53 protein-coding genes, 1 tRNA gene and 3 pseudogenes (1 of these 57 running past the window's edge) are annotated in these 56,468 nt (G+C 56.1%); 27 read left to right on the plus strand and 30 right to left on the minus strand.

Translation table 11 applies throughout. From position 1 onward, the window contains the following. Positions 1-515 precede the first annotated feature (515 nt). Genes AC2FJZ_RS16255 through AC2FJZ_RS16265 form a run of 3 tightly spaced genes read left to right on the plus strand, consistent with a single transcriptional unit; the run spans position 516 to position 3,034 of the window. Positions 516-1,265, plus strand: coding sequence for a 5-oxoprolinase subunit B family protein (locus AC2FJZ_RS16255; protein WP_496778921.1), 750 nt, complete (start codon positions 516-518; stop codon positions 1,263-1,265). After that, positions 1,262-2,260, plus strand: a complete 999-nt coding sequence (locus AC2FJZ_RS16260; RefSeq protein ID WP_496668861.1) for a 5-oxoprolinase subunit C family protein — start codon at positions 1,262-1,264, stop codon at positions 2,258-2,260. Before AC2FJZ_RS16255 ends, AC2FJZ_RS16260 begins: the two co-directional genes overlap by 4 nt. Positions 2,261-2,272: 12 nt before the next feature. Next, positions 2,273-3,034, plus strand: coding sequence for a LamB/YcsF family protein (locus AC2FJZ_RS16265; RefSeq protein ID WP_496778923.1), 762 nt, complete (start codon positions 2,273-2,275; stop codon positions 3,032-3,034). 87 nt (positions 3,035-3,121) lie between these two features. Here AC2FJZ_RS16265 and AC2FJZ_RS16270 read toward each other — a convergent pair whose 3' ends face one another. Together AC2FJZ_RS16270 and AC2FJZ_RS16275 are read right to left on the minus strand one after the other, a co-directional pair. After that, positions 3,122-4,489: a D-alanyl-D-alanine carboxypeptidase family protein gene (locus tag AC2FJZ_RS16270; RefSeq protein WP_496779038.1), complete on the minus strand. Its 1,368-nt coding sequence runs from the start codon at positions 4,487-4,489 to the stop codon at positions 3,122-3,124. A gap of 301 nt (positions 4,490-4,790) precedes the next feature. Next, a complete protein-coding gene (locus tag AC2FJZ_RS16275; RefSeq protein ID WP_496778925.1) occupies positions 4,791-5,492 on the minus strand; it encodes an HAD family hydrolase in 702 nt (233 codons plus the stop codon). A 93-nt stretch (positions 5,493-5,585) separates the two neighbouring features. On the opposite strand from AC2FJZ_RS16275, the gene clpS reads away from it, so the two are divergent. The 4 genes from clpS to hemF are packed head-to-tail and all read left to right on the plus strand — an operon-like array spanning position 5,586 to position 8,666. After that, positions 5,586-5,927, plus strand: a complete 342-nt coding sequence (gene clpS, locus AC2FJZ_RS16280; RefSeq protein WP_050604216.1) for an ATP-dependent Clp protease adapter ClpS — start codon at positions 5,586-5,588, stop codon at positions 5,925-5,927. A gap of 46 nt (positions 5,928-5,973) precedes the next feature. Beyond that, positions 5,974-6,939 (plus strand): class I SAM-dependent methyltransferase, encoded by a 966-nt coding sequence (locus tag AC2FJZ_RS16285; RefSeq protein WP_496778927.1) that lies wholly within the window; start codon positions 5,974-5,976, stop codon positions 6,937-6,939. 36 nt (positions 6,940-6,975) lie between these two features. Then, the gene (locus AC2FJZ_RS16290; RefSeq protein ID WP_050604214.1) at positions 6,976-7,776 is read left to right on the plus strand and encodes an SDR family NAD(P)-dependent oxidoreductase; all 801 of its coding nucleotides are present in this window, start codon (positions 6,976-6,978) and stop codon (positions 7,774-7,776) included. A 5-nt stretch (positions 7,777-7,781) separates the two neighbouring features. Beyond that, positions 7,782-8,666, plus strand: a complete 885-nt coding sequence (gene hemF / locus AC2FJZ_RS16295) for an oxygen-dependent coproporphyrinogen oxidase (RefSeq protein ID WP_496778929.1) — start codon at positions 7,782-7,784, stop codon at positions 8,664-8,666. A 3-nt stretch (positions 8,667-8,669) separates the two neighbouring features. On the opposite strand, the gene AC2FJZ_RS16300 is transcribed toward hemF, so the two are convergent. Beyond that, on the minus strand, positions 8,670-9,077 hold the full coding sequence (locus tag AC2FJZ_RS16300) for a hypothetical protein (RefSeq protein ID WP_496668853.1): 408 nt from the start codon (positions 9,075-9,077) through the stop codon (positions 8,670-8,672). A gap of 131 nt (positions 9,078-9,208) precedes the next feature. Between AC2FJZ_RS16300 and AC2FJZ_RS16305 the strand changes: the two genes are divergently transcribed. Both AC2FJZ_RS16305 and AC2FJZ_RS16310 read left to right on the plus strand, forming a co-directional pair. After that, positions 9,209-9,772 (plus strand): toxin-activating lysine-acyltransferase, encoded by a 564-nt coding sequence (locus AC2FJZ_RS16305; RefSeq protein ID WP_496778930.1) that lies wholly within the window; start codon positions 9,209-9,211, stop codon positions 9,770-9,772. Then, complete coding sequence (locus AC2FJZ_RS16310) at positions 9,773-10,699, plus strand: Hint domain-containing protein (protein ID WP_496778932.1); 927 nt, start codon at positions 9,773-9,775, stop codon at positions 10,697-10,699. A gap of 2 nt (positions 10,700-10,701) precedes the next feature. Here AC2FJZ_RS16310 and modC read toward each other — a convergent pair whose 3' ends face one another. Genes modC through modA form a run of 3 tightly spaced genes read right to left on the minus strand, consistent with a single transcriptional unit; the run spans position 10,702 to position 13,276 of the window. Further along, positions 10,702-11,802: a molybdenum ABC transporter ATP-binding protein gene (gene modC, locus AC2FJZ_RS16315; protein WP_496778934.1), complete on the minus strand. Its 1,101-nt coding sequence runs from the start codon at positions 11,800-11,802 to the stop codon at positions 10,702-10,704. Next, entirely contained in the window at positions 11,799-12,491 is a 693-nt protein-coding gene (modB, locus tag AC2FJZ_RS16320; RefSeq protein ID WP_050604252.1) for a molybdate ABC transporter permease subunit, read from the minus strand. Before modB ends, modC begins: the two co-directional genes overlap by 4 nt. 5 nt (positions 12,492-12,496) lie before the next feature. Beyond that, positions 12,497-13,276, minus strand: coding sequence for a molybdate ABC transporter substrate-binding protein (gene modA, locus AC2FJZ_RS16325; protein WP_496778936.1), 780 nt, complete (start codon positions 13,274-13,276; stop codon positions 12,497-12,499). A 309-nt stretch (positions 13,277-13,585) separates the two neighbouring features. Between modA and AC2FJZ_RS16330 the strand changes: the two genes are divergently transcribed. The 6 genes from AC2FJZ_RS16330 (at position 13,586) to AC2FJZ_RS16355 (ending at position 17,298) form a co-directional block, all read left to right on the plus strand. Then, positions 13,586-13,661 (plus strand) — tRNA-Val (locus tag AC2FJZ_RS16330). A gap of 253 nt (positions 13,662-13,914) precedes the next feature. Beyond that, positions 13,915-14,361 carry a YonV C-terminus-related protein gene (locus tag AC2FJZ_RS16335; protein WP_496778938.1) on the plus strand — a complete coding sequence of 149 codons (447 nt, stop codon included), beginning with the start codon at positions 13,915-13,917 and terminating at the stop codon, positions 14,359-14,361. Next, positions 14,358-14,690 carry a hypothetical protein gene (locus AC2FJZ_RS16340; protein ID WP_496778940.1) on the plus strand — a complete coding sequence of 111 codons (333 nt, stop codon included), beginning with the start codon at positions 14,358-14,360 and terminating at the stop codon, positions 14,688-14,690. The genes AC2FJZ_RS16335 and AC2FJZ_RS16340 overlap by 4 nt, the downstream gene beginning before the upstream one ends. A 13-nt stretch (positions 14,691-14,703) precedes the next feature. Beyond that, the gene (locus AC2FJZ_RS16345) at positions 14,704-15,426 is read left to right on the plus strand and encodes an NAD(P)-binding domain-containing protein (RefSeq protein ID WP_496778942.1); all 723 of its coding nucleotides are present in this window, start codon (positions 14,704-14,706) and stop codon (positions 15,424-15,426) included. Between the two features lie 106 nt (positions 15,427-15,532). Then, complete coding sequence (locus AC2FJZ_RS16350) at positions 15,533-16,216, plus strand: GntR family transcriptional regulator (RefSeq protein WP_496778944.1); 684 nt, start codon at positions 15,533-15,535, stop codon at positions 16,214-16,216. Between the two features lie 77 nt (positions 16,217-16,293). After that, entirely contained in the window at positions 16,294-17,298 is a 1,005-nt protein-coding gene (locus AC2FJZ_RS16355) for a GlxA family transcriptional regulator (protein WP_496778946.1), read from the plus strand. Between the two features lie 3 nt (positions 17,299-17,301). On the opposite strand, the gene AC2FJZ_RS16360 is transcribed toward AC2FJZ_RS16355, so the two are convergent. Genes AC2FJZ_RS16360 through AC2FJZ_RS16375 form a run of 4 tightly spaced genes read right to left on the minus strand, consistent with a single transcriptional unit; the run spans position 17,302 to position 22,371 of the window. After that, positions 17,302-17,865, minus strand: a complete 564-nt coding sequence (locus AC2FJZ_RS16360; protein WP_496778948.1) for a sarcosine oxidase subunit gamma — start codon at positions 17,863-17,865, stop codon at positions 17,302-17,304. Beyond that, the gene (locus AC2FJZ_RS16365) at positions 17,858-20,815 is read right to left on the minus strand and encodes a sarcosine oxidase subunit alpha family protein (protein ID WP_496778949.1); all 2,958 of its coding nucleotides are present in this window, start codon (positions 20,813-20,815) and stop codon (positions 17,858-17,860) included. The genes AC2FJZ_RS16360 and AC2FJZ_RS16365 overlap by 8 nt, the downstream gene beginning before the upstream one ends. Further along, entirely contained in the window at positions 20,812-21,108 is a 297-nt protein-coding gene (locus AC2FJZ_RS16370; protein WP_050604202.1) for a sarcosine oxidase subunit delta, read from the minus strand. Before AC2FJZ_RS16370 ends, AC2FJZ_RS16365 begins: the two co-directional genes overlap by 4 nt. A gap of 12 nt (positions 21,109-21,120) precedes the next feature. Continuing rightward, positions 21,121-22,371 carry a sarcosine oxidase subunit beta family protein gene (locus AC2FJZ_RS16375; protein ID WP_496778951.1) on the minus strand — a complete coding sequence of 417 codons (1,251 nt, stop codon included), beginning with the start codon at positions 22,369-22,371 and terminating at the stop codon, positions 21,121-21,123. 234 nt (positions 22,372-22,605) lie between these two features. Between AC2FJZ_RS16375 and AC2FJZ_RS16380 the strand changes: the two are divergent. Beyond that, positions 22,606-22,713, plus strand: a pseudogene (locus AC2FJZ_RS16380) (integrase core domain-containing protein); the annotation flags it as partial. Positions 22,714-23,181: 468 nt separating this feature from the next. Here the strand turns inward: AC2FJZ_RS16380 and AC2FJZ_RS16385 are convergent. The 6 genes and pseudogenes from AC2FJZ_RS16385 to AC2FJZ_RS16410 form a co-directional block, all read right to left on the minus strand. Then, complete coding sequence (locus tag AC2FJZ_RS16385) at positions 23,182-23,370, minus strand: hypothetical protein (RefSeq protein WP_496778953.1); 189 nt, start codon at positions 23,368-23,370, stop codon at positions 23,182-23,184. A 71-nt stretch (positions 23,371-23,441) separates the two neighbouring features. Beyond that, positions 23,442-23,741 carry a P-loop NTPase family protein gene (locus AC2FJZ_RS16390; protein WP_496668886.1) on the minus strand — a complete coding sequence of 100 codons (300 nt, stop codon included), beginning with the start codon at positions 23,739-23,741 and terminating at the stop codon, positions 23,442-23,444. A 26-nt stretch (positions 23,742-23,767) separates the two neighbouring features. Further along, a pseudogene (locus AC2FJZ_RS16395) lies at positions 23,768-23,923 on the minus strand (alpha-hydroxy-acid oxidizing protein); the annotation flags it as partial. Beyond that, positions 23,923-24,102: pseudogene (locus AC2FJZ_RS16400) on the minus strand (sulfopyruvate decarboxylase subunit beta); the annotation flags it as partial. The pseudogenes AC2FJZ_RS16400 and AC2FJZ_RS16395, both read right to left, overlap by 1 nt. A gap of 751 nt (positions 24,103-24,853) precedes the next feature. Continuing rightward, positions 24,854-25,072: a GDCCVxC domain-containing (seleno)protein gene (locus tag AC2FJZ_RS16405; RefSeq protein WP_496668830.1), complete on the minus strand. Its 219-nt coding sequence runs from the start codon at positions 25,070-25,072 to the stop codon at positions 24,854-24,856. A gap of 4 nt (positions 25,073-25,076) precedes the next feature. Then, the gene (locus AC2FJZ_RS16410; protein ID WP_496778955.1) at positions 25,077-25,400 is read right to left on the minus strand and encodes a hypothetical protein; all 324 of its coding nucleotides are present in this window, start codon (positions 25,398-25,400) and stop codon (positions 25,077-25,079) included. 89 nt (positions 25,401-25,489) lie between these two features. On the opposite strand from AC2FJZ_RS16410, the gene AC2FJZ_RS16415 reads away from it, so the two are divergent. From AC2FJZ_RS16415 to AC2FJZ_RS16425, 3 genes are all read left to right on the plus strand, one after another. After that, a complete protein-coding gene (locus AC2FJZ_RS16415; RefSeq protein ID WP_496778957.1) occupies positions 25,490-25,897 on the plus strand; it encodes a MerR family transcriptional regulator in 408 nt (135 codons plus the stop codon). Positions 25,898-26,000: 103 nt separating this feature from the next. Further along, positions 26,001-27,404 (plus strand): sensor histidine kinase, encoded by a 1,404-nt coding sequence (locus AC2FJZ_RS16420; protein ID WP_496778959.1) that lies wholly within the window; start codon positions 26,001-26,003, stop codon positions 27,402-27,404. Continuing rightward, positions 27,401-28,048: a response regulator gene (locus AC2FJZ_RS16425; RefSeq protein WP_496778961.1), complete on the plus strand. Its 648-nt coding sequence runs from the start codon at positions 27,401-27,403 to the stop codon at positions 28,046-28,048. The genes AC2FJZ_RS16420 and AC2FJZ_RS16425 overlap by 4 nt, the downstream gene beginning before the upstream one ends. Positions 28,049-28,123: 75 nt before the next feature. Here AC2FJZ_RS16425 and AC2FJZ_RS16430 read toward each other — a convergent pair whose 3' ends face one another. Continuing rightward, entirely contained in the window at positions 28,124-28,939 is an 816-nt protein-coding gene (locus tag AC2FJZ_RS16430) for a hypothetical protein (protein WP_496778963.1), read from the minus strand. Between the two features lie 163 nt (positions 28,940-29,102). Then, a complete protein-coding gene (locus AC2FJZ_RS16435; RefSeq protein WP_496779039.1) occupies positions 29,103-30,002 on the minus strand; it encodes a cation diffusion facilitator family transporter in 900 nt (299 codons plus the stop codon). Positions 30,003-31,113: 1,111 nt separating this feature from the next. Between AC2FJZ_RS16435 and AC2FJZ_RS16440 the strand changes: the two genes are divergently transcribed. After that, positions 31,114-31,299 carry a hypothetical protein gene (locus tag AC2FJZ_RS16440; protein WP_496778965.1) on the plus strand — a complete coding sequence of 62 codons (186 nt, stop codon included), beginning with the start codon at positions 31,114-31,116 and terminating at the stop codon, positions 31,297-31,299. A 244-nt stretch (positions 31,300-31,543) separates the two neighbouring features. On the opposite strand, the gene AC2FJZ_RS16445 is transcribed toward AC2FJZ_RS16440, so the two are convergent. After that, positions 31,544-32,623, minus strand: a complete 1,080-nt coding sequence (locus tag AC2FJZ_RS16445) for a hypothetical protein (protein ID WP_496778967.1) — start codon at positions 32,621-32,623, stop codon at positions 31,544-31,546. Between the two features lie 210 nt (positions 32,624-32,833). Here AC2FJZ_RS16445 and AC2FJZ_RS16450 point away from each other — a divergent pair, with 210 nt between their 5' ends. The 3 genes from AC2FJZ_RS16450 to AC2FJZ_RS16460 are packed head-to-tail and all read left to right on the plus strand — an operon-like array spanning position 32,834 to position 35,522. Next, entirely contained in the window at positions 32,834-33,496 is a 663-nt protein-coding gene (locus tag AC2FJZ_RS16450; RefSeq protein WP_496778969.1) for a PepSY domain-containing protein, read from the plus strand. A gap of 38 nt (positions 33,497-33,534) precedes the next feature. After that, positions 33,535-34,194: a response regulator transcription factor gene (locus AC2FJZ_RS16455; protein WP_496778971.1), complete on the plus strand. Its 660-nt coding sequence runs from the start codon at positions 33,535-33,537 to the stop codon at positions 34,192-34,194. After that, positions 34,194-35,522: an ATP-binding protein gene (locus tag AC2FJZ_RS16460; protein ID WP_496778973.1), complete on the plus strand. Its 1,329-nt coding sequence runs from the start codon at positions 34,194-34,196 to the stop codon at positions 35,520-35,522. The genes AC2FJZ_RS16455 and AC2FJZ_RS16460 overlap by 1 nt, the downstream gene beginning before the upstream one ends. 530 nt (positions 35,523-36,052) lie before the next feature. On the opposite strand, the gene AC2FJZ_RS16465 is transcribed toward AC2FJZ_RS16460, so the two are convergent. Continuing rightward, positions 36,053-37,627, minus strand: a complete 1,575-nt coding sequence (locus AC2FJZ_RS16465; RefSeq protein WP_496778975.1) for an arylsulfatase — start codon at positions 37,625-37,627, stop codon at positions 36,053-36,055. 154 nt (positions 37,628-37,781) lie between these two features. Here AC2FJZ_RS16465 and AC2FJZ_RS16470 point away from each other — a divergent pair, with 154 nt between their 5' ends. Next, positions 37,782-38,684, plus strand: coding sequence for a LysR family transcriptional regulator (locus tag AC2FJZ_RS16470; protein ID WP_496778977.1), 903 nt, complete (start codon positions 37,782-37,784; stop codon positions 38,682-38,684). A 57-nt stretch (positions 38,685-38,741) separates the two neighbouring features. Here the strand turns inward: AC2FJZ_RS16470 and AC2FJZ_RS16475 are convergent, their stop codons facing one another. The 4 genes from AC2FJZ_RS16475 to AC2FJZ_RS16490 form a co-directional block, all read right to left on the minus strand. Then, positions 38,742-38,921, minus strand: a complete 180-nt coding sequence (locus AC2FJZ_RS16475) for a hypothetical protein (RefSeq protein WP_496668804.1) — start codon at positions 38,919-38,921, stop codon at positions 38,742-38,744. A gap of 221 nt (positions 38,922-39,142) precedes the next feature. Continuing rightward, on the minus strand, positions 39,143-42,943 hold the full coding sequence (locus AC2FJZ_RS16480) for a beta strand repeat-containing protein (protein WP_496778979.1): 3,801 nt from the start codon (positions 42,941-42,943) through the stop codon (positions 39,143-39,145). A gap of 865 nt (positions 42,944-43,808) precedes the next feature. Further along, entirely contained in the window at positions 43,809-44,150 is a 342-nt protein-coding gene (locus AC2FJZ_RS16485; RefSeq protein ID WP_496778981.1) for an alpha/beta fold hydrolase, read from the minus strand. A gap of 292 nt (positions 44,151-44,442) precedes the next feature. Continuing rightward, positions 44,443-46,725: an adenosylcobalamin-dependent ribonucleoside-diphosphate reductase gene (locus tag AC2FJZ_RS16490; protein ID WP_496778983.1), complete on the minus strand. Its 2,283-nt coding sequence runs from the start codon at positions 46,723-46,725 to the stop codon at positions 44,443-44,445. 129 nt (positions 46,726-46,854) lie between these two features. Here AC2FJZ_RS16490 and AC2FJZ_RS16495 point away from each other — a divergent pair, with 129 nt between their 5' ends. Next, complete coding sequence (locus AC2FJZ_RS16495) at positions 46,855-47,286, plus strand: DUF1489 family protein (protein WP_050604185.1); 432 nt, start codon at positions 46,855-46,857, stop codon at positions 47,284-47,286. Here the strand turns inward: AC2FJZ_RS16495 and hisG are convergent. From hisG to hisS, 3 genes are read right to left on the minus strand one after another with little or no spacing between them, the layout of a single operon-like run. After that, a complete protein-coding gene (gene hisG / locus AC2FJZ_RS16500; protein ID WP_496668794.1) occupies positions 47,283-47,972 on the minus strand; it encodes an ATP phosphoribosyltransferase in 690 nt (229 codons plus the stop codon). The genes AC2FJZ_RS16495 and hisG overlap by 4 nt on opposite strands. Then, positions 47,969-49,057 (minus strand): ATP phosphoribosyltransferase regulatory subunit, encoded by a 1,089-nt coding sequence (locus tag AC2FJZ_RS16505; RefSeq protein ID WP_496778985.1) that lies wholly within the window; start codon positions 49,055-49,057, stop codon positions 47,969-47,971. The genes hisG and AC2FJZ_RS16505 overlap by 4 nt, the downstream gene beginning before the upstream one ends. Positions 49,058-49,060: 3 nt before the next feature. After that, positions 49,061-50,548, minus strand: coding sequence for a histidine--tRNA ligase (hisS, locus tag AC2FJZ_RS16510; protein WP_496778987.1), 1,488 nt, complete (start codon positions 50,546-50,548; stop codon positions 49,061-49,063). A gap of 129 nt (positions 50,549-50,677) precedes the next feature. Between hisS and AC2FJZ_RS16515 the strand changes: the two genes are divergently transcribed. Beyond that, the gene (locus tag AC2FJZ_RS16515; protein ID WP_496778989.1) at positions 50,678-50,872 is read left to right on the plus strand and encodes a SlyX family protein; all 195 of its coding nucleotides are present in this window, start codon (positions 50,678-50,680) and stop codon (positions 50,870-50,872) included. A 4-nt stretch (positions 50,873-50,876) separates the two neighbouring features. On the opposite strand, the gene AC2FJZ_RS16520 is transcribed toward AC2FJZ_RS16515, so the two are convergent. The 3 genes from AC2FJZ_RS16520 to dnaE form a co-directional block, all read right to left on the minus strand. After that, the gene (locus AC2FJZ_RS16520) at positions 50,877-51,245 is read right to left on the minus strand and encodes a hypothetical protein (protein WP_050604180.1); all 369 of its coding nucleotides are present in this window, start codon (positions 51,243-51,245) and stop codon (positions 50,877-50,879) included. Positions 51,246-51,261: 16 nt separating this feature from the next. Then, positions 51,262-51,480, minus strand: coding sequence for a YMGG-like glycine zipper-containing protein (locus AC2FJZ_RS16525; RefSeq protein WP_496778991.1), 219 nt, complete (start codon positions 51,478-51,480; stop codon positions 51,262-51,264). An 85-nt stretch (positions 51,481-51,565) separates the two neighbouring features. Beyond that, entirely contained in the window at positions 51,566-55,066 is a 3,501-nt protein-coding gene (gene dnaE / locus AC2FJZ_RS16530) for a DNA polymerase III subunit alpha (protein ID WP_496778993.1), read from the minus strand. Between the two features lie 344 nt (positions 55,067-55,410). Here dnaE and xdhA point away from each other — a divergent pair, with 344 nt between their 5' ends. Beyond that, positions 55,411-56,468, plus strand: the 5' portion of a protein-coding gene (gene xdhA, locus AC2FJZ_RS16535; protein WP_496778995.1) for a xanthine dehydrogenase small subunit. 301 nt of this gene lie beyond the right edge of the window; 1,058 of the gene's 1,359 nt are visible here — the first part of the coding sequence; its start codon is at positions 55,411-55,413; its stop codon lies beyond the right edge, outside the window.

Consider the following 56,468-nt stretch of genomic DNA (forward strand, 5'->3'; position numbering starts at 1 on the left):
GCGTCTAACCGTCTTTCCAGTCCGTCAGGCCGTCTCTCCGACCCGTCAGCACCGCCTCAGCAGCGCCGGTGAAGGGGGTTCTAAGGTTTACCCACAAAACCCGCAAGCAGAAAAAACAAAAAATCAAAAGTTTTTTTATGCTTTCGCAAAACATTATTAAATTCAGTAAGTTACGGTACATCACACATAGCAAAAACCGAGCTGGTGAGCAAATTCCTTTCACTGCACCCTACTTGGACTGGCTCGTACAAATGAGCCTACCACTACATATTGACCGCAAGCAGAGTTCGGGCACAAGTGGGCGCGACTCAAACCTGTGAAACGACTCGCGATTTTAGACAAATCTGGCCTCTATCAACTCATGGGAGTCCAAAATCAGCCAGGCCAACTCGGATCCTTATGCCTCACGTAAATCTCATTCGTTCGCCGTCACCCCTCCAAGACCCGTCTTGCACATCCTATTCGGATAAGGTCTGGTTCCAGTACTTTGTTGTCGGCACACACGCAGGATCGGTATGGCCCGTGACCTTCAGTTTCCTTTGGTCAGAACCGTTGGTTTTGACGGAGCGCTCGTAACATTTGCGGATCGCATGTCCGAGAACGCAAACCGTGCGGCTCTGGCATTTCGATCCGAAGTGGATCATCTGCAATGGGATGAGGTCACCGAGTCATCGGCGTCTTTGGGGTCCACCTTGGTGCGGTTCGACACGCAGCGCGTCTCTCATCAGCAGATGCTGGAAAAGCTTCAGCATCTCATAGGCCAAAAGGACTGGTACAACACACCTCTTCCCTCAGGCCGCAAGCTGTGGCGTGTACCAACGGTATACGGAACCGATCTGGCGCCACAACTGGACGATGCAGCGGCCGCCGCCGGATTGACGCCGGAAGAGGCAATACGACGCCTTGGCCAGTCGCGGGTGCGGGTTCTGACTATCGGGTTTGCGCCCGGACAGCCCTACCTTGGGCCATTGGGCCCCGAGTTCAACATTCCCCGACTGCCAAGTCTGACCCCGATGGTGCCAGAGGGCGCGTTGGTTTTGGCCATCTCGCAATTCGTCCTGTTTTCCGGGCCGACACCAACCGGATGGCGGCATGTCGGGCAAACCGCATTTCGATGCTTTCGCCCGGAGAGGGCCGACACGTTCCCGCTTCGGCCCGGAGACGAATTGGTGTTCACACCTGTATCTCGGGAAGAGTTGCAGCATATCCGCGCCAACAATACAGACAATACCGGCGGTGCCACCTGTGAGGAGATTGCGCCATGAGCCTGATCGTCCATCGGATCGGCCCCTCATGCACAATCCAGGATCAGGGCCGCGTTGGGTATCTGGATCAGGGTTTGTCCCGCTCCGGCGCTGCCGACATATTGGCCTTGCATGAAGGGGCTGCATTACTGGGGCAAAGCCCGGACCTCGCGGCGCTGGAAATGGCCGGAATGGGGGGCGAATTCGAAGCCACGCAAAACATGCACATCGCCTTAACCGGTGCGCGGATGCAGGCCAGCATCGATGGTGGCCCAGTGTCGTGGAATGCTTCGCACCAACTGGCCGCCGGGCAAAGGCTGGTCATCGGAGCAGCCGTGCAAGGCAACTACGGCTATCTTCATCTGGGGGGCGGCATTGAGGCCAAGGTTTTTCTGGGATCGCGCTCGGCACATCTGACGGCACGGATCGGTCGTGCAGTACAACAAGGCGACACGCTGACCTGCGGACTTCATACAGGTAAGACCGGGCTGAAACTTATGCCGGCTGATCGGTTTGCGGGCGGAGAGTTGCGCGTGGTGGCCAGCTTTCAGACCACGTTGTTCGATCAGGCGACGCTGGATCGGTTTGCCGCGACCGCCTTCAGACGCGGCACGCGCGCCAACCGGATGGGGATGCAGGTGGACAGTGACGGCGGCGGGTTTGCTGCGTCGGGCCAATTGAACATATTGTCCGAAGTGATCACCCCCGGCGATATTCAGATGACTGGCACAGGAGACCCCTTCATCCTGCTGCCGGAGTGCCAGACCACAGGGGGCTATCCTCGTATCGCAACCGTATTGCCCTGCGATATGCCGCGCGCAGCTCAGACACCTGCGGGCGGTTCCATCCGCTTCAAATTTGTCAGCATGGATGAAGCCAGTGCGTTGCACACAGGTTTCCTGTCAGATCTTGCGCGCCTGCCCTCAAGGGTCGAACCTCTGGTCCGCGACCCGCACGACATTCCGGACCTGTTGTCCTACCAATTGATTGGCGGAGTGATCTCTGCCACCGACTAAGGAGATATGCCGATGCCCAGCGTCGATCTGAATGCCGATATGGGGGAAAGCTTTGGCCCCTGGAAGATGGGCGATGACGAAAGTCTGCTGAAGATCATCACCTCTGCTAACATAGCCTGTGGTTTTCATGCAGGCGACCCGGATGTGATGGCAGCGACGATGCAACTGGCTGCCGAGAACAATGTTGGTATTGGCGCGCATCCCGGTCTTCCCGATCTGCAGGGCTTTGGCCGCCGGAACATGAAATTGCCCCATGATGCTCTGCGCAATCTGGTCCGGTATCAACTGGGTGCCGCACAGGGCATGGCCAAGGCGATTGGCACCAAAGTGCGACACCTCAAGCTGCACGGGGCGCTGGCCAATATGTGCTCAGTCGATATTGATATGGCGCGGGCCTGCTATCAGGGCGCTTTGGATGTCGACCCAGACATTATTGTCATGGTCCTTGCGGTGACAAAGCAGGAAGATGCCGTACGCGAGCTCGGATGCAAATGGGTGGGCGAGATTTTTGCCGACCGCGCTTATAATGACGACGGCACCTTGGTGGACCGCAGCCTGCCTGATGCCGTGATTCACGACGCTGATGTGGCGGCACCGCGCATTCTGAACATGGTTCGCGAAGGCGCAATCATCACTGAAAGCGGCAAGAGATTGGAGACATCTATCGACACGATTTGCCTGCATGGGGACGGGCCCACGGCGGTTCAGATCGCCCGCTCGGTTCGGGAAAGCCTGATCGGTGGTGGGGTCGATGTGACGAAGTTCACCCGGTAGTCTCGTCCATGGTGGCCGCGCCCTGTCATGAAAAAAGGGCTGCGGAGAACCACAGCCCAGATCCAACGGGAGAGTATTTGCCGAACCTTATGATGGTCCGATCATGAAACAGGTCACATTGCGGGCCTGCAACCGGCGACACGCCAAATCGGCCTGTTCCCGGGTCATCCCCTGAAAAGTTGCGTCAAACCCGCGCGAGCTTTGGTTCACCTTGCGCAACGTGCCCTCCAGCGTAGTCATTTCCGACAACGCGGTTTTCAGCAGAACCTTCTCGGCCTCATACCGCGTGGTGTAGCGCCCCACATTGACGCCCCACAGATGCCCGCCGGACGAAGACAGTCGGGTGACAACCTCCTGCTCGGGCTCGGGTTGCTTTACCGTTTCGGTCGACGCCAGAACCAGATCAGCGGGGCGTTGTGCTGGACGGGTGCCCGGTTCCTGCTTGGACGAGGCGGTCGGCGCGACGTCTGCCTGGGCGATGGCCGCCGCGATGCCATTGGTGATCCGGGCGCTGTTCTGATCCGCAGTAGCCGCCACTGCACGTGCAACCTGTGTCGATGCGCTTGGGCGCACGACGGGACGCAGGCTGGTCTTTGGAGGCCCGCTCAGGCGCGCGACCTGCGTGCCCAGCCCAACATTGCCCGCATAAGCCGGGCGTGCCGGTTTGCGAATAGGTGCACGCGATGGGGCGCGACGGAAACCCAGATCCAAAAGCTCGGCCACTTTGGCATTGCGCGACGCGCCAGATTTTCCGCCAAAGACGGTTGCGATGATCCGTTCATTCTTACGCTTGGCCGACGCCACCAGATTGAAGCCCGCTGCACGGGTGTATCCGGTTTTGATGCCGTCCGCCCCTTTGTACGCAGCCAGAAGGCGACGGTTGGTGTTCGGCACGGTCTTGATCCCGGCATGTGTCGATTGACGCGAGAACAGGTTATAATACTGCGGATAGTCATACAGCAGATGCCGTCCCAGCGTGGTCATATCGCGCGCCGTGGACAAATGCCCTGATTCGGTCAGGCCATGCGCGTTCTTAAAGGTGGTACGGCTCATCCCCATCGCTTTGGCGGTGCGAGTCATGCGGCGGGCAAAGGCCGCTTCGGACCCGCTGATGGCGATACCGATGGCGGTCGCTGCGTCATTGGCTGATTTTACAGCAGCCGCGCGGATCAGGTAACGGAAGGCAATCGTCTGTCCCGTCCGCAGACCCAGCTTGGACGGCGGCTCGGCCGAAGCTTTCTTAGTAATCCGTACAGGCGTATCAAGCGTAATCTCACCGTTTCGCACCGCCTCGAACGCGATATAAAGCGTCATCATCTTGGTCAGCGACGCTGGATGCAACCGCGTGTCTGCATTGCGCGAATGCAGAACCTCTCCGGTACGGGCGTCAATCACCATTGCCGCGTAAGGTGCCGCTATGGATTTGAGCGGCGCAAACGCCAGCACACATAGCATCGCTATAAGGAATAAGCCCGTTCGGGCCGGAACTGTCCGCCGAATCTGCACGATCTTTGCCTCTGTCTGCCTCGCGCCGCCGGGTTTTCCCGGTCGGCAAGTTTTATTTTATTACCACCAAGGCTAACACAGGGGGGGGGTGAAATAAACTGAAAGCTGCGCTTTTTGCAATTTCGTCATGTGCGCCACATTGGGCTACATGTTGATAAAACTCCGGCCCTGACCCACCAGATGCGCGATTGTGGCAGCGCTTTGCCGTTGCGCAACAGGGTTTTTTTGAAACTGCGACCATAAAGCAACATCACTTCAGACTGTGTACCAGATCGGCCAGATCCCCCAAATCGCGCAGCTCGCGGAATCGGGGGCTTTCAACCGGGGCTTCGGCGTGCTCGACTTCCCACACCAGACCGTGGGGCACGTAAACGCCCCAGCATCCGGCCTGAATCGGGGCCACCACATCCGAGCGCATGGAATTGCCAACCATCATTGCAGCAGCCGGACCATCCCCATGGGATTCAAAGATCGCCCGATATGTATCCGAAGTCTTTTCCGAGACAATCTCGACCCCGTCGAACAAATCGCCCAGCCCGGACTGTGCCAGTTTACGCTCTTGATCGATCAAGTCACCCTTGGTAATGAGAATGACTCGGTACATACCGGTCACATTTTCAATCGCATCGCGCGCATGGGGCAACAATTCAATCGGATGTGCCAGCATCTCTTGCCCGGCTTCGATCAATTGCCGAATGACCGAGGCCGGAACACGGTCTTCCGTGACCTCGATGGCGGTTTCGATCATCGACAGAACGAACCCTTTTATCCCATAGCCATAATGCCTGATGTTGCGTTTTTCGGCGGCCAAAAGACGCTCCATCAGATGATCGCGGTTGGCGTGATCGGCCAGCAATTCGGCGAAATGGGCCTGTGTCAGCTGAAAAAACCGTTCATTTTGCCAAAGGGTGTCATCCGCATCAAACCCGATTGTTGTCAGTTCTTCCGTCATCCAATTTAAGTCCGCTTGCTCTTTTCACCGGCCATGCCCACGTTATATAAGCGCCAAGATAAACCCCAAGCCTGAATCGGACAGTTGCACACGATGCTGGACAAGACCTGGATGATGTCTGACACCCCGGACGACGACAGTGACGCGTCTATCCTGCTGCAGACGCGCCCAAAAACCAAACGTCCGCCCTTGTATAAGGTGCTGTTGCTGAACGACGATTACACGCCGATGGAGTTTGTCGTGCATGTGCTGGAACGGTTCTTCGGAATGACCCACGCGCAGGCGTTCGAAATCATGCTGACGGTTCACAAAAAAGGCGTGGCCGTTGTCGGCGTCTTCAGCCACGAGATTGCCGAGACCAAAGTTGGCCAAGTGATGGATTTTGCCCGCAGGCACCAACACCCGCTGCAATGCACCATGGAACGTGAAGAATAAGGCATCTCGCCTGACGCACCCTCTCTTTTCTCTGACGGAACTGCCCATGTCCCCTCGCTTGGAACTTGCATTGCAAAACGGCCTGTCGCTGTCGCAGCCTGTGACAGTGATCTGCCCGGTGCCAGAGCATGATCTTTCGGCGCTTCCCTCTGACGCGCAGGTGGTACAACCGTTCAAACCCTTTCACGACCATTTTGCCGCGCAAGGCTTTAACTCGGTGCCCGAAGCGGAAGACCCGTGTCAGGACGCAATCGTGTTTTTGCCACGTGCCAAGGCGCTGGCGCGCGCAATGATCCAGCGGGCTTGTTCGCGGGCCGCAGGGGTTGTCGTGATTGATGGCGCAAAGACCAATGGGGTGGACAGCATATTGAAAGATGTGCGCAAGCGGGCTGACGTCGAAGGCCCCCTGTCTAAAGCGCACGGCAAAATTTTCTGGTTTCAGGCCGACGCCTCTGCTTTTGCAGATTGGGCCGCTCCCACCGCACAGAAGGTCGGTGGTTATTATACGGCGCCGGGGGTGTTTTCGGCAGATGGGGTCGATCCGGCCTCGGCCATGTTGTCAAAAGCATTGCCCGCCAAACCGGGAGCTCGGATAGCGGATCTTGGTGCGGGTTGGGGATATTTGTCAGCAGACATCCTGAAGCGCGATGGCGTTAAATCACTGCATCTGGTCGAGGCAGATCACGCCGCTCTGACCTGCGCGCTCATGAACGTCGAGGACCCGAAAGCAAAGTTTTACTGGTCGGATGTCGTCACCTGGGCCGCACCGGAACCTATCGACACGGTGGTGATGAATCCCCCGTTTCACACCTCGCGCAGCGCGGACCCGGCGCTTGGTCAGGGATTCATCATCGCAGCCGCGCGCAATCTGACCCGCAACGGAACCCTGTGGATGGTGGCCAATCGCCATCTTCCCTATGAAACAACGCTGAACGAACACTTCGCTCAGGTCACTGAAATTGCCGGAGACAACCGGTTCAAGGTTTTTCAGGCCTCTCGCCCTCGGCGCTAAGGCTCGTTAACCTGCCCCCAATTCAGGAGGATTCGGATGTCCTTTTCCATCGCTGGCAAGACAGCAATTGTAACGGGCGGAGCCAATGGCATCGGGCTGGCTATCGGACGCCAATTCGCGGATGCAGGTGCAAATGTAATGTTCGCCGACATGGACGAAAAGCGCCTGGTCGATGAATTGGGCGAACAGGCCGAAGACGGAAATATCCGCTATTTTGCTGGCGATCTGCGGGAAAAGCTGACCATAGCGAACCTACTATCGGCCACACTGGATGCGTTTGATCAGGTGGACATCCTGATCAATGGCGCGCGGCAGGTGATCCCATCTGATCCGCTGGATCCCGAAGATGACTCGGTCCGCACTCTGCTGAACCAGAATCTGATGCCCGCCCTGCGGTTAAGCCAGCTGGTTGCAAAACGCATGATCAAACAGGCCGATGGGGACGAGGAAAACCCTGCGGGGTCGATTATCAACCTGTCTTCTATTGCGGCTCGCCGAACACATCCCGACCTGATGGCCTATTCGGTCTCAACTGCGGCGTTGGATCAGATGACACGGTCTCTTGCGGTTGCGCTTGCGCCGAACCGTATTCGGGTCAACTCCATCGCGCTTGGTTCAGTGATGAGCGCGTCCCTGCAATCGACCCTCAAGGAAAACCGGGATTTCCGCGACGATATCGAAAAGCACACGCCGCTGGCCCGTATCGCTTCGGCTACGGAGCTGACCGAAACCGCGCAGTTTCTGGCATCCGATGCGGCCGGCTTCATAACCGGCCAGATCCTGACAATCGATGGCGGTCGCACCCTACTTGACCCCGTCGCCGCCCCGGCCCACTAAGACACATGTTCGATACAGAAAAATCCACTGCTTCCGCCTGGTTTCGCCAATTGCGCGACGACATTGTTTCTGCGTTTGAAGCCCTCGAAGACAGCCACGACACTGGCCCATTTTCCGACGCAAAACCCGGTCGGTTCGAAGTCAAAGAGACCAAACGCCAATCCGAGGACGGATCGGACGCAGGTGGCGGGCTGATGTCCGTGATGCGTGGCGGGCGTGTGTTCGAGAAAGTTGGCGTCAACGTCTCGACCGTCTATGGCACGTTGGGCGAACGCGCGCAGCAGGCGATGGCGGCACGCAAAGGTATCCCTGGCATGACCGAGGATCCCCGGTTCTGGGCCTCGGGGATCAGCCTGGTGGCGCATATGCAGAACCCTCATGTCCCTGCGGTGCACATGAACACGCGCATGTTCTGGACCCCACACGCCTGGTGGTTTGGTGGCGGATCGGACCTGAACCCTTGCATCGAGTATGACGAAGACACACGCCATTTTCACGCCACTCAAAAAGCCCATCTGGACCCACATGGCGTTGCGCATTACCCGCGCTTAAAAGACTGGGCAGACGAGTATTTCTATATTCCTCACCGTAAGCGTGCCCGGGGTGTGGGGGGAATTTTCATGGATGACTACTGCACCGGCGACTGGCAGGCTGATTTCGTCCTGACGCAGGATATTGGTCGGGCTTTCCTGCCTGCCTTCCTGCCATTGGTCGAAAAACGGCGCGTGCAGGGCTTTTTGGATGCGGACAAAAACACCCAACTCGTGCATCGCGGCCTCTATGCCGAATACAACCTGGTCTACGACCGGGGTACTAAATTCGGACTGGAAACCGGGCACGACCCGGATGCGGTTCTGATGAGCCTGCCGCCGATGGCGAAATGGGTCTGACGTTCAGAATGTGTCCATGATGAAGTTGTCGTAGCAGTAGTTCTGTGCCGACGACGCGGACATGTTGGCACCGACCTTCCGAACGGTGATTGAATACCCCGGTTTGGTATCTGCGCCGGGTGGTGGTGTCAGAGAAAACTGAACTGTTCGGACGCCGGGTTCGTAAGCACGAAAAATATAGATCCGCTGATTGTTCGGCACGCCCAAAGTTCGGATCGCATAATCCCCGATACCGCACCAGTAGTTCACGGGCGCTGACGAGCCTATGGCCTTGACCTCATAAACCCCATCCGGCAGCGACGTAATCTCTGTGCGAAATTGCGGCCGAATGTTCAGGCCAAACCCAACCGCTTCGGTCAGGGAAGGCATCAATACCAGTGCCGCGGCGGCAAAAGCCCTAATAAAACGCATGATCCAATCTTCCCGAATTGAGGGGTCGCAGATTTAAGCATAGCCGGGACAGCCCCTGAGTAAAGTGGAACAGACCGGTAACGCTGACGCTCTGACGGCGCTGGGAATTTCTTCTACCCATATGGCAGGAAATGGGTACACTAATTCTAAGGTTTTGGTTCACATCAGATATTGGCGATCCTTTGAGCAAGAGCTTCCCCAAAGACTGGTTCGATTTTCCGCCCGAGAAATATGCCGATCTGGGCGCGATGTTCTACCTGGCCGGGTTGACGAAGACCCATCAGAAACGCAACCTGGCACAGGTTCTTTACGCGTTCGAGACGCCGTTCCGTCTCGGCCAGTACCATATCTTCCGGCAAGACGGGTTTCCCCGTGGCTTTGTCACCTTTGCCGGGCTCAGCCCTGAGGCCGAATACCGCTATGCGGTGCAGGAAAAACCACTGAAGGACACGGATTTCACCAGTGGGCCTTCCTTCTGGATCGTCGATCTTGTGGCCCCATTTGGACAAACGAACCAGATTGTTGATATCCTCAAAAAGGAAATACCGCATCCGCGTGTTCGTACCAACCGAATGGACAGCGACATGACACGCAATCGGATCGTGGAATGGACGCGGGATCAGGCGGGCGAAGTCCATATGCGCCTGTATCGAAAAAGAGAGTTTGAACAGGTGCTGCAACAGGGCGAAGGATAAGTGGTTTCGGTTACAATCACAGGCGAATTGACCGGAGACGTGACCGGGTCCCCGCCCAATGTGGCGATGGGTCAGCCGACGCTGGACAATGGCACGTTCACGCCAACGACCCAGACCTGGACGATCGCAACGCCCCCCGCCAACGGCACCGCCTCGATTGATCCAAACACCGGCGAGTGGACCTATACGGTCGACCCGACCTTTTTTGACAGCCTGGACAACGGCGAGATCGTTTTCGATACCTTCTTTATCAGCGTCACGGGCACAACGCAGGTGGGGCCGTTTACCCTGCCGTTTTCCAACAATCCGGACCCGGTTGCAGTCACTATCAGGATCGAAGGCGTCTGTTTTGCAGCCGGGACATTGATCGAGACCGAAGACGGCCCGAGGGTCATAGAAACGCTGGACGTAAGTCACAAAGTGGCAACCGCGGATCACGGGCTGCAACCTATTCGCTGGATCGAAAGCAGTGTAATTCCGCCCGAGCGATTGCGTGATGAGCCCGCGTTGCAGCCGGTCTGCATCTCAGCAGGAAGTCTGGGACCGAACACACCCTGCCGGGATCTTCTGGTTTCGCAACAGCACCGCATTCTGGTGAAGGGCCCGAAAGTGGAACTGCTGTTCGGTGCCGCCGAGGCGCTGGTGGCAGCCAAGCATCTGTGCAGTTGGCCGGGGATACACATCGACACCTCGATAGAGACGGTCGAATATCTGCACATCCTTTTGGATCAGCATGAGATTCTGAATGCTGACGGGGCGCAGGCCGAAAGCCTGTTTCTTGGGGAAGAGGCGCTTTATACACTGTCCTCCGACGCCCTGAGCGAACTGGCGGCGATCTTTCCGGATCGGCCAACCTCTGCTCACACCGGGTTCGGGCGCGCGGCACGCTTGATTTTGCGCGAACACGAAGCTCGCGCCCTTGCCTGAGATTACAATCCGGTCGCGATGCGCCCCCCGACATCCTGCGGCGCCAAGGCAACCGTCTTGATCACCGCGTGACATGGGCTGCCCGCCTGCAAGTTCAGCGCCGCAACCGACCGGCGTGTGACGCGCGCAAGAACATTACCCGCCGGGGTCTTAACGGACACGATCGCACCGGGCCCATCGCCCGACCGGATCGAATCCACCGTACCACTGAGCACGTTCAATGCAGACAATCCCTCGGGTTTTTGGTTGGACAGGATCACCTCTTGCGCCGGGATGCGGATACGCAAACGCGCCCCGACTTCATGCGCGATGCGCGGTAAGAACAGTCGCGCGCCATTTGCATCCAGCTCGGTCAATCCGTCTGCGTGGTGCTGCGCCACCTGAACTTCCAAAACGGCCCCAACCGCGCGAACGCCGGCAGGCGCCACCGCGGGATCGGCCAGAACCTCAGACGCAGGCCCATGACGCACGGCTTTGCCGTCCTGCAGGGCAACCACCGAGGTTGCCAGACGCGCAACCTCGGCCGCCGAATGGGTCACATAGAGAATAGGGACCGACACTTCGTCCCTTAGACGTTCAAAATACGGCAGGATTTCTGCTTTTCTCGCTTCGTCCAGCGCCGCCAGAGGTTCATCCGCAAGGATCAGACGCGGACTTGCCAGCAACGCCCGCCCGATGGCCACGCGTTGTTTCTCGCCCCCTGACAGCCCGGCTGGACGGCGATCCAGAAGTCGGCCAATACCCAGCATATCAATGACCTTGTCAGGTTCTTCCCGCCGCACCCCTTTCGGGGCGAACCAGCGACCATAAGCCAGATTTTGGCGCACGGTCAGATGAGGAAATAACCGCCCTTCCTGAAAGATATACCCCAACCGTCGCCGGTGCGGCGAAAGCCACTGCCCACGATCCGTATCGAACAGGACCCAATCCTCGACCGCCACGCGACCCGCCGCGGGCCGCAGCAGTCCGGCCACAGCGTTGACAATAGTCGTCTTGCCCGACCCGGACCGCCCGAATAGAACAGTCACACCAGGCGGCGCTTCAAAGCTGACATCCAGATCCAGATCCGACAGATGATGTTGCACCCGAACAGAAAGGCTCATGACCCGGCCACCCGCGCGGCGGCGCGCCGCCCTACGTATTCCGACAAAAGAAGCGCGCTCATCGCGATAACGATTGAGATGAGTACCAGCCGCGTTGCAGCCGCCTCACCGCCCGGTACCTGCAGAAATGCGTAGACCGCGGACGGAAGCGTTTGGGTCTGGCCCGGAATGTTGGACACAAAGGTGATGGTTGCCCCGAACTCGCCCATAGCTTTGGCAAAGGCCAGAATGGCACCGGCAATGACGCCCGGCAGGATCATCGGCAAGGTCACGGTCAGAAACACCATCGGGTGCGACGCCCCCAGCGTGGCCCCGGCCTGTTCCAGTTTTGGATCCACAGCCTCGATCGACAAACGTATGGCCCGCACCATCAAGGGAAACGCCATGATCCCGGCGGCCAGGGCGGCCCCCGTCCAGCGAAATGCGACGACGACCCCGAACTCGGCAAGAACGCGTCCCAACGGCCCGTGAATTCCAAACGTCAGCAACAACAAATAACCCGTCACAACAGGCGGAAGGATCAGGGGCAAATGCACCAGACCATTCAACACTTGCCGCCCGGGAAACCGCCAGCGTGCCAGCGCATAGGCTACGAATATCCCAAACGGCAATGTCGCCAGCGTCGCCCAGAACGACACACGCAGAGACAACTTTAATGCTTCAATTTCGGCAGGGCCCAACCAGTCCACGAGCATCACCCGCCCGGCAGAGAAAACCCCTGCCCCTGAAAAACGGATAAGGCCGCATCGCCACGCAAATGGTCCAGAAATGCTTGCGCGCTATCCTTTGCATGTGTCGTGATGGCAGCAGGATAAATGATCGCAGGATGCAGGTCGGCGGGAATTGTCGCCACAACACTGACCCGCTTTTCAACCTCAGCATCCGAACGATACACGATACCCAATGGCGCAGCCCCTGCCGCCACCAATGCCAGAGCTGCGCGTACATTATCAGTCTGTGCAACGTGATCTTGCAATTCATTCCACTGGTTCAGGCTTTGCAGCGCGGCTTTGCCATATATACCTGCGGGCACCGCATCAACTAGGGCCATGGCCAGAAAGCCGCCATCCAATTCGGCCTCGAGATCATGATCCGGTTGGATCTCACCCCAACTCGTTCGGCCAAGAGCACCAATAAGAACCAGAGCGTTGCCCAGCAAATCCACCCGCGAATTCGCCCGGATCAGACCTTCCTGTTCCAAAACGTCCATCCAATCGGGGTTTGCCGAGATGAACACGTCCGCAGGCGCGCCCTGCTGAATTTGTCGTGCCAGAACCGACGATGCCGCATAAGAAACCGTAACGCTGTGCCCTGTTTCCTTCTCATAGCCTTCAGCAATCTCATCCAAAGCTGTTTTCAGGCTCGCCGCTGCAAAAACCAAAACACCCTCGGCCCCGGCCCGGACCGGTGCCAACGCCAATGCACCTAAGACCAGTGCCACCATCCAGGAACGGCGGGTGAAGGTTTGGGTCATGTACACTCCCGACCGGAACGTTGCAGTCCCTTCGGGAATATCGGAGGGCATAGCCCTCACGCAAGCGCCTTTGAGAATTTACCGGGATCGTTGCCGCTGCGTTGCAGAAAGTCCAAAAAGATCACTGCAGTGATCAGAATCACGCCGCATCAAAGATGACGTGCGCTAATTTGGAACACCACTGGACTGTACCACACTCAGGTTGCGCGCCAATCGGTGCAACGCAGATTGGTTACACGCAATGGAATTCAAGAAAATCCCTCAGACCCTCTTGCGCCCGCTCGCAGGCTTGGCTAAACGCAGCGTCACGGGTGATTAGCTCAGTTGGTAGAGCGCTTCGTTTACACCGAAGATGTCGGGAGTTCGAGTCTCTCATCACCCACCATTTCCTTCATTTTCAATGGTTTACTCAGGGTCTTGTAACGAGAACTTGGAGACTATTTGGGGATGAATGTACGAGAATCGAAACCTCAAAACCGTGTTGGACTACCCAGAGGACTGTTCCTCAGAGGTAAAGGGCAGCCGAAAGCGTGTTCGTCCGAGAAGTCAGAGGCCTTATTACCGTTAAAGGAATTACGTCTCTTGATCCGCTTTCATTCAGTCACACAGACCAAACAGACAAAACCTCAGGTTCACCCATGGTCTACAATGATTTGGTCCCTAAAGCGCTGTATACGTTGGCACGAAATACCCTTAGGGAAGTTCCTCTTAAAAATATCTTACTAACTTGTCCAAAGATAAAGTGGTTCGCCGGAGGAAAAAGCCCGACAGTTGGTTCTGATGGGGTAGAAAAGGGAAAGTACCGTCCCGGCCCATACGCCAAAGGCTCTCGGCTTCAGGGCAGAAGCGGGCGTGTTCATTGGCTCCCCAATACGACAAGAGGCACGAACGATTATAAGAACGCAACGCACCTGATCTATCTCTATAATCAGTTCTTAAATCCCAACATCCTAAGATTTCTCGGCAAAGGATCAGTGAGTCAGGACGACTATGCGCTCACTGAGTTAATCCAATGGGTTTGGAGATCTAGGATCAGAGACGGGAAACCGATCACTGTTTACGGCACCTCTATGAGGTTCGTATGACGCTGGCATCATACATCGGCGGGCTATCCCCAACCCGTATCACTCAGGAACATCGTGACAAGGCGCGTTGGATCTCTCAAAGAGCAATTGAGCTTTGCGAAAACCGCGACTCGCAGGAGTTCGTAGGGCAAGAAGTTCATGACGCGCTGGTGATCGAAACCAACGACCTGCTTGTTGCACGGGAACAGGATGACATATCAGCGGTAGGACATGTGCAGCGCATTCATATTGGATACGGTTATCGTATGATCCGCAGACATCTGTTTGAAACCACGGAAGAACAGAAACCATCGGGGCGCCGGGCCAAAAAATCAAAGAGCCCGCAATGAAGGTGATAGTACGATGCGAATTGGAATAATCGGTACGGGAACCATTGCGGCAGCCGTTGTCGAAGGCATGGCAGTGGACGGCCACCCAATCACCGTGTCGCGCCGGAGCGATACAAAATCAGCGGCGCTGGCCCGCAAGTTTTCAAACGTAACCGTCGCGGACAATCAGGAGGTTGTTGACGCAAGCGACGTTGTGTTTTTGGGCTTGATAGCGGAACAAGCAGCTTCTGCCCTTGAAAAGCTAAAGTTCCGCCAAGACCAGAAGGTCGTCTCGCTCATGTCAGGCCCGTCCCTGAGTGAGCTGGAGGATATGGTCGCCCCTGCCAGCGCAGTAGCGAATATGATACCTTTTCCGGGAATCGCTGTCGGTGAATCTCCGATACTGGTTCTGGGAGATGCGTCCATCGTGACCGACCTTTTTGGCGCGCGAAACCCTGTTTTCCATCTGAATTCTGCGGCTGAACTGTCTGCCTATCTGGCTGCTCAGGCTGTATTGTCACCAACGGTGCTGATGGTTCGGGGTGCCGGCGACTGGCTTGGACAGCAGGTGCAGGACGCAGAGCGAGGCGAAGCCTTCCTACGCGCCTTGGTCGGATCCAGCCTGACATCAGCACCGGATTGTCGGCACCTTCTTCAATCGCTGGATACGCCTGGTGGCTACAATCAGCGGCTTCGCAAACATATGGAATCCCAGGGCATCCTTGAGCAACTGAATGATGGCTTGTCAGATCTCTGACCCGAAAGGTTCAGTGCGTCGTCCCAGTATTCCGTCATGGATGTTGTTGAAAGAAATCTGATCAGCGGTCAAAATCAAAATCAGCAAACAAGGAAGGCTTGATGAGTTGACCATCGTTGAACAACAAATCGATGCTCCAACCAAAGGCACGGTAGATCACATTCAGGAGCAAATCCTGGAACGTATCTGCTTTGCGTATTATCGACCCGCGTATCGGTTGAAAGAAACCGCGTTGGCCAACGAATTCGACGTTAGCAGAACGCCGCTTCAGGATGCGATCCAGCGTATTGGACATCTGGGGTTGGTTGAAACGCGCAATGGTGTCGGGACGATCGTCATCGAGCCTTCCGATGAACGCATACGGCACCTCTATGAAATGCGGATGGAGCTGGCCAGACTGATCGGAGAGCTGTCACCTGCCGCAATAGAAACACATCATCAGGAAGAAATCTGCTCGGTCCATCAAAGCGCTCCGACACTGAGGGAAAGCATGGATTCTCAGGACTACGTGAAACTAAACCAGCGGCTGCAAGCTTTGATTACTTCCTTGATCGGCAACATGTCTCTGCGGGACTTCTGGAATCAGGCATATTTCCAAGCGACCAGTGTCTGGCACCGAATGGAACAACTGATTGGATCAGAGGCCTATGATGCACTGGTCAGAGAGGCATTTGATTTGTTGATGGCGGTGGAGCGCAAAGACATCGCGGCGGTTGGGTTTTTGCAGAGAACCCATATCGGTTATGGATTCCAGTCGCTTGAGGAACACCTGTTGACCCACCCAAAATAACGCCAAAGCGTATGGGTTCAATCAATCTGGCGGTCCGGTCAAACGGACCCAGCCCAGTAAAAGCATGATGTGAAAAAATGGAAGAACAACAAACCACGTCTATCGGCATCCTGATCTTTCCGGGCTTTCCTATGGCTTGCCTGACCTCATGTATCGAACCTCTGCGCGCCGCCAACGAGATTTCAGGTCAAGATGCCTTTCGCTGGACGGTGGTTGCTGAAAAAGACGAAGCCGTGCAATCCTCTGCAGGGGTGAACTTCTCTCCCGATTGTGCACTGGCTGAAGTCAAATCTCTGGATCATTTGCTGTTTGCTGCAAGCCCAAACAGCGTGTTTGAAAACCCGTCAAAGGCGAATGCGGTCCTGCAAAGGCTCTTTCGAGGTAAGACACGGCTTGGAGCGATCAGCGGCGGTGTGTTTCCATTGGCCAGAAGCCGGTTAATCGGAGAAAACTCCCTCTCGGTTCATTGGTGCTATGAGGCCGCATTTCAGGCAGAGTTTCCAGAGATTCCGATACAAGACACCGTAATCTGCACCGAAGGGGCATTTACGACCATCTCCGGTGCCTCAGCCGTGTTTGACTATATGCTGACACTGATCGAACAGCGTCTGGATGGTGAAACAATGGCTGAAGTCGCCTGTTGGTTTCAGCACCCTTTCATTCGTAGCGCGGCGGTGACGCAGAAAATTCCGGCGATCTCGACAGCCAAAAGTCAGGACCTGATGCCGAAACAGGTTGCGCGCGCCATTCAGCATTTTGCCGAACATATCGAAAACCCGATACAGATCAGCGAGGTGGCTGAGGCCGTTGGCCTATCCGCGCGCTCGCTGGAGCGCGGTTTTAAGAAGGCGACCGGCCAAAGCCCTCTTAGCTACTATCGAAAGATGCGGATGAAACAGGCACGGCAACTGGTTCTGTACACAAACGACCCGGTTGCCGAGATTGCCTATATGGTCGGGTACGCCACGCCCGGCGCATTCATGCGGCATTATCGCGAGACTTTTGGCGTGACGCCGATCAGTGATCGGCGTGCCAAAAATTCACTACGTGTCGGCAGCGATGACGTGCTGCCATCAGGCTGACAGTTAAGCGACTGACCGCGCTGCGGCCACCAGCCCGTGATGCAAGGATCCCGCCGAAGAGCGGGGACCATATACGGCCATCCGGTCGTCTGCCAATCGCTGCAGGAACACGCCCAGATGCTCAGCCGTCGTGCGTATTGCTGCGCCCGGTTTCATGGTGCGCACCGGGGCGTTGCACAGACGCTCAAACAGATCACACAATGCTGCGCCCGCCACGTCAAACCTGCACCAGCCGTCGGTTTGTTCGACGACCGAAGCTTTGTCCCCCAGGCTGCTTTTCAGCTCTGCCGCCAGCAGCTCGTGGCTATCATGCGCGGCGGTGATCATCCATTGGTCAGGCCCCATCCAGAACGCGCTATAAGGTCCAGCCTCGGCACTTTGGCCGACATCCGGCAGCGCCAGTCCGGTCTTGTCGGACATGGCGTCCCTGACAGTTGCGCCCTGATCTGTGCGTGCCGCGACCGAGGCCAGCGCCTGATCCACAACCTCGGTGATGGTGATCGTGCCGATCACGTCCTGACGCGGTGTGTCGCTGCCCAGCGGGGTGATTGGTTTCAATTTATGCACGAAGCTTCTCCCCTTCCGGGTCCACGAAATGAGCGCTGACGATTTCGACCAGAACTTCCTGACCTTCCAGCGGGTTGACCAGACGCAATTGCTCGCCCTTGCGATCGAAACCACCTTTGACATAGCCTAGGGCGATCGAGCTGTTCAGGATCGGCGAAAAAGCCGTCGAGGTGACATATCCCTGATCATGGGCTGCATCGACCGGCCCGGTTATGTTCATCAGGTGCCCGCCTGCCGGAAGGGTGTCCTTGGCATCCACCGGTTTCAGCCCGACCAGAGCAAGCGCATCCGGGGTGTTCATGCCCTCACGACGGCTGAGTACGTTGCCGATACAGTCCTTCTTGGTGCTTACCATGCGGCCAAGGCCAAGGTTCAGGGCCGTTGTCGTCCCGTTCAGCTCGTTGCCCGTCGCGTGGCCCTTTTCGATCCGCATGACGCCCAGCGCCTCGGTGCCGTAGGGAACCACGTCGAACTCTTCACCCGCTTCCATCAGCGCCCGCATCAGGCCGTCGCCATAGCGCGTGGGCACGGCGATTTCGTAAGCCAATTCGCCCGAGAACGAGATACGGAACAGGCGCGCACGCAAGCCACCACACACGGTGATCTCACCGCAGGCCATGAAGGGGAATGCCTCGTTCGAGATGTCGAATTCGGGATCGACAATCTTTTGCAGCAGCTTGCGGCTGTTTGGACCGGCGACCGCATATTGCGCCCACGCTTCGGTGGTCGAGATCAGCTGTACGTCCATATTGGGGCACAGGCACTGACGGACGAATTCCATGTTGCGATAAACCAGAACCGCGTTGGCGGTTGTGGTGGTCACCACAAATTGATCCTCGGCCAGACGCGCGGCGGTACCGTCGTCATAGGCCACGCCATCTTCGCGCAGCATCAGACCATAGCGAACCTTGCCAACCGGCAGTTTTGCAAAGCCGTTTGCATAGATCATGTTCAGGAAAGCGGCAGCATCCGCGCCCTGCACGTCGATCTTGCCCAGTGTGGTCACGTCGCAGACACCGACCGAGTTGCGGGTCTGCAGGACCTCACGGCTCACCGACTGACGCCAATGGGTTTCACCCTTGCGCGGGAACCATTGCGCCCGCAGCCAGTTGCCAACTTCCAGGAATACCGCACCCTGTTCCTCGGCCCATTTGTGGCTGGGGGTCAGGCGGGTCGGGTGGAATTCCTTGCCGACTGCGCGGCCCGCCAACGCACCCATCGCAACGGGCGTATAGGGCGGGCGGAAGATGGTTGTGCCTGTCTCGGGGATCGACTTGCCCGTCAGCTCGGCCATCACCGCCAGCGCGCCCACATTCGAGGTCTTGCCCTGATCCGTCGCCATGCCCAGCGTGGTATAGCGCTTGAGATGCTCGACCGAGGTAAAGTTTTCCTGGTGCGCCAGCTTGACGTCCTTGATGGTCACGTCGTTCTGATAATCCAGCCACGCACGTTTCGCACCTTTGACATGCCAGAACGGCGACAGAGATACGGGTGCGTCCTGAGCCGCGGGCAGGTCTGCCGGGGTCGCAGTGATCCCAAGATCGGAAAGCGCGGTAACGGCGGCATTTGCCCCGCCTTGGAGGGCAGCATCGGTGGTCAGGTCACCCTTTGCGGCACCCGCCACGATCTGACCGACTGGCAGGCCCTCTTCACCCGGAACAAACGCATGGATATCCGCGTTCCAGACCGGACGGCCCCGCTGATGGCAGGTCAGGCCGAGGTTCGGATTCCAGCCGCCCGACATCGCCAGAGCCTCGCAATGCAGATCGCGGGTAAAACCCTTGTCCGTGAGCACCTGAACCGAGGTCAGGCCAAGGCGACCGGATGTGTTGATGATCTCGGCACCTTTCAGAACCTCAGTACCTTCGACATCCGGCGCTTCGGGGCGCGTATCAACGATGGCGGGCACCTTGACGCCCTGCGCAATCAGGTCGCGTGCGGTCTGATGCGCATCGTCATTATTGGCGAAAACCACAACGGATTGCGCAGGTGTCGTGGCCCAGCGATTGACATAGGCGCGCACGGCACCGGCCAGCATGATGCCGGGACGGTCGTTGTTTTCAAACGCAATGGGCCGTTCAATCGCACCCGGCGCGATCAGCGCGCGTTTCGAGTAGATGCGCCACAAGGTCTGACGCGGTTTGCCCTCGGCCGGCATCGCCAGATGATCGGCGTTGCGTTCAACTGCGCCATAGATCCCGTGATCATAAGCTCCGAACACGGTGGTCCGGGGCATCAGGCGCACATTGCCCATGCCCGCCAGTTCGGCCTGAGTTTGCGCAACCCAGTCCGCACCCGACACATCAGCCAAGGCACCGGTTTCAGCGATCAGACGTCCGCCCAGATGAAAATCTTCCTCGGCCAGAATGACCTGTGCGCCCGCGCGTCCGGCGGTTAGCGCTGCGGCCAGACCGGCAGGGCCTGCGCCGACAATCAGAAGATCGCAATGCAGGAAACCCTTGTCGTATGCATCCGGGTCATCTTCCCCAGTCAGGCTACCAAGCCCTGCGGCCTTGCGGATGACAGGTTCGTACAGTTTTTCCCAGAACGCTTTGGGCCACATGAAGGTCTTGTAGTAGAAGCCGGCCGTCAGAAAATTCGAGAACCGGTCATTGATCGCCATAAAATCGCGTTCCAGCGACGGCCAGCGGTTCTGCGAATTCGCGCTCAGCCCGTCATACAGCTCAGCAACCGTGGCGCGGGTATTAGGTTCCTGCCGCCCACCCGAGCGCAGCTCGACCAGTGCGTTGGGTTCTTCGCTGCCTGCGGTCAACACGCCCCGCGGGCGGTGATACTTGAACGACCGCCCCATCAGCCGCACGCCATTGGCCAGCAAGGCCGAGGCCAACGTGTCGCCCTGAAATCCGCTGAAGCTTTTGCCGTCGAACTTGAAGTTCAGGCTGGTGCTGCGGTCGATCAGACCGCCATTCAAACGATTGCCGTTCGTCATTGTGCAGACCTTTCTGCCGCAGCCGCTTTTGCAACGTCGTGGGCCAGTTCGACATTCAGAATTTCGTGGGTCATCGTGTTCCGCGTGACCACCAGCCAGGAACGGTCGCCCTGTTCGTGATACCAAAGCTCGCGATGTTCGCCTGCCGGGTTGTCGCGCAGATACAGATAGTCATGAAATGCGTTTAGCGCGTTCTCCGACTGCCAGTCAGGCCGGTTGATGAGCGTGGCATCCCCCAGATAGGTAAATTCCTGCGCGTCACGCGGGCCAAGCAAAGGATGGTTGATAATCATCTGGTTCGCCTCTCAGTGCAGGTTCGGTTGGGCGCCCTGCCCTTTTTCGTCGATCATGTTTCCGGACATGAAACGGTCCAGCCGATAGGCCGTGGCAACCTCGTGCGGGCGATCGGTTTTCAGCAGATGGGCAAAGCAGTAGCCCGAGGCAGGTGTTGCCTTGAACCCGCCGTAGCACCAGCCGCCGTTGAAATAGAGGCCGTCGATATGGGTCTTGTCGATGAAGGGCGAGCCGTCCATGGACATATCCATAACCCCGCCCCAGCTGCGCAGCAGACGCGCACGACCAAGCGCCGGGATCAGCGACATTCCACTTTCGATCACGTCCTCGACCACCGGCAAATTGCCGCGTTGCGCATAGGTATTGTACATGTCGATGTCACCACCAAACACCAGCCCGCCCTTATCGGACTGGCTGCAATAGAAATGCCCTGCCCCATAGGTGATCACACCGGGGATGAACGGCTTCAGCCCTTCGGAAACAAAGGCCTGCAACACGTGGCTTTCGATGGGCAGACGCATGCCTGCTTTTGCCATGACCCGGCTGGAACTGCCCGCAACTGTCACACCGACCTTCTTGGCACCGATGTAGCCGCGCGTGGTATCGACCCCCAGTACCTTGCCGTTTTCGATACGGAAGCCGGTGACTTCGCAATTCTGAATGATATCCACGCCGCGCATATCGGCGCCACGCGCATACCCCCAGGCGACCGCATCGTGGCGAACTGTACCGCCGCGCCGATGCAACAGGCCACCCTGAATCGGGAACCGCTGGTCGTTGAAGTTCAGGAACGGATACATGGCCCGGACGCCTTCGGTATCCAACAACTCGGCATCCGATCCGTTCAGGATCATCGCATTGCCCCGGCGCCGCGCCGCATCGCGCTGAGCGTCGTTGTGGAAAAGGTTCAGGATTCCGCGTTGGCTGACCATCGCATTATAGTTGAAATCCTGTTCCAGGTTCTCCCACAGTTTCAGCGAAAACTCATAAAACGGCTCGTTTCCGTCCAGTAGATAGTTCGATCGGATGATCGTCGTATTCCGCCCGACATTGCCACCACCGATCCAGCCCTTTTCCAGAACCGCGATACGCGCGCCGCCGAATTCCTTGGCAAGGTAGTAGGCTGTCGACAACCCGTGCCCGCCGCCGCCAATGATAACATAATCATAGGACTCTGCTGGCGCCGCATCGCGCCATTGCTGGGTCCACCCCTTATGCCCGGTCAAGGCTTCTTTGAAGATCCTCAGAGCTGAATAACGCATGAAAGCTCCTGTTCGTTGCAACCTATGACTTGTGCACACTACGGTATATTTTCCAGATGCTGTTTCGGACAGAATTCATCTCAGAACCGACAGAAACAGATTGCACGGCGAAAACGGACCAGTAGACGCCCGCCCAGGACCGCATTACACGCGGAAAAATCAGGCTGCCGCCTGTCCCAAAATCCCTGACGGTGGAAAGATTGCGGTGAAAACTCCAAGGCTTGGTTCAGGGCTGAGTTTCAGGATGGAGAAGTCTTCCACTGCTTCCGAGAGGCGCAGATTTTGATTGAAGGATGGAAGATACACTACAACACCAAATGCCCGCATAATGCTTTGGGATAAGCATTGGCCGGGGAGTGTCTTATTAGACGGTTACTTTCTTATCGAAATAGTCAATCTTAGTTGCTTGATGATAGAAGTGCGCCAGTTGCGCACCCTGTGTTTTTGCGGCTCGTCTTTTATTGCCGCTTCAACATCTGATTTGCAGCGGCTTTCAGGCTTTCATAGCTGTCGCCAGATATACCGGGAATCCGCCCTCTGCCCCCCAGAAACCCGTCAACAGTTTCAGTGATTGCAGCCGTGCTATTGAGATGATGGTTCCAACTCTGATCGCACGACATACAAACGGTGTCAGCGCGCGGCATTGAATTGTGCCGCCAAACTATGCAGCTTGGTCCATCTGAATTTCTCCGTTGCGCAAGAAACAAGCCTTGTCGGAAGTAGACAGATCAAGCGGGTTGGGTAGCCTAACATCCGACAGATCGGGCATAGTCCTGTCGCTGAGATCGAACGAGCGATCAAATTGCAAGATCATGGCACAAAATTGCGCCTGTGACCTTCACGTATCTGCGCAGAGATCTGATCGTCAAGGCTTGGGTTGGTGCGCTTTTGATCCAGAGGTTGGAGGTAACCGATCACGACAACAACCGGTTCACCAAAGTGTTCAAGACGGCTGATAACGTAGTCCGCAGACACCTCGTCCGACGTATCAACAATCATCGCATTTCGTTCGGACTCTGGACCAATCCCAAGAGCCGAGAAACGATCTTCGACGTCTCGCTCATGATAGTCTAGCGTGAAGAAAAACCCTTCCGGCCAAGCTCTGTCGCCCTTGACGCCAATTCGAGCCCAAGGAGAGTTTTGCCGTGATCGGGTATTGCGCCAACAAGGATCAGGTCTCCGGGTACAAGCTGCGACAGGATGGTTGCAACTGGCCCTTTTGTTGTTGAAGACGATGCAAGATGGCTCCAGTTCTGGAACCCTTCTTCGACGGCCTTTTGGTCCAGCGCCTCGTGCAAAGGGATACGTTCCTTGCGTGCCGCGAGTCTGGCTTGTCGTTTCGACCGATAGATTGGGGCGGATAAATGCATGTGCGTTCCTCCTCTTTCGAGCCGCTCGGGCGCAACGTCATTGCGTCCAGCACCGCGCGGTTGCGGGCGGTGCCGGTTTCTTCCCCGGCGGCCCCGTCTGTGTAGTCAAACACCATCCACGGCAGACGTCGCCGGGCCAACCGGCGCGCATCTGCTGCACTGTGAATGGCCTCTGCACCCATCAGGCCTGCACGGATTTCATAAAGCGGTCGCAGATCACCACAGGGTCCATGGTGATGACCGGCATCTTGGCATTGCCGCTTTCGCATTTGCTGACAATGATGGTCATCTGCCTGACATCCAGCGCCTCTTGCAGCACGCGGCCTGTATCTTCGGCCTGACATTCGGTCACACGCTCGCATGTGAATCCCGGAGGCAAAAGGGCCGGTGGAGCGGTTGGTTGATCTGACCGTCTCGGAACAAAATTCCGCGGTCTGACACCTGAGGCGAACGAGCTGAGGGTGGGGAGATGTATTCAGTGGACCTTTATAGCCGGGTGCGGCGTGCGTGCCATGTTGACGGGATGGGGCGTAGAATGACGTAGGCAGCGGCGGCTGCCACGGCGCAAGCGCCGATCAGGAGAAATTCTCGGTTCATGTACTGGTCCTAACCTTACGTAACAGAGTGGAGCCGCAAATTTCTTACAGCACACTGGAACGTGTTCACTGCCGTAAACAGCGTCGGAAATCTGTTTCAAGCGTTAGATGGTCCGTCCGGTTCTTCCGGTTCATTGAGCGTCGAGAAGCTTGTTACCTGCCATGCCAACGCTGCCTCAGACTGGTCAAATGATACTTCGGAATCTGGAAATGTCAGCGCGAGAGCATTACACAGGAATGGATTGCATTCATCAGGCTCCATTCCGTTCGATCCATCCGGGGCGCTATCCATTGGTTCCCCCGAAGCGTGACCATCGTGGCTTTCTTGCATATTTCTGGCCAGGTGGCCATCATAATGCCCATCAACACAATCTTTCGACTCAGATGCGCCGACATTCCCACATCAACAGCCGGCGTTGAGGAACCGCGATGCGAAATCTGACTGAGAGCCCTATTTTGCGCATGCTGCAATCATTCTGACTGGTCATTCATCACAGTCAGCGGTTCTTGGAAAAACTACCCACAACAATTGCCCCCAATCTGAATTGGCGGACATGGTACGGTAGCGTAGGAGCAGAAAACACAGCAATCGCCTTCCTGCGGTTTCAATACTGACTTGCATGACTTGCATTCATAAAACCACTGGCAACAGTCCGTTGGCATTTTTTCAGTTTCGAAGTGCCCACACTCAGGGCAGGTCAATGTGCTTTCGAGCACCACGGATGTATTTGTCATTTTCTCACATCTGCATGATTAGGTAGTCGTTGATTTGAGCTTCGTTGAACACGATAACCCATGCCAACGCAGTGACCGCGGCGCTTCCAGCAAGCCACCACTTCAGGTGCGCCAACGATCCGTTTCGATGGGATACGAACCACGCTGTCGCGACGAATACGGATGAGATGGCCAGCACGTAGTAGCTGGCGGCTGCTATTTTTCCGAATATTGCCACCCAGCTGCCGCCCAAACCCAGCAACATCATGGTCATCGGAAGTACGCAGCACGTCGCGACGCCAAGTGCAGAAAACGACCCCAAGTAAGTGAGGGTTAGGTATTTCTTCATCTTTCGCTCCGGTGGCGCTCAATTCGCTGAGTTGAGTCGTTGACACCTTGGACATATAGCTTCTGTAGTTACTACAGGATCAAGAGGAGATGTTTCACGTGATTGCGATAGGAGAGGCTTCCCGGCAAAGCGGTGTCGGAATCGAAACCATCCGCTACTACGAACGCGAAGGTATCGTGCCGAAGCCAGCACGAGCACTGAACAATCGCCGCCTCTATTCAGCAAGCGATGTCGGCAGACTTCGTTTGCTCAAGAAGTGCCGTGATCTGGGGTTTCCACTCTCCGATGCGAAGGCGCTGTTGGACCTGTCTGAAGGAGGCGACGACGACTGCCGATCCGTAAAAGAAATGGCTGAAGCCCACATAGCCAACGTTCGATGCAAAATCGATGAATTGGAGCGTTTGGAAGGAGCTTTGAGCGAACTCTCTGCCAATTGTGAAACCGGGAATGTTAGCTGCCCAATGCTCGCACGATTACGGATGGTGGAGGACATCTAAATCTCGGGCTGGGCTACAACCCAATTTCCGAGATTAAACTCAGATTGCTTCAGACCAAGGTCGGTGGTGCGCGAAGGGATTGTCGTTCATAGTCGAAAGCGAAATGAGACCGGAGATTTCTGACCTGACAATTGGCAATTGGTCATTGTCGCGAGTTTTTCTTGCGGCCTGCATTGTTGTGATGGGAACAGCCACTGCAATTGTTGGTGTTTGGGTGTCAAATCGGATCGAGAACGCAGTTGTTCAAAATTCTGCCAACTCTGCGGCGTTATATATGGAGAGCATTGTATCCCCTCTTAGCCAGGAACTTGCACACGGCGACCGTCTTTCGGATCAAGCGAGTCGAGCACTGGACGAGATTTTCATGACCCAGCCAATGCGTGACCGCATTGTCTCCTTCAAGTTTTGGAAGCAAGGGGGAGTGATTGCACATGCATCGGATTCAGCCATCATTGGAAGCCGTTTCGATCCAACTGACGATCTAAAGCGAGCATGGGGCGGTGAGATCTCCGGCTCTTTCGAAGAGCTTGATCATGCCGAAAGCGCCGCTGAAGCGGCACTTGGGATACCACTTCTCGAAGTATATAGTCCCATCCGCGAGCTTTGGTCGGGCGAAATCATTGCTGTTGCAGAGTTTTATGAAAAAGCTGAACAGCTGGAAATTGATATGGCCAGAGCCCGGCGAACAAGTTGGTTGGTCGTCGGATCAGCATTTGTGGCAAGTACAATCGTTCTGTTTTCCATCGTGGCAATTGGCGACAACACAATTCGACGGCAGGGGCGCCTTCTAGAGAGGCGTCTGGCAGAAAGTGAACAAATGGCCGAGCAGAATGCCAAGCTGCGGTCGCGCGTGGTCGAAGCGTCAGAACGATATGCCACGCAAACAGATCGGTTTCTTAAAAAACTTGGTTCCGAGCTTCATGATGGTCCCGCTCAATACCTGTCCCTCGCTGCCCTTAGATTAGACGCTGCATTTTCCGACGGCTCCGAAAAGCCCAAAGAGGCCGAAGAAATCCAACAGTCACTGCAGAAGTCCTTGGCTGAAATTCGTGCTTTGTCGCGGGGGCTGTCTGCTCCGGACATCGACAATCTGGCGCTCATGGATGTCGTGAAGAGAGCAATAGAAGATCACTCTGAACATAGTTCATTGCGACCCGATATTTCGCTTCAAGGAAGCCAGGCAACCGAGTTGTCCTTGTCCGACAAATTGTGTGTTTTTCGGTTCCTCCAAGAAACGCTTTCTAACGCTGCGAGATATGCTCCGGGTTCTCAATGCACTGTCACTTGTGAGGCTCAAAGCGACCGTGTCGTCATACATGTCCGCGACGACGGGCCGGGATTTGATCCCTCAGACGACACAGTATTGCGTGACGATGGAGGCCAAGGACTAATGGGTTTGCGAGATCGGGTCGAGAGTATCGGTGGCAGGTTTGAAGTCGCGTCAAGCCCCGGCAACGGCGCTTCAATTGCGATGACACTATTTCCCAGAAAGATGAGTACATCATGACAACATCTGTCATTATTGCGGATGATCATCCGATTTTCAGGGACGGTTTGCACCGTACATTGGACGAAGCCGACGGGTTCGAAGTTCTCGCCGCTGGTTCAAACGCTGAAGAGGCGGTTTCGCTTGTCAGCATTCATCAGCCGGACATAGCCATCCTCGACCTTTCGATGCCTGGCGGCGGCATAAGCGCGACACGCAAAATTGCCGCTATGGCGAACCCGCCCTTCGTCGCAATATTAACGGTCTCTGAGAACAACAGTGACGTCGCGGATGCTTTGGAAGCAGGAGCTATCGGGTACATTGTCAAAGGTGTGACAGCCAGCCAATTGACAGATTCGCTGCACAGCATCGCCGCAGGTGAAGGTTTCGTGTCGCCAGGACTGGCCTCGCGTGTGCTGCTTCAGATCAACAGCGAGGCGGGGATTTCCAAAGACAGAGACGTGCTCAATGATCTCACGCACCGCGAGGAAGACATACTTCGACGTGTGGCGAAGGGGATGAGCAATCGGGAAATAGCAGAACAATTAGACCTGCAGGAAAAAACTGTGAAGCACTACATGACGGCAATCCTATCCAAGCTTCACGCTCGAAATCGGGTAGAAGCCGCTCTAATAGCGCACGACGTTTGGAACAAAGCAGACTAATTGCAATGTCTATTATGGGTTAAGCGGTCTCTCACAATGAGAAACCGCCTATTAAACATCGACCCGAGTTATTGCCTAGTTGGCAACCGACTGCAATCTCCGACGATCAGAGGCAGTTGCGTTTCTCTCAACAACAGTCCGGTTGAATGGGTCCTTCAGCTCGTAGCGGCCAAACTCGATCTCTTCTTTCCAACCGTTGGCATAGTTTACTTCGATGTTGTTGCCCTGGCGTTCTATTTTCGTTGGGCGACTTCCAGCGGCGCCCCCTTGCCCGGATGAGCGCACGTTGTCGATGGAGATATCATCCGCCAAAGATCGAAGCCTTGAGACGTCAGCACCCGTAGCTGGCCGTTCTTCTACGGTTCGATTCTGAGCATTCTTTCTCTCGTACCGACCGTTTTCGATTTCTTCCTTGGTTCCATCGGCGTAGCGCACTTCGATGCCGTTAGCGTTTGTCTCAACCTTTGTGATACCGGCTGAGCTTGATGGCCCGCCCCCCGCTCGGGACTGATCCTTTTTGCCGCTGCCTTGATTTGAACGCTTCGAGTTATCGTCATCATCGTCGTCATCTTTGTCGCGACCGCCTTTACCTGATCCTGAATTGTCGTCACGATCATCGTCCCGGTCGTCGTCACGATCATCGTCGCGATCACCACCACGACCGCTATTGCCTGACCCCGAGTTGTCGTCCCGATCATCGTCACGATCATCATCCCGGTCGTCATCGCGACCATCCCCGTCTTTTCCTTTGCCACTCTTCGCAAACGCATAGGCTGGTTCAATTTGCAGGCGACCGTCCGCGTCAAACTTTGGCACGTAAGGCGTTGCCGCAATCAACGAAGCCAGTGCAGCTGTGCTTAGAAGTTGGCCTAACTTTCTTTGAATTTTCATTTTTGCCTCCAATTCTGTCAGACGCATTTCGCGATGTTGAAGGCAGGCTACGCTAAGCTTTACTCCCCGACATCGGGCTTTGGTCTGATGAATTGCAGGCCAAACGTCTTAGTCAGAATTGCGAAAACGATCAAAATTCATACTGCAGAGGGGTTGAACAGACTTAGTGTGCTTTTGCCCCGCCACCTTTCAATTCGTCATCGGGTTCGAGGTGGATGAAAAAGACAGAACCCGGGTAAATACGTTCCAATGCGTGTTCGATTTCATTGCAGATGTCGTGTGCGGCGCTGACAGACATTGCTCCGTCTACAACAAGGTGAAATTCGACGAAGATGATGTTTGCGGATCTGCGCCCTTTGAGATCGTGGTACTCTAAAGCTGTACCGAGGTTTGCTTCGATTGCTTTAGAGACAGTCTGCAAGTCATGATCCGAAAGGCCCACATCCATCAGGCCATCCACGGAGGCCCGAATAACTTTCCATCCTTCCCACAGGATGTTGAGCGCGACGAGAATTGCCAGGATAGGGTCGAGGATCAGCCAGCCGGTGACAAGCGCAAGTATTAGTCCCACGACAACACCGACTGATGTCATAACATCAGTGAAGATGTGCCGGGAGCTCGCCTCCAATGCAGGCGACCCCTCGCGCCTGCCGATCTTGAGCAACAAGTAAGCCCATGCACCATTCACGCCAGTCGCAATGATATTGATCGCGATTCCAAGCAGCGGCGCATCGTCAAGATGTGGGTCGGGCAGCGCCAGCACCGCCTCTCGGATGATCAAAAAGGCAGCGAGCACAATCAGTATGCCCTCCACGACAGCGGAAAGGTACTCTGCTTTCTTGTGCCCAAAAGGGTGGTTTTCGTCCGGCGGTATGCTGGCAACCCGCACGGCAAAATACGCAAGCAGCGCCGCCACTACGTTCACCGTGGATTCCATCGCGTCTGACAGCAGGGCCACTGAACCAGTCAACCACCAAGCCAGCAGCTTTAGGGCCAGAACGGCAATGGAAATTGGGATGGACCACAGGGCGAATTTTTGTGTCACTTGGCCGCGACCCCCAATCAAACGTCAAAGAAAACCCGGGCGATAGGTGAGTTTACGTGCACAAGATCTAAAACAGGTGTTTGGCAAAAAAGAAATAGAGCCGCTGGGCTTTCTGCCTGCGAACAGAGGGAAACATCCTTGATATCTGCATCGCGACCTCAAACGCCTGTTACTCTGATGGGAACTCACTCTGCGGCACAGGAACGGCTTTGAGATAAACTGCCATCGCCAAACGTTCGTCATCGCTTAAGCGAGCGTTGGTTGAACGCTTATCCAATGTTCTGGCTGCGTGACAAAGCTTGAAAAACGCTCGCGGGGATCGATTTTCCAATCAGCCATCTGGTTGCGGGATCCACGAGGTTTGCATTGAAGCTAGAGTGACAGATTCTTCACAGCTTTCTTCCCACATGTCATCGAGAAAGGCCTTCATATCAAATTCAGGATCTTTCTCACCCAACCACACAAGGCCTTCGCCGCGTTTGCAGCACTAGGCCTCTGCGACAGCAGCGATGCAGAGGACGCGGACTTTAGATCAAAAAATTCTGTGTTTTGGAGCCGTGGACAGCGGCTATGCGGACACAACGGACGTTGAGTGTAAGCGTCGACGCCGAGATCAAATCGCATTGCCTGAGCCGTTGGATCCGCAGTAGATCACAAAGTCTTTGGTATGCTCCCACCGATTGATCTACGTAAGTAGAAAGTTAGCACCTTCAGATCAGAACCGTAACTTGACGCCGCGAACCTGCCCGTGCCGATCAACATGTATTCAAACGCTCCAGTACATAGTGTATCGAAGTAATCCTTGATGAAGAAACTCTATCCAAAGAACAGCGAACTTTTTTCCCAAGGGAGCCAGTCGAAACCCACGTTGGCTCCTGCTATAAGGTCATTGCCGCCTGCGCCAAATCGAATACTTACAACTTCTCTGCCCAATTAGTGCTGTTGTTTGAGGAAGACCTTTGAAGGCAGGTTTATTCTACGCGGCAAAAATCCTCTTAGCTTTTGTTTACCCTCAAGAGACAACATTAACAGAACGTGAACAATGTATTCTCTGAGTGTTCAACCTGTATCACTCATACTGATCCCCGCAGGGCTAAAAAAGTGTCCGGCTTAGTGGAAGGGGAAAAGAATGATCAAGACTGCCGTTGAGGTCGAGCTTTGCATTCCTGCATCGATGCGATCCACAAGTGCCGCCGTTCGCGGTGAACTTTCAAATACCGAAAATTCGAGCAACAATCGCTTCCCTCCTATCGAAAATGCACTGACTGATATCATCAGTAACAAGCGACTTGATGAGGCAAACAGGGACGTCTGATCTGACAATTGGAAGCAAAACACGCTTCCGGGCTACGGCGACCAAATCAGGTAACGACAAAGCCCGCTCCGCAATCGGAGCGGGCTTATTTGTTTGAGTGACTTTGATGCATTCAAAGTCAGGAGAGTGTGATCCAGACTATCCAAACCGAGCGCTACCAACATGATGTCGGGTCAACCATGCTCGTGGTAAAGACATGGCTGACCCGGCCACCATCGGCTTGCAAAATAGCAGGCCAATACTGTCAGCTATCTAGTCCAAGAAGTGATTTCACCGCATCCTCGACCTCATCAGTGACAGGCTTGTTTGCCGCGTTTTCCAGCGCTTCACGTTCAGTCAGTTCCTGATCTTCAACGGCTTCTGTCAACTCATCGACCTCGGCAACCGCTTGCTCGTAATCGACGGCATCCTTCTTCTCGGTTTCCAGACTCTCAGCCGTATCGATAGCGTCCTGGAGATCGGTGTTTGCTTCCTCAAGCGCTGCTTCAATGTCGGGATCGGTGCCACCGGCGTCAGCCAGCGCCTCTTCAAGGTCGTTCACAAGATCTTGTTTTTCTTCAACGTCTGTCTGGGCTGCTTCAAGATCCTGTTCGATTTCAGAGACAGATCGATCCGGCGGCGTCATCCCCTCCAGAAGATCCTGCTGTTCCTCCAGCGCCGCCCGCAGATCATCCCCGGCCAATACAGTATCACGATAAGTAGCAATTCGGCCCACTCGCGAATTTGGTGCTGCATTCAGCAAAGCCGTCTCGCTTGCATTTGCTGCATTCAACGCCCCCAGTTCAGATGGGTGCACCCCAAGCAACGTGGCCATTTTATTCCCTGTCGGGCGCTTTTCCGGGCGAACGGACTTGGTGACCTGAGGCGAAATTTTCGTTGTTCGCGTTACTTTCGTAGTCTTGGTTTTGGTTTTCTTGGCCTTGGATTTTTTGCCGCCAAATATGTCCTTTAGAGAGAATTTTTTCCCTTTCGAAGATTGGGGCTGTGCTCCAGTGACACCGGTTGTTTTTTTGTCTGACTTTCCAGCCGCAGACTTTCCTTCACTTTTGGACCCGCCCTTTCCTAAGCCTTTACCGTTTCCAGCTCCGTCATTTCCACCGCCGTGGCCATTTCCATTCCCACCACCGTTGCCGTTACCGTTTCCGCCGCCGTTTCCGCCGCCATTGCCGCCGCCATTTCCACCACCATTGCCGCCGCCGTTTCCGTTGCCCCCTTTCGCGTAGGCAAAGTCGGGAAAGGCGATCGATCCGACGATCGCGGCTGAACCCATCAAAGCGACGGCAATTGCTGAGGTTTTTAACAATCCAGACATTGTTTTCTTCATGGCGATTCTCTTTCTTCGAGTTTGGATTTCTGCGGTCCGCATTCTCAAGATTCCGGTTCGTACCGGCGCAGTATGCTTGCCGGATTCGTGCCCGGGCTTTTGTCATTTAAACCCATCGTCGTTGAACCCATGGGAAACTGGTTGTTCATCACCGGTTCATGTAGCTTTCGCTAGATTGAACGGGCGTATGTGCCGTAAAAAGTACCAAAGATGAAAAAGCTCTTGATCATTGCCTGCCTTCTCGCTGTTCTCCAACCCGGACACAGCAATGCGGCCGCCCGCGAGTTGAAACAATCTGAATTACGCAAGGCGACAAGTTCGGGAAAAGCCATTCGGCTCAATAAGGTTATCAAGGGTGTGGAGCGCGTCTTTGGTGGCACGCCAGTAGACGCGCGCGCGTTCCAGACGGATCAGGTGTACTATCGCATTCTGGTCAAAAAACCCGATGGCAAGATAATTAGTGTTATTGTCAATGCAAAAACCGGTGTTGTTGTACCCAATCGTTCAAATGTTGGGCGGCAGGTGACTGACGCTGCTAAGACAGCGCCAGGCAACTCCGCTGTTGGTACGTCGCGACAGGCGTCGGCGAACAATAGCATCAATGGAAACCGCGGCGACAATGGCAATGGCGGCGGCAATGGTGGCGGCAACGGCAATGGTGGCGGCAACGGCAATGGTGGCGGTAACGGCAATGGCGGCGGCAACGGCAATGGTGGCGGCAACGGCAATGGTGGCGGTAACGGCAATGGCGGCGGCAACGGCAATGGCGGCGGTAATGGCAATGGCGGCGGTAATGGCGGTGGAAACTCCGGTGGAAACGGTGGCGGTGACTCCGGTGGTAACAGCGGCGGTAACAGCGGAGGAAAAAGATGATGTTTAAACTTTCAGTCACGTGCATATAGTGCTGGTGTATGAGAGTTTTGCTTGCAGAAGATGAACCACACCTCTGTGAACAGATCAAAAAGCTACTGAATGCTGAAGGTCGAGTAGTGGATGTGGTAAAAAACGGTCTCGACGCGTTACATCTGGGCGCGACCGAACCGTACGACATGATCATTCTGGACATCGGCCTGCCGGGACGGGACGGTATTTCCGTCTTGCGGGAGTGGCGTGGTTCGGGTGTCAAAACCCCGGTTCTTATCCTGACCGCCCGTGATGGCTGGAGTGAGCGGGTCGATGGTCTGGATGCCGGTGCAGATGATTATATGACCAAGCCCTTCCATATGCCCGAACTGGCCGCACGTGTTCGCGCCATACTACGACGGCAAAGTAGTCAGTTGAACCCTGTGATCGAGATGGGGAATGTCATGCTGGACACCCGCAACGGGCGGGTGACAGTCGATGGTGTTCCGATTGACCTGACCGCTCAGGAAATCGCTGTGCTGACCTATCTGGCCCATAATGCCGGGCGCATGATCTCAAGAACTGAGCTTTCAGAACATATCTATGAATACGATGGTGACCGGGATTCAAACACCATTGCAGTCTTCGTAACCCGCTTGCGTAAGAAACTAGGCCCCGATTTGATCACTACAGTACGAGGCCGCGGATACATGATTGACTCAGACTGATGTTATCACTGCGTCAACGGGCATTGTTGGGTGGCGTTGCATCCGGAGCTGTGTCTGTAGGACTGGGCACACTTGCCGTCTTCTCTTACATCAATGACCGCGTATCAGACCGCTTCGACACAGCCCTATTGGATCGCCATACACAGCTTGTTGTAGGTTTGAGTGTCACCACCCAAAGCCCGGATGCACTTCGTGATCTGATGTTCGACCCGGCCTATAGTACGCCTTACTCTGGGCGATACTGGCAAGTCAGCAGCGACGACGGAGAGATTTTTACGTCTGCCTCACTGTTTGACCAAGTTATTGCCGAGCCGGCTGGCAATCCAGATGCTCCAACGCTCTGGAACACAAACGGCCCGGAAGATGAAGTTCTGCGTAGTGCCTTTCAAAAAATCACCTTCGAAGACGGCTCAGTTTGGGGCGTCAGCGTTGCAGAAAGCCGAGCACAGCTTGTCGCCGAGCGCCGTGCTGCGCAGCAAAGCCTATTGCCCGTGTTCGCACTTGTTGGTCTGATAGGTGTGGTCGGATCGTTGCTGCTGATGACCTTCATACTCGGGCCGCTGCGAAGATTGCGTACTGATGTCGCGAGTCGCTGGGATCGAGATGAAGACCTCAGACCGACCGATTACCCCGAAGAAGTCTCACCCCTTGTCGAGGACCTGAACAAACTCCTGAGCCGGAACCGCGAGATTCTGTCGGGATCACGCCGTCAGGCCGCGGATTTAGCCCATGCTTTGAAAACTCCGGCCGCCATTTTGCGGAACGAATTGAATTCGCTTTCCGGCACGGGTGCCACAACGGATACTGCGCAAGAGGCACTTGATCGGATAGATGCCCAGTTAAACCGATCTTTGGCCAGATTGCGTGCATTACACACCGCGGATCTAACCCATTCGCGGACTGATCTGACAAACTCCATCGACCGGTTAGCACGGTTGTTTTCGACAATGGTGGATCGCGAGGGAAAATCTCTGCAGATCGCACGTGATCCCGGACTCTGGGTACGCATGGATGCACAGGACATCGAAGAAGTACTGGGAAACTTGCTGGACAATGCAGTCAAGTGGTGTCGACAAAGCGTGCGTATGACCGCCGAACGCAAGCCTGGATGCATCGAAATCAGTATCGAAGACGACGGCCCCGGGATTACCCAACAAGCCCACCGAGAGGCTCTGCGATCAGGAGGTCGGCTGGACACGTCGGTCACCGGCAGTGGATTGGGGCTGGCAATAGCAGTCGATTTATTGAACGCTTATAACTTCCATCTAAATCTGGGAACATCTGCGTTGCTCGGCGGGCTGGAATGTAGAATTGTGATTTCGACTTGATTTGACCCAAAAATGTTTGATCGACGAAGCCACCATTCCCGCAAATCTCAGCTGTCTGCGAAATAGGCTCGATACATCGCTTCACGCAACCAAGAAATTTTTCCGCTGACTGAGGGTGCGCAGAAATCAGTTAATAGTCTTCATCGCTGAAAAATCCACTACGGCAAAGTGCGTGCACCCCAAAGCTACTATGCGCTTTACTCTGACGAATGAGCAATTTGGGCTCGGGGCGGACATCCGATCATTTCACCCTAACAATTGACGGGCACCTGGGCCGGCAATGACGCCAAAGGGCTGCGGCCGACCGACTGCATCCGAAGCATCCAGATGGCATGGCAACGGCAGGTTATGGCTCTCCGCACCAGTTGGGGCACGTCGCAGAGAACGTCGGCAGCGAGCCCAAATATAGTGATGGTGCGCGGAGTCCTAATGACAAGTTTAGGTGTAAAGCGGCCCCTATCAGCAGGTGTTTTCGTGCAAATTTTTGATGGATCGGGAGGCAACGATTGATGCCTCCCGAGTATTAACTTCTACTGCGACATCCCGCCTTCGGTCGAAATTTGTTCTTCGACATGGCCCTGGTTGGTTATGTCCGATCCCCGCGGAGGATATTCCTTGAATGTAGACAGGTGGTTTTGGACGATTTCGGCAGCAGGACCAAACGCCCACATCTTGTTGCCCATCCACCGTGTATACATCCCCGATTCCTCGGCCGCTTTTTCGTAGGGATCGCGGCGCAGGTTGAACAGCAGGGGTGCGTTCAGTTCTTCTTTGGGTCCCGCCCAACCTTTGGTTTGTATCGTGAAGTGCGCTTTCCAGTCACCATGCCGCACCGCTTGCAGGTCCGGGCCTTCGTAGTAGATGATCTCATCCCGGTTGCTGTCGCTGTCACCAGTCAAAAACGACAGTTGGTTGAACCCATCCAGATGCACCTGATAGCCCTCGTAGCCTTGGAGCAATGATCCAGGCAGATCATCTGGGCCGCCAGCGGCAGCAACAAGGGTGGGCATCCAGTCTAGACCGGCAAAAATACCGTTGCTCACGGTTCCGGCTGGGACTTTTCTGGGCCAGCGAATGATGGCAGGGACGCGGAAGCCGCCTTCCCAGGTTGTGCCTTTTTCGCCATGGAACGGTGTTGTTCCCCCGTCGGGCCAAGTCATGGTTTCAGGGCCATTATCCGAGGTGAAGACGACAATTGTGTTTTCTGAAACGCCGAGCTCGTCCAACCGAGCCATGACTTTGCCCACGTTGTCGTCAAGCTCTTTCATGACCACATCCTGCAAACCGCGTCCGTCACCCAACATGGCTTCGTAATCGGGGCTCAGATGTGTCCAGACATGCGCGCGCGCCGGGGCCATCCAAACAAAGAAAGGCGTTTCGCTGTCAACCGCGCGGTTGATGAAGTCCAGCGTGTGCGCCGTTACTTCATCGTCGAGCGTCTTCTGCCGCTGGGGCGGAGCGGGACCATCGTCGATAATGCGTTGTTTTCCGACCAACCCCCAGCGCGGATCAACAGTTTCATCTACGGTATCAGTTGCGTAAGCATGGATGATGTTCCGAGGGCCAAAAGTGTCGTTGAATTTTTGATCTTTCGGCCAGTCCGGATCGGATGTGTATTCCATCGCGTTCAGGTGATAGAGCCAGCCCCAGTATTCGTCAAAACCTTTCACTGTCGGCAGGAACTTGTTCATATCGCCCAGATGGTTCTTGCCAAATTGACCAGTTGTGTAGCCCAGAGATTTCAGCATGTTGGCCAGAGTTGGGTCATTTTCGCTCAGACCTTTTTCTGGGTCTCCGGGCAGGCCAACCGTGTGCATCCCCGTTCGAACCGGAAATTGTCCGGTGATAAAGGCAGACCGCCCGGCGGTACAGCTTGGCTGCGCATAGTAATCCGTAAGGCGCATGCCATCCGCAGCAAGCTGGTCAAGGTTGGGGGTTTTGATGCTTTTCACACCCTGATGGTAACTGCCCAGACTGGCCCAGCCGACATCGTCAGCCATGATGACAAGGATATTAGGTTGGTCGGTTTCGGCCAGGACTGGCAGGGCACAGACCGAAGCCGTGGCCAGCGTGGCGGAAACCGCAACAGATCGAAGAATGAACATTTTTACCTCTGTGGACGTAGAAGACGATATCGGTGGTGGGACTATCGAAAGGTCCGTTCGGGATAGCGGTCGAAACTTTGATGCTGCAACAAGGCTTTACTAAGATTTCGCATTGTGGAATTTAAAACCCGAATTCTGGAAAGAAACTGAACGCATGATTAATGAAAATGCCCTGACTGCCTTTCTTTCATTGGCCGAGACTGGCAGTTTCCAAAATGCGGCCCGCGCGATGGGTGTCTCCAACGCGTCTTTTTCCCGCTACGTCGGGCAAGTGGAGAACCATGCGGGGGTGGCGCTCTTTGACCGAAGTCGCAACAGCAGCACACTGACACGCGCTGGACAGGAGTTTTTGCCGATTGCTAAGGCTTTGCGCGAAGACCTGGATCGCTTTACGACTCGCGTGACCAGTTTGCGTGAAACCGGGCCGGGAACTTTGCTCATTGGCTGTGGACCTCTGACTACGAGAACTCTGATCCTGCCCGTCTTGCGATCAGTGCGGCGAGTGATGCCCGACCTGCGCTTTCGAGTTCTGGTGAGCGCCTATGCGCGCCCGCTCGACTTATTGCAGGCGGGAGAGTTCGACGTTTTCCTCGGTGATCTGACCTACACACCCGAAGCCGACGATGTCGAGATCATGGTGATGGAAAAGAAAGAAATTCAATTTGTGGCCCATCGAGATCATGAAATTCACCAACGCGGTCCTCAGACGATGGCAGGCATCTTTGATTTTCCCTTTGCCTCGCCGCATCTTCACAAACACTGGAAGGCGACTTTGACAAAGTCACTTGGTGGCGATGCCGAGGCAGTCGAAAAGGTCAATGCACAGCCGCGAATTGAGTGCGACGACTACAACTTCCTGACCGGGTTGTTGGTAGAGCCGGAGTACATCGTAGGAGGGATGCCGGACACGTTCGAGGAGTTGATCAGAGCAAAGAAAGTCAAACCAGTGCCGTTGAAACAGAGCCTTACGTGGAACATTTGCGCAGCGCGCAAGTCCCAAAACACGTCGGATGCACTTGAATTGTGCTGGAGCGAGCTTGCCAAATATCGGGCGTGATCGGTGGCGCCTAGGAAAAATGCTGCCATGGGTAAGAAGATTGCGCTACGCATCTCATTAACCTGCCTGTTGCCTCAACTCCAATCGTAGCACAATACGGTTCGCGATGAACCGACCCGGAACGTATTCCAGTTCCTCGGTCACACCTTCACCCAGCGTCTTCAGTGTTCCGCCCCAGCGAGTGCATTCCTCACCCGGTGACAGGACCTGATCCTGCCGATCCAGATGTTGGGGCAACGGTTTGCGGCTGTGTTGCCGGGAAGGTTTGCTGTCCTCGGCAGAGCGATAGAACTGGCTTGTGTCGCCGCCGCTGTCGCAATCTGCTTCTCTTCATCTGACCAAAACCGCTTCTTTCGCTTGCTCATGGAGTGCCCCATGATGTCTACTATCGATGATGGGCACTTAGACGCCCTCTATCGAACGCGTTAGGTTGCGCTTACCGGACGGACACTTTTCGCCTAGAACTTCCACTCATAGGATGCCCAGAGGGCCTGAGTTGATACGTCAGCGCCGAGGGATGATCTTGCTTCAAGGCGCAGGATTCCCCCATGTTCGAAGGGTTTCTCGAAGTTCAGCCCCGCTTCGCCGAAAGTGTCGGTACCCCCTCCGCCTGAGGCCAAAGCAAGCGTATTCCCGAATATGGACACATCCACAATTGACGGCGCATCTGCGTCCCGATGCACTGCCGCCAATGAAGCTGACAGACGCCCACCAAGCATAGAGGTTGCGTATTCACCGCCAATCCGGGTTTCATTGAATGTGATAGTCCTGTCGCCAATTGTTGCATTGGCGGAACTACCCGTCTCAGTAAATTCTTCCAGGTTTTCTTTGCCGTACATAAAGCTTGCCCTTGGGGTCAGGATCGCGCCGTTTTTCAAGGCAAACTCACGCTCTGCAGCAACGAAGGCAGTTATCATGTCGCTGGAATAGTCAGCTTCCGTCGCAACATTCCCGTTGGTGCCAGACTCGTGATTGTCCAGGTCACCGTAACCAAGACCAAAGCTCAAATCAGCAAACCCGAAATTTTGGGCCACGATCCCGCTGATAAACACACCCGAGGTGTCGAAGGACGAAGAGCCAAAGGTTCCGTCATTCTTGAAGTAGCTGGCCCCAAACCCGTATCGCAATCCTATTCCAAGATCACGGGTTACACCTGCATTGACGCTCCACATGTTTGAAGAAAGCGCAGAAGAACTGCCGCTTGCGGTTCCGTCACTTTTGCTGCCACTGACCAGGAAGTACGGCCGAAAACCTTCGATTGGGCCGCTTCCGCGAGTGCTGAGCACCACCCGGTCACGGCTGACATTGTCGAGATCGCCGTTGTCCAGCTGACGCGCAAGATTGTAAGAAAGCCCTGCTATTTCGAACGACTGGTTTGTGTTCGGTTGCAGTTCAGCGGCGTCGAACGAGGCATAGACAGGTGCCGAGCCCCCTTCATCATCAACAAACCAACCTTGAGAGGCTGAGGAAACCGACGTGGTGAACACACCGTTGGTCGTTTCATCGTCCTGGAAATGGTATACAACCCGCCCGCCGACATTGTTCAAATTTACGTCGTGATCGCTGACCCGAATGGTCCCATTGATATCTGCGGTAGTTTCGGCATTTAGCGTACCGCCGCCGTCGCCCAGAAACACCGCGTAGCTCTTGCCGGTTGAAGTGGCAGAGACGTTACCTGTCACATTGACCGTACCTTCAGCACTACCCACGAAGATGCCATAAGCTTCCGTATCCGTACCCCCGTAGGCAGCAACAGATATCGCGCCGCCATGGCTCAGAACGCCGCCTGAAGGCAATGCAGCAGTGGTAATGCCATACGCCCGGACAAAAGCGTCACCTTGCGCCGAAACCGTAACCGTTCCGCTATTCGTTACACCCGTGTCGATCTGATCAAAAGACATCCCGACGGCTGCAACGGTTGCAACGTTTTGGCCCGCTGCTGAAACCTGCAGGGTGCCGGAGTTTAATACGTCCCCGCTATCGCGAACGTTTGCGCCCTGAATGCCAGCTGCAAAGGCTGTAGAACCCTGGTCCGCGACAGCTTCGACAGAGATGTTACCGCTGTTGGACAGTTTGCCACCAACGTGAGAAAATCGCATCCTCAGGGCGGAGGCGTTCAAACCTGAGGCCGAGGCCGCAATCGCGCCCGAGTTCTCGAACACCCCGAAACCACCCGTTGGATCTTCGTTGATGTTGTCTACATTAATCCCGTTGGCAACAGCGCGTTGGAAGGGAACAGGAGCGCTCGAATCGGGCACCGTAGCGCTCGCGACGATACTGCCGGAATTTGAAAATCTGCCGTTGACGAAACCGAGGGCTATACCGCTGGCGCGCGCAGTGGTATCTCCCGACGCTCTCGCCGAGATGTCCCCCGAACCCAGAACATCGTCTAGGGCAATCCCGTCTGCACCAGAAAAATCAGCCTTCGCAAATGCCGAGATGACGCCAGAGTTGCTGAATGTGCCGCCAATATTAGTTGTGTTGATCCCGTCTACATACGCCGAGCTTGTACCGACGGCCTGAACCGTTACTGCGCCACTGTTATCAAAGGAACCGTCGACATTTCCTCGCACTTCGATCCCTTCCACAAACGCAAAGGATCCTCCGCCAGCGGCTACCGTTATGGTCCCACTGTTGGTCAGCGAACCGTCCACGGCAATTGTCAGGATACCAGTCGAGTCGGCCGAGACGGTGTCGATCGCCTGGACCGTGATTTGGCCACTGTTTTCCAGCGCACCTGCCACACGGCCCAGAACCCTGATCCCTTCGACGCTTGCGCTAGCCCCTTGCCCTTCGGCGACAGCTTTGATCGTACCCGTGTTGCTCAAAGTTCCATTTGCCGCAATGGAACTAGCGCGGATGCCTGCGGCCGAGCCGCTGGACCCCTGACCGGCAACCGTGATGCCGCCGTTGTTAGTCAGAGCTCCCTGCACGAGATCTGTCAATATCCCGGTTGCTGCTCCGTTGCGCGTACCGTTCGCCGCGATCACCAAGGGACCATCATTGGTTAGCTGGTTATGCACCTCATCAACTTGAAACCCATATGCTGTGGCCGAACCGTTGCTGGCTCTTGCATCAGCAAAAATCCCACCGCTGTTGAGCACGGTACCCGAGATGTCGCGAGCCTGTATCCCCGGGGCAGTGGCCGAGGTGACCCCCGCGGCGGCGACATCGACGGGTCCGCTGTTCGAGACACTGCCGGAAACATTGCCGAAATCCAACCCGCCGGCATTTGCAGTCGAAGATGTAGCAAGAGCCTGAATATTGACAGCGCCTGAATTGTCGAAATTCGCACCGTCGCCCACGCCCCCGAAATCGAACCCGTCTGCCACAGCGTTTCCGCCGAAACCCCGCCCGGAAACCATCCCCGAGTTGGTCAGTGTTCCACTCAGGCCGGAGACTTTGACGACGTCATAGTCTGCTCTTCCGGTGCTGCCCGCTTTCATCTCGACAGTAAGTGCGCCACTGTTTTGCAGACGCCCGGAGAGGTTGTTTACCACAACTGCGCCCCCGGTTGCCTGGTTTCCACCAGTTGCCAACACATTGATGGCGCCGGTACTGTTCAATTCCCCGATCAGGCCCTCAATTTCAGCACCGACTGCGCGGCCAATATTTGTTCCGGATGCAGATACATTAATGGGGCCAGAGCTATCGACCGTCCCGTTGATTGTTAGGAAGGACATGCCAAATCCGAGAGCCGACCCGCTAGAGCTTGAGACATCAATACCAATGCTGCCGCTGTTACTTGCAGCTCCGTTCACAACGTCGGCAGTTAGCCCAATTGCAATGGCTCTGCTGCTGTTGCTGCCCTTAAGGTTAATCGTCCCGCTGTTTGAAAGCGTGCCATCGACTTGATTGGTCAGAATTCCAAATGAGTTTCCGTTAGTCAGGGCAAAGTTCCCAATATCGATGAAACCGCTGTTTTGCACCGAACCTGTGGTGATGCCCGACACATCAATCCCGGAAATGATAGCTGAGTTGCCAAGCGCGGCACCCATCGATATCGTGCCGGAGTTCAGGACGGTGCCAGACAAATCGCCATTGATGTCGACCGCTGCGCGGGTCCTGACGTTCGCCTCGGGGGCTGTCAGTTGTCCGGCATTCGTCACAGTGCTGGAATAATCCGCCACGTTCACTTGAACCAAGGCTGCCCCCGGCAAGCGGTTGTTGCTGATCGACCCGGTACTCGTGATGGTGTGATCTTCATCCACACTGCTGATCAGCGGCGTGGTTCGTGCCCCATTGACGACCTCCCCCAATGAAGCCCCCGCTGAAACCGTCAAAACTGAGGCAGAGCAGAGGAATAGCGAGGGCGCGATGCTCGCCACTTTCCCCTTCCACTTGGATAGACGTCCCCCATGCGCAAAAGCGCGTACCCGTTGCTCGACCTGCATGTGTTCTGCCCCATCTGGCTAAAGCTCTTTGATGCGCGCGCGAGGGTTGAATTACCCAGCGTCACCCACTCAATGCGCATTCGCTTGCACGCTCGGCTTTCCGTTGGAAGGGGTATTGACGGCGAGAATGTGACCAATCAGCCCTTCTAAACACTAGGTTTAGGCCGCATACACTTTAGTTTGTCAGATCTTGAGACTTCGTTGCCTCCTGCGCTTCAAGGGCTTTGGAGCTCGCCTTGCCGCTTGCTAAAACTTAGCACCCAAGGCGCGGCCCGAAGGTGGGCTAGGAGGTCTCGAAAAACTCAGAGACAGAACCCTTAAATCGATGCGGATTTTCCACAAACATGAAGTGGCTTCCACCCTCATCTTTCGGGATGACGATCAATTTCGCACCCGAGGTTTGTGAGACTATCCATTGTTGAGATTCCAGTGGATGGGGACTACCTTCCGCAGCAACAACAAGGACCGGATTTTGTATTTGCCTGACTACGCTGCGCCAGTCATGAAGACAGTTGTCCTCGAGAAGGCTAGCAGCATACATCCGCGGGAATTTAAGATTTTCAGCAGCTACCGAAAGGAGTTTATCTTCGGGAAATTCTGACGTGAACATAGGTCGCAGAATATCCGCATGCGTGGTGCCGGAATCTGCATGGATGACACTGTCAGTAAACTGCGCAAGCGCTTCCAGCGAACTGATAATGGCTCCAGCATCTATGCGAGTCCTGGCACTCTAATTTGGTCTGGCAAGGAGTGAAGCGGGTTCATCAACAAAGATAAGTTTCCGAGGTGGGCGATCATGGCCAAACATCGACATATAAGACCAGAGAGCCGATGTTCCCAAAGAGTGACCTAAAATATCAAACTCAGTAAGCCCATATTCTTTGACAAGATCATATAGATCTTTAGCAAATCGACATATTCGGTAACCATATTCGGTCTTTTGTGATTCAACGTTCCCACGCCAATCCAGTGCGATAACTGTACGAATTTTACAGAAGGCTTCGAACTGGGCAGAGAACATTTGAGCGGATTGCGACGAGCCATGCACCACTATGAGTGGAAACCCAAGCACAATAATTTGGTCACAGAGCGCTGAACACGGCGAACACCGGTCCGCTTAGTTTTACGGCATCAGTGGGCCGAGAACCTTAATCCAACGCTCGATGCGCCCTCGTTTGAGGGCACATCAAAATCAAGGAAAGGTGGCGCTCGGAGACGACCTACAACTGCTCCCAGACTTCATTCTACGGATGCCCTAACACCTGGCATAATGCACGTGCAATGTGAAGGGAATGTACACGAGTAAGAACGAAATGGGAGATCTATGGGTCATTTCATGAAGCGCAACAAATACAGTAGCTGGATTAACCACACTTGGAATGCCCGCAACTGCGGCAGGTCATGCAACCCTCGATCATCACCATGTCGTACTGACCGCAGGATGGGCAAGCCTTGCCGCGTGGGGCGTCCATATTGACGACCTGCGCCTGAGGATCAGATTTCAGCCCCATCCCCTCGCCTTCAAGAAAACCGATATTGATCATGTGTTGCTCGATCACACCGCCAATCGCGGCCAGAATCGACGGGATGTATTTCCCTTGCACCCAGGCACCGCCGCGCGGGTCGAACACGGCCTTCAGCTCTTCGACCACAAAGGACACATCCCCACCACGCCGGAACACAGCCGAGATCATCCGGGTCAGTGCCAGCGTCCAGGCATAGTGCTCCATATTCTTCGAATTGATAAACACCTCGAAGGGGCGACGACGGCCTCCGATGACGATGTCGTTGATGGTCAGGTAAATCGCGTGCTCGCTATCGGGCCATTTCAATTTGTATGTGGACCCTTCCAATGCCTGCGGACGGTCCAGCGGCTCAGACATGTAAATCACGTCTCCGCCATCGACCTCATGGGGTGCATCCGCGCTTTCTCCTGGCACCTTGTCATCGCTTTCCGAAACGGTCAGGACCGAACCGGTGACATCATTCGGACGGTAGGTCGTGCAACCTTTGCAGCCCTGATCCCAAGCCTTCATGTAGACGTCCTTGAACGCGTCAAAGCTGATATCTTCGGGGCAGTTGATCGTCTTGGAAATCGAGCTGTCGATCCATTTCTGCGCCGCAGCCTGCATCTTGACATGATCGGACGGAGACAGAGTTTGCGCGTTGACGAAGTAGTCCGGCAACGTTTTATCACCGAACTTGTCACGCCACATCTGCACCGCGTAATCCACGACCTCTTCTTCGGTTCGCGATCCGTCTTTCTGCAAAACCTTGCGCGTATAGGCATAGGCAAAAACCGGCTCGATCCCTGACGACACATTGCCCGCGTACAAAGAGATCGTCCCGGTCGGTGCAATCGAAGTCAGAAGCGCATTGCGGATGCCATGGTCTCGGATTGCGTCGCGCACATCCTCATCCATCTGTAGCATCGTGCCGCTGGCCAGGTATTTCTCGGCGTCGAACAAGGGGAACGCCCCTTTTTCCTTCGCCAAGTCGACCGACGCCAGATACGCGGCGCGGGCGATGGCGTGCAACCAGCGTTCGGTTTGACGCGCCGCCTCGTCCGAACCATAGCGCAGACCCAGCATCAGCAACGCATCTGCCAGACCGGTTACGCCAAGACCGATACGGCGCTTGTCCTGGGCCTCGGCCTCCTGCTCCGCCAGCGGGAATTTCGAGGCATCCACCACATTGTCCATCATCCGAACAGCCTTGGCGACAAGCTTTTGCAATGCCTCCTCGTCCAGATGGGCTGCGTCCTCAAACGGGTCTGCAACCAGACGCGCCAGGTTGATCGAGCCCAATAGGCACGCGCCATAAGGCGGCAGAGGCTGCTCACCGCACGGGTTGGTGGCGGCTATGGTTTCAACGTAGCTCAGGTTGTTGGCCTGATTGATGCGGTCGATGAAGATCACGCCCGGCTCGGCAAAATCAAAGGTGGCCTGCATGATCTTGTTCCACAGATCACGTGCCTGAACGGTGTGGTAAACCTTGTCGCCAAACACCAGCTCCCACGGTCCATCGGCTTTGACGGCTTCCATGAACGGATCAGTCACCAGCACCGACATGTTGAACATGCGCAGACGGGCCGGATCGGATTTGGCAGTTATAAACTGTTCGATATCGGGATGGTCACAGCGCATGGTCGCCATCATCGCCCCACGGCGCGAGCCTGCGGACATGATCGTGCGGCACATGGCGTCCCACACGTCCATGAAGCTCAATGGGCCAGAGGCATCCGCTGCAACACCCTTCACATCGGCACCACGCGGTCGGATGGTCGAGAAATCGTACCCGATCCCGCCACCCTGCTGCATAGTCAACGCGGCCTCTTTCAGCATGTCGAAGATGCCGCCCATGCTGTCGGGTACAGTGCCCATGACAAAGCAGTTGAACAGTGTCACCTGACGCGCGGTACCTGCACCTGCCGTGATCCGCCCTGCAGGCAGGTATTTGAAGTCCTCAAGCGCCTGATAGAACTCTTCTTCCCAATGCGCAGGGTCTTTTTCGACCCGCGCAAGGTCGCGGGCGATGCGTCGCCAGCTGTCTTCCACCGTTTGATCGATGGGCGTGCCATCCGCCTGTTTGAAACGGTATTTCATGTCCCAGATCTGCTCGGCGATGGGGGCGGCAAAGCGGCTCATTGGTGATTCCCTGTTCTGAAAGAGGTATCCAGAGTACCCCAAATCACCCCAACACCACAACACCTTGATGACTGCGCGCTACAAGCTACAATATAAAGATGGGCCTTGGGACGACTCTGTGGGAAAGCTGTGGATAAGTACGTAAACCTCATAAAACTGTCCGTCGGATCGGAAAGCGTCGATACGCTGATGGCCTGGCAAGACAGCCGCATGCCGCTGTATCAGGATGGCTGCCCGCGCCATGTGACCCGCATGTGGCCCAAACGCGAGGCCGAGATTCTGAATGGCGGATCGATCTATTGGGTGATCAAAGGCGTGATCCAGTGTCGTCAGCGCATCCTGCGGCTGGATGAGGTGATCGGAGAGGACGGCATCCGCCGCTGTGCCATCGTGCTGGACCCCGAAGTACATCGCACGCAGACGGCCCTGAAACGCCCGTTCCAGGGCTGGCGTTACCTCAAACCCGAGGACACACCTGCGGACCTGCCCGAAGGGCGCGCGCAGGACGACGCTTTGCCCGATGACCTTAACCGCGCGCTTGCGGAAATCGGTGTGCTTTAACGCAGCCGATCAAGGAGTTCTGACAGAACCGCTTTCTTCGCCGCGTCATATTTCGGGACCCGACTGCGCCACAGCGTGGCCTGCGATTGCAGGATCAGACCATCTGAAAGAATCTTCAGGTGGTTGGCCCGCAGGGTTTCTCCGGTCGAGGTGATATCGGCAATCGCTTCGGCGGTCTCGTTCATCACCGTGCCTTCGGTCGCGCCCTGGCTATCGACCAGCGTGTAATCGGCCACGCCTGAATCAGTCAGGAACTCGCGCACAAGCCTGTGATACTTGGTGGCAATCCGCAGACGATGGCCATGGGTCTTACGAAACGCCGCAGCCGCCGCATCCAGATCATCAAGCGTATCGACATCAACCCAACAGGCCGGAGTTGCGATGATCAGATCAGCCTTGCCGAACCCAAGCTGCGAGATCTCTTCCAACTGCTGTTCCCAACGCGGCAGTTTCTCGTGCACCAGATCAATCCCGGTGACGCCCAGATGAATTCGCCCCGCGGCCAGTTCGCGCGGGATTTCACCGGCAGAAAGCAAAACCAGTGAGACCCCTTCGATCCCTTCGACCCTGCCAGCGTATTCCCTGTCTGATCCGCTACGGGACAAAGTAATGCCGCGTTTTTCGAACCACGAGAACGTCTTTTCCATCAACCGGCCCTTCGAGGGCACGCCCAGTTTCAGGCTCATTCTGCACCCTCCTCAATCTCCAGCATCAGATCGGGGCGCAGTACGCCCCCAACAGCCGGGATTTCGGCCCCATTGCCCAATTGCCGGGTCAGCGCGTCATAGCGCCCGCCGGTCGCGATCGGAGGCAGATCGGGTCGGCCCGCGGCATAAAAACCAAAAACGAACCCGTCGTAATATTCCATCGAGGTCCGGCCATAGGCGGCCTCGAAATCCAAACGCGCGACATCAACACCGCGCGCCTGTAACGCGGCTACGCGCGCCTCCAGCCGATCCAGCGCCGGGGTGATCTGTGGCAAGTCCACCGCGACGTCGCGCAGTTGCTCCAGAGCAAAGGGCATGGTTTCGCGCACGTTCAGCAGCGTTTCCAATCCAACAAGCTCACTGTCAGAAATCGGTGGGGTGTCGCGATCCTCGCGCAAAGCTTCGATCCGCGCCTCGATTTCCGAGGCCCGACGTTTACCGATCATCGGCGCGTCAAACACCATCGGGTCAGTGGCATTCAGCAGATCGGACCGCAACTCGGGCTCTGCCGCCCGACCCGCATACCGGTCCAGCAACACCCGGAACCGGCGCGGCCGCCAAAGGTGGCGCATCAGCGCGGCCTTGCGACGCTCGGTCGTGCGCAACCCAGCTACAGCGGCAGTCAGGATACCAATATCCCCAGTGGCTGCGCGCAGCGGCAAGCCGCGCAGTTGCAAGGCAAAGAGCGAGAAGACCTCAGCGTCGGCTCCGGCAGGATCGTTCCGGTCAAACACCTCATAGCCAACCTGGATGTATTCATTGGCCCGGTCCGGGTCGTGTTCCTGCCGCCGGAAAACCTCGCCGGAATAGGTATAGCGCGCGGGTTCAGCCCCGTCGCTCATATGCATCTGCACCACGGGCAACGTGAAGTCCGGGCGCAGCATCTGTTCGCCCCGCAACGCATCGGACGTGACATAGGCGCGGGCACGGATGTCTTCGCCATAGAGATCCAGCAACGTTTCTGCCGGTTGCAACAGGGGCGTGTCCACCACCTGAGCGCCCGCAGCCTCGAACCGGACACGCATCATTGCGGCGCGGGCCTGTATCTGTGAACGGTTGGGCATCGCTCAGTCCTGACTGTCCAGAATTTCGCGCACTTTGGCGACCAGTTCATTGCGCGGCACTTCGAACTGGCTGGGGCGTTCCTTCCATTCCTCAAGCGTGGCGCTTTCGGCAATTTTGGCACCCAGGATCAGATCCTTGATCTGAACGATGCCATTCGCCTTCTCATCGCCGCCTTCGATCACTGCGATTGGAGAATTCCGCTTGTCCGCATATTTCAGCTGATTGCCGAAGCTCTTGGGATTGCCCAGATAAACCTCGGCGCGGATGCCTGCATTACGCAGCTCCGCCACCATCGCCTGATAATCAGCCATCCGGTCGCGATCCATGACGGTGACAACAACGGGGCCGGTGGCTTGCGCACTCAGCCTGCCCTTTTCGCGCAACGCGGCCAGCAGGCGATCGACACCAATGGAAATACCAGTCGCTGGTACTTCCTGCCCGGTGAACCGCTTGACCAGATCGTCGTAACGGCCCCCGCCCGAGACCGACCCGAATTGCCGCTTGCGGCCTTTCTCGTCGAAAATCTCAAAGGTCAACTCGGCCTCGTAAACTGGTCCGGTGTAGTAACCCAGACCACGCACGACTGAAGGATCAATCTCGATCCGGTCCGAACCATAGCCGCCTGCGTCCAACAAAGCGCCGATTTGTTCCAACTCGGCGATTCCGTCGGCACCGATCTTGCTATTGCCCACGGCAGCACGAAGGTTGGCCAGCGTTCCGGCAGTATCAGCGGCCTTGGAGGTCAGGAAGGCAATCACCGGCTCGGCCTGATCGTCGCTGAGGCCCACGCCGTCAATAAACGCGCCCGAGGCATCCAGACGGCCTTTGGTCAGCAACTCACGCACACCGTCCTCGCCCACCTTATCGAACTTGTCGATGGTACGCAGAACGTTGTCTCGGGCTGCGGCGTCCTCACCCAGACCCATCGCCTCGAGCACACCATTCAGAACCTTGCGGTTGTTGACCCGCACCAGATAGTCGCCGCGTGGAATACCCACGGTCTCCAATGTGTCCGAAAGCATCGCGCAAATCTCGGCATCAGCAGCCATCGAGGCTGTACCCACCGTATCCGCATCGCATTGATAGAACTGGCGATACCGCCCCGGCCCCGGCTTTTCGTTCCGCCAGACCGGGCCCATCGCATAGCGGCGATATGGCGTCGGCAAGTCATTGCGGTGCTGCGCATAAACACGGGCCAAAGGCGCGGTCAGGTCATAGCGCAGGGCCATCCAGTCGCCGTTGCCGCCTTCGTCAAACTCCTGCCACGCAAAGACGCCTTCGTTCGGGCGATCCACGTCGGGCAGAAACTTGCCCAGTGCCTCGACCGTCTCGACCGCGCTGCTTTCCAAGGCGTCGAACCCGTAACGATGATACACACCCGCAATCGTCCGCAGCATCTCGGTGCGCTGCGTGACTTCCTCGCCGAAATAGTCACGGAACCCTTTCGGCGTGACGGCCTTGGGGCGGGGCTGTTTCTTGGGCTTGGCCATGTGGGGCGTCCTTGGGAGTGTCCTTGTTCCGCGCGCGGTCTATCCCATGGCCCGCATCGGGGCAAGGCGCGCTTTCTCTGGCCATGGCGGCACAGGGTCGCTATGACCGGCGCAAGACAGGAGTTTCCAATGCAGCATCTGGAAGAAAAGATCGCACATCTGACCCGTACCGTGGACGAGCTGAACACGGTCGTGACCAAACAACAGTCGGACATCGACCGGCTGACCCGCCGGGTGGAAATGCTGCTGCAGCGTGAAGCAGAACGTGCGCAGGAAGGATCAGGCGGCGTAGTCTTTGGTGATGAACTGCCGCCGCACTACTAAAGCCTTACAGCCCCAGCGTCGTCTTCACCGCATTGTCCACAACACCACCCAACAAGGCGTTTTCGTCACCAGCACAGCCGTCTTTCAAAGCAGCCAGAAAAGTCTCGCGCAGAGCGGCCTTATCCTCATCCGACGTGGCATGCGCCTCGATATCGACCTGACGGTTGTACAACGACAGGGCCGTCATCTTCCCGACAACGTCCAGAATGTATTCTTCGTTCCCATCGGCCTCTTCGATGACCGTGGTGCAGGTGTGATACATAAGCGGCAGTGCCTCTTGCATCATCTGTTCGGCTTCTTCGTCGGCAAACGCCAAGCCAGGGCTTGTGAGCATTCCGGCGACGACAATCACTTTCAGCGGACTAAAACGCATCTTGTTGCTCCTTCACTCACTTAGAATTCGCACCAATCAGCGCACCAGCCACAGCCCCTGCTGCAGCACCCTTGCCATCACCGATCAAGGCTCCGACACCCGCGCCAATTACAGCGCCTTTGATCGTGTTTTCTTTTTTCTTGTCGTCCGCCAGTCCGGCTGAGGCCGAAACCAGAGCCAGCGACGCGGCGGCTCCAAATGCAAATTTTCTGAACTTGAGACCTGCTATCGTCATATCAACGCCCTCCCGTGGCATGACCCAAAGACATCTCTGTCAGGTCAGCCTAACGAGGGGTTAACTGTGTGGCAACAAAGAGGTGTCAGATCTCTTCGACAGTCATCACGCCTTCCAGCGATTTGATCGCGCCCTTGATTTGCGGGTTGATCGGAAACTCGCGCCCCAGATCCATTTCAACATCCCCCGGCAGGCTTGGGTCCAACAACAACAGTTGGATTGGACCCCGCGCTGCGCCCTTGGCGGCGGTCGCGGCGTCTTCCAACACTTTGGCAACAGTTGGTAATGCCTGCGCCTCATCAACGAAAATGCGCAACCCGGTTGCCCCGGCCTCAGCCACCAGCGAATCCGCAGGTCCGACTGACCGACCCAGCAGTTTGAGCTGATCTGCCTCCATCGTCGCCTCGGCGGTCAGGACGACCTGAGCCCCCGTTTCCAGAAACTCACGGCATTTCTCTAACGTGTCCGAAAACAGCGTGACCTCATAGGCTCCGGTTGGGTCCGAGAGCTGCGCAAAAGCAAAGCGGTTGCCCTTGGCCGATTTCCGTTCCTGCCGTCCGGCGACTACTCCGGCCATTTTGGCGATCAGCGGGCCAGAGCGGGCTTTGTCCATCACCTCATCCAGCGTCAGAACCTGTTTACGCTTCAAAGCGGGCATATAGTCGTCCAGCGGGTGACCGGACAAATAGAAACCGATGGCCTTGAACTCTTCACTGAGGCGCTCGGCAGGCAGCCAATCCGGCGTCAGTGACAGGCGTGGTTCGGGCAGGTCGTCACCGGCCTCACCAAACAGAGACACTTGGTTGGAGTTTTTCTGCTCATGGATCGCCGCCGAATACTGCACCAGCCGGTCAAGGCTTTCGAACACGCGGCGGCGGTTTTTGTCGAGCTCGTCAAAGGCTCCGGCCCGCGCCAGCATTTCCAACGGGCGTTTGCCGACTTTCTTCAGATCCACTCGACGTGCAAAGTCGAACAGGTTGACGAACGATTTTTCCGCCCGCCCCTCGACCACGAGGTTCATCGCCTCGACGCCTACGTTTTTCAATGCGCCCAGCGCATAGACCAATTCACCGTTCACAACGTCGAACGTCGATAGCGAGCGGTTCACACATGGCGGCACATAGGGCAATTCCAACCCTTTGCGGACTTCTTCAAAGTAGACGGCCAGCTTGTCCGTCAGATGGATATCGCAGTTCATGACACCTGCCATAAACTCGACCGGGTGGTTCGCCTTCAGCCAACCGGTTTGATAGCTGACCACCGCATAGGCGGCCGCGTGGGACTTGTTGAAGCCGTAATTGGCGAATTTCTCGAGCAGGTCGAAAACCTCAGAGGCTTTCTTTGCATCCACGCCGTTCTCGCCCGCGCCCTTTTCAAATTTGGGACGCTCGGCATCCATGGCCTCTTTGATCTTCTTACCCATCGCGCGGCGCAACAGGTCGGCACCACCCAACGAATATCCCGCCATGACCTGCGCGATTTGCATCACCTGCTCCTGGTAAACGATGATGCCCTGAGTTTCCTCAAGGATGTGGTCAATCAAAGGATGCACGGACTCGATCTTGCGCAGCCCGTTCTTGACCTCACAATAGGTCGGGATGTTCTCCATCGGGCCCGGACGATACAGCGCCACCAAGGCCACGATGTCTTCGATACAGGTGGGCTTCATCCGCTTGAGCGCGTCCATCATGCCGCTGGATTCCACCTGGAACACAGCCACGGTCTTGGCCGCTGAGTAGAGCTTATACGTCGCCTTGTCATCCAGCGGGATGGCGTTGATCTCGTTCTCGGCCCCTTCTGCGGGTTCATAAAGCTCAGTGCCATCCGCCGCGATATGCAGATGCCGCCCGGATTTGAAAATCAAATCCATCGCGTTCTGGATCACAGTCAGGGTTTTCAAACCCAAAAAGTCGAACTTCACCAGCCCGGCTTGTTCCACCCATTTCATGTTGAACTGGGTTGCTGGCATGTCCGAGCGTGGGTCCTGATACAGTGGCACCAGCGCGTCCAACGGTCGGTCACCGATCACCACCCCCGCTGCGTGGGTCGACGCGTTGCGCAGCAATCCCTCGACCTGTTGCCCATAAGTAAGAAGACGATCCACCACCTCTTCGTTCCGCGCCTCTTCACGCAGGCGCGGTTCATCTTTCAGCGCTTTCTCAATCGAAACCGGCTTGACCCCCTCAACCGGGATCATCTTGGACAGGCGGTCCACCTGCCCATAGGGCATCTGCAACACCCGCCCGATGTCGCGCACGGCGGCCTTCGACAGCAGCGCACCAAAGGTGATGATCTGTCCCACCTTGTCACGGCCGTATTTTTGCTGAACATAGCGGATCACCTCTTCGCGGCGATCCATGCAGAAGTCGATGTCGAAGTCGGGCATCGAGACCCGCTCGGGGTTCAGGAACCGCTCGAACAGCAGCGAATAGCGCAGAGGGTCAAGGTCGGTGATCGTCAGCGCATAAGCCACCAGAGACCCCGCACCCGAGCCCCGCCCCGGCCCTACCGGAATATCGTGATCCTTGGCCCACTGGATAAAGTCGGCAACGATCAGGAAGTAACCGGGAAAGCCCATTCCTTCGATAATGCCCAGCTCAAAATCCAGACGTTCCTGATACGCTTCAGGCGTCACCGCGTGCGGGATCACTGCCAGACGTTTCTGCAGACCTTCGTTCGCAATGCGGCGTAGTTCGGCCACCTCATCATCCGCGAACTTCGGCAAGATCGGATCACGGCGATAAGCCATGAAGGCGCAGCGTTTGGCAATCTCGACAGTGTTCTCAATAGCCTCGGGCAAGTCCGCAAACAGCGTCACCATCTCTTGCTGCGATTTGAAATAATGCTGCGCAGTCAGGCGGCGGCGACCTTCCTGCTGGTCGACATAGGCACCTTCCGAGATACAGATCAGCGCATCATGCGCCTCATACATGTCCGAGGTCGGAAAATAGACGTCATTCGTAGCAACCAGCGGTAGGTTCTTGGCATAGGCCATTTCGATATGGCCGCGCTCGGTCAAGCGTTCTGCTTCTGGCTGACCGTCCTCGCCCGGATGGCGCTGAAGTTCGATATAAAGCCGATCCGGGAACATTCCCGCCAGACGATCTACCAGCATTTCGGCTGCAGCGCGTTGGCCCTGCTGCAACAACAAGCCCACCGGCCCGTCCGGACCGCCAGTCAAACAGATCAGACCTTCGGACCGATCTGCCAGCTCGTCCAAAGAAACCTGTGGCAGCTGCCCACCCTTGTCCACATACAGGCACGAACTCAGCTTCATCAGGTTTTCATACCCGACCTCGGACTGCGCCAGCAGAACCAACGGTGCGGGCGCTCTTGGTTTCTCGCCGGGCTGCGCCTGCACAAAGGTCAGATCAACCTGACAGCCCATGATCGGCTGCACGCCCGCACCGCTTGCTGTAACCGAGAACTCCAAAGCCGAGAACATCGAGTTTGTGTCCGTGACCGCAACGGCGGGCATCTCCATCTTCTCGCAAAGCGCAGGAAGCTTTTTAAGCCGCACGGCGCCTTCCAGAAGGGAGTATTCGGTGTGAACGCGGAGGTGAATGAATCGTGGATTTCTGCTCATACGGACCAAGCTATCTCAGCCAGACGCTCTGCAAAAGCAGGAACCGTAGCTTCGGAATGCACAAAAAAATCGACGCTGATTATTCGGCTTTTCCAGAAGGTGCTTCGGGATTGATCGGCTGACGTATTCAAAAAGCTCTTTATTTACAACCGCCTACCTTCTACACGAAGACAATAATCACATGCCGTGCGTTTCCAATGGTGCATCACAGAGGCAGTTTTTCTTGCCAGATAAGCCGCACTGTTTCTAACATCTTACGGCAAGCTATTCGCCCGCCGCTCTTTCTACGTCGCATCGAAGGAGGGTCTAAAGGGCGCAACAGGGTAAGGCGACGGGTTTCTCGAATGAATATCACGTTTCTTCTGAACGGAGAGACAGTGGAGCTGGCGGATGTCAATCCTACGGCGACCCTGCTGGACTGGCTGCGCGAGGATCGCGGCCTGACCGGCACCAAGGAAGGCTGCAACGAAGGCGATTGCGGGGCCTGTACCGTCATGGTCACGGATGAAGGCGGCCACAAGGCGCTGAATTCCTGCATCCTGTTCCTGCCCCAACTGCATGGCAAAGCCGTCCGCACTGTCGAAGGCGCAAGCGGGCCCAATGGCGAAGCCCATCCGGTACAGCAGGCCATGGTAGACCTGCACGGATCTCAATGTGGGTTCTGCACCCCTGGTTTTGTCATGTCGATGGTCGCCAGCCACGCCAATGGCGCGACCGATCACGACACCCAGCTTGCCGGCAATCTGTGTCGATGTACCGGCTATGCCCCGATTATCCGCGCTGCCGAGGCCGCAGCAAAACTTCCCGTGCCTGTTTGGGTCAAAGATAAGCCTGCCCCCGCAGCCGATGCACGGCGAGTACCGGGTTCGTCAGATGAACTGGCCGCTTTGTACGTTGAATACCCTGATGCGACACTTATTGCCGGGGCAACCGACGTTGGCCTTTGGGTCACCAAACAGTTGCGTGATCTGGATCCCGTGATCTTCCTCAACCGCTGCGAAGATCTGAAACAGATCGCCATCACTGAAAGCGAAGTCCGCTTCGGCGCCATGGTCGACATGAATCGCATGGGAGAGGCCCTGGCTGACCTGCACCCTTCCTACGCCGAAATGATCCGGCGCTACGCCAGCGTTCAGGTGCGACATGCAGCGACCGTCGGCGGCAACATCGCCAACGGCTCGCCTATCGGGGACAATCCTCCTGCACTGATTGCGCTGGGTGCAACCTTGCATCTGCGCAAGGGTGATGAGCGGCGCTCGATCCCCTTGGACGAGTTCTTCATTGACTACGGCAAGCAAGACCGCACACCGGGTGAATTCGTTGAAGCCGTCAGCTTCCCGCGTCAGCCCGACAGGCTGAAGGCTTACAAACTCAGCAAACGGTTCGATCAGGATATCTCGGC

Source organism: Ruegeria sp. CDSA079 (assembly GCF_059612245.1).

Bases quoted from the DNA above. Each gene is read 5' to 3' on its own strand.
- modC (WP_496778934.1), bottom strand. From the start codon at position 11,802: ATGAGCCTTTCTGTTCGGGTGCAACATCATCTGTCGGATCTGGATCTG.
- AC2FJZ_RS16450 (WP_496778969.1), top strand. From the start codon at position 32,834: ATGAAAAAGCTCTTGATCATTGCCTGCCTTCTCGCTGTTCTCCAACCC.
- AC2FJZ_RS16505 (WP_496778985.1), bottom strand. From the start codon at position 49,057: ATGCCCAACCGTTCACAGATACAGGCCCGCGCCGCAATGATGCGTGTC.
- AC2FJZ_RS16270 (WP_496779038.1), bottom strand. From the start codon at position 4,489: ATGCTATGTGTGCTGGCGTTTGCGCCGCTCAAATCCATAGCGGCACCT.
- clpS (WP_050604216.1), top strand. From the start codon at position 5,586: ATGCTGGACAAGACCTGGATGATGTCTGACACCCCGGACGACGACAGT.
- AC2FJZ_RS16425 (WP_496778961.1), top strand. From the start codon at position 27,401: ATGACAACATCTGTCATTATTGCGGATGATCATCCGATTTTCAGGGAC.
- AC2FJZ_RS16430 (WP_496778963.1), bottom strand. From the start codon at position 28,939: ATGAAAATTCAAAGAAAGTTAGGCCAACTTCTAAGCACAGCTGCACTG.
- hisS (WP_496778987.1), bottom strand. From the start codon at position 50,548: ATGGCCAAGCCCAAGAAACAGCCCCGCCCCAAGGCCGTCACGCCGAAA.
- AC2FJZ_RS16410 (WP_496778955.1), bottom strand. From the start codon at position 25,400: ATGAAGAAATACCTAACCCTCACTTACTTGGGGTCGTTTTCTGCACTT.
- AC2FJZ_RS16460 (WP_496778973.1), top strand. From the start codon at position 34,194: ATGTTATCACTGCGTCAACGGGCATTGTTGGGTGGCGTTGCATCCGGA.
- AC2FJZ_RS16300 (WP_496668853.1), bottom strand. From the start codon at position 9,077: ATGCGTTTTATTAGGGCTTTTGCCGCCGCGGCACTGGTATTGATGCCT.
- AC2FJZ_RS16520 (WP_050604180.1), bottom strand. From the start codon at position 51,245: ATGCGTTTTAGTCCGCTGAAAGTGATTGTCGTCGCCGGAATGCTCACA.
- AC2FJZ_RS16490 (WP_496778983.1), bottom strand. From the start codon at position 46,725: ATGAGCCGCTTTGCCGCCCCCATCGCCGAGCAGATCTGGGACATGAAA.
- AC2FJZ_RS16440 (WP_496778965.1), top strand. From the start codon at position 31,114: ATGATCAAGACTGCCGTTGAGGTCGAGCTTTGCATTCCTGCATCGATG.
- hisG (WP_496668794.1), bottom strand. From the start codon at position 47,972: ATGAGCCTGAAACTGGGCGTGCCCTCGAAGGGCCGGTTGATGGAAAAG.
- AC2FJZ_RS16365 (WP_496778949.1), bottom strand. From the start codon at position 20,815: ATGACGAACGGCAATCGTTTGAATGGCGGTCTGATCGACCGCAGCACC.
- hemF (WP_496778929.1), top strand. From the start codon at position 7,782: ATGTTCGATACAGAAAAATCCACTGCTTCCGCCTGGTTTCGCCAATTG.
- AC2FJZ_RS16465 (WP_496778975.1), bottom strand. From the start codon at position 37,627: ATGTTCATTCTTCGATCTGTTGCGGTTTCCGCCACGCTGGCCACGGCT.
- modA (WP_496778936.1), bottom strand. From the start codon at position 13,276: ATGACCCAAACCTTCACCCGCCGTTCCTGGATGGTGGCACTGGTCTTA.
- AC2FJZ_RS16420 (WP_496778959.1), top strand. From the start codon at position 26,001: ATGAGACCGGAGATTTCTGACCTGACAATTGGCAATTGGTCATTGTCG.
- AC2FJZ_RS16290 (WP_050604214.1), top strand. From the start codon at position 6,976: ATGTCCTTTTCCATCGCTGGCAAGACAGCAATTGTAACGGGCGGAGCC.
- AC2FJZ_RS16355 (WP_496778946.1), top strand. From the start codon at position 16,294: ATGGAAGAACAACAAACCACGTCTATCGGCATCCTGATCTTTCCGGGC.
- AC2FJZ_RS16415 (WP_496778957.1), top strand. From the start codon at position 25,490: ATGTTTCACGTGATTGCGATAGGAGAGGCTTCCCGGCAAAGCGGTGTC.
- AC2FJZ_RS16385 (WP_496778953.1), bottom strand. From the start codon at position 23,370: ATGATTGTTGATACGTCGGACGAGGTGTCTGCGGACTACGTTATCAGC.
- AC2FJZ_RS16305 (WP_496778930.1), top strand. From the start codon at position 9,209: ATGGGTACACTAATTCTAAGGTTTTGGTTCACATCAGATATTGGCGAT.
- AC2FJZ_RS16375 (WP_496778951.1), bottom strand. From the start codon at position 22,371: ATGCGTTATTCAGCTCTGAGGATCTTCAAAGAAGCCTTGACCGGGCAT.
- AC2FJZ_RS16345 (WP_496778942.1), top strand. From the start codon at position 14,704: ATGCGAATTGGAATAATCGGTACGGGAACCATTGCGGCAGCCGTTGTC.
- dnaE (WP_496778993.1), bottom strand. From the start codon at position 55,066: ATGAGCAGAAATCCACGATTCATTCACCTCCGCGTTCACACCGAATAC.
- AC2FJZ_RS16255 (WP_496778921.1), top strand. From the start codon at position 516: ATGGCCCGTGACCTTCAGTTTCCTTTGGTCAGAACCGTTGGTTTTGAC.
- AC2FJZ_RS16470 (WP_496778977.1), top strand. From the start codon at position 37,782: ATGATTAATGAAAATGCCCTGACTGCCTTTCTTTCATTGGCCGAGACT.
- AC2FJZ_RS16525 (WP_496778991.1), bottom strand. From the start codon at position 51,480: ATGACGATAGCAGGTCTCAAGTTCAGAAAATTTGCATTTGGAGCCGCC.
- AC2FJZ_RS16455 (WP_496778971.1), top strand. From the start codon at position 33,535: ATGAGAGTTTTGCTTGCAGAAGATGAACCACACCTCTGTGAACAGATC.
- AC2FJZ_RS16335 (WP_496778938.1), top strand. From the start codon at position 13,915: ATGGTCTACAATGATTTGGTCCCTAAAGCGCTGTATACGTTGGCACGA.
- AC2FJZ_RS16445 (WP_496778967.1), bottom strand. From the start codon at position 32,623: ATGAAGAAAACAATGTCTGGATTGTTAAAAACCTCAGCAATTGCCGTC.
- AC2FJZ_RS16285 (WP_496778927.1), top strand. From the start codon at position 5,974: ATGTCCCCTCGCTTGGAACTTGCATTGCAAAACGGCCTGTCGCTGTCG.
- AC2FJZ_RS16265 (WP_496778923.1), top strand. From the start codon at position 2,273: ATGCCCAGCGTCGATCTGAATGCCGATATGGGGGAAAGCTTTGGCCCC.
- AC2FJZ_RS16260 (WP_496668861.1), top strand. From the start codon at position 1,262: ATGAGCCTGATCGTCCATCGGATCGGCCCCTCATGCACAATCCAGGAT.
- AC2FJZ_RS16390 (WP_496668886.1), bottom strand. From the start codon at position 23,741: ATGCATTTATCCGCCCCAATCTATCGGTCGAAACGACAAGCCAGACTC.
- AC2FJZ_RS16405 (WP_496668830.1), bottom strand. From the start codon at position 25,072: ATGACAAATACATCCGTGGTGCTCGAAAGCACATTGACCTGCCCTGAG.
- AC2FJZ_RS16370 (WP_050604202.1), bottom strand. From the start codon at position 21,108: ATGATTATCAACCATCCTTTGCTTGGCCCGCGTGACGCGCAGGAATTT.
- AC2FJZ_RS16515 (WP_496778989.1), top strand. From the start codon at position 50,678: ATGCAGCATCTGGAAGAAAAGATCGCACATCTGACCCGTACCGTGGAC.
- AC2FJZ_RS16340 (WP_496778940.1), top strand. From the start codon at position 14,358: ATGACGCTGGCATCATACATCGGCGGGCTATCCCCAACCCGTATCACT.
- AC2FJZ_RS16275 (WP_496778925.1), bottom strand. From the start codon at position 5,492: ATGACGGAAGAACTGACAACAATCGGGTTTGATGCGGATGACACCCTT.